53 protein-coding genes, 2 tRNA genes and 1 riboswitch are annotated in these 56,356 nt (G+C 56.6%); of the genes, 19 read left to right on the top strand and 36 right to left on the bottom strand.

The features are described from left to right. Positions 1 to 43: 43 nt before the first annotated feature. A complete protein-coding gene (upp, locus tag ACE1BR_RS21190; RefSeq protein ID WP_033138692.1) occupies positions 44 to 670 on the bottom strand; it encodes a uracil phosphoribosyltransferase in 627 nt (208 codons plus the stop codon). 175 nt (positions 671 to 845) lie between these two features. Between upp and purM the strand changes: the two genes are divergently transcribed. Both purM and purN read left to right on the top strand, forming a co-directional pair. Next, positions 846 to 1,883 (top strand): phosphoribosylformylglycinamidine cyclo-ligase, encoded by a 1,038-nt coding sequence (gene purM, locus ACE1BR_RS21185; protein ID WP_374873771.1) that lies wholly within the window; start codon positions 846 to 848, stop codon positions 1,881 to 1,883. Between the two features lie 32 nt (positions 1,884 to 1,915). Continuing rightward, positions 1,916 to 2,554, top strand: a complete 639-nt coding sequence (gene purN / locus ACE1BR_RS21180; protein WP_374873957.1) for a phosphoribosylglycinamide formyltransferase — start codon at positions 1,916 to 1,918, stop codon at positions 2,552 to 2,554. Positions 2,555 to 2,672: 118 nt separating this feature from the next. Here the strand turns inward: purN and ACE1BR_RS21175 are convergent, their stop codons facing one another. The 5 genes from ACE1BR_RS21175 to ACE1BR_RS21155 all read right to left on the bottom strand — a co-directional run bounded on the left by ACE1BR_RS21175 (position 2,673) and on the right by ACE1BR_RS21155 (position 8,718). After that, entirely contained in the window at positions 2,673 to 3,434 is a 762-nt protein-coding gene (locus ACE1BR_RS21175; RefSeq protein WP_374873769.1) for a Nif3-like dinuclear metal center hexameric protein, read from the bottom strand. Positions 3,435 to 3,573: 139 nt separating this feature from the next. Next, positions 3,574 to 4,917 carry a sigma-54-dependent transcriptional regulator gene (locus ACE1BR_RS21170; protein WP_374873767.1) on the bottom strand — a complete coding sequence of 448 codons (1,344 nt, stop codon included), beginning with the start codon at positions 4,915 to 4,917 and terminating at the stop codon, positions 3,574 to 3,576. Between the two features lie 91 nt (positions 4,918 to 5,008). Continuing rightward, the gene (locus tag ACE1BR_RS21165) at positions 5,009 to 6,043 is read right to left on the bottom strand and encodes a PAS domain-containing sensor histidine kinase (protein WP_374873765.1); all 1,035 of its coding nucleotides are present in this window, start codon (positions 6,041 to 6,043) and stop codon (positions 5,009 to 5,011) included. 106 nt (positions 6,044 to 6,149) lie between these two features. After that, a complete protein-coding gene (locus ACE1BR_RS21160) occupies positions 6,150 to 7,571 on the bottom strand; it encodes a sigma-54 dependent transcriptional regulator (protein WP_374873763.1) in 1,422 nt (473 codons plus the stop codon). A 256-nt stretch (positions 7,572 to 7,827) separates the two neighbouring features. Beyond that, positions 7,828 to 8,718 carry a DUF2726 domain-containing protein gene (locus ACE1BR_RS21155; RefSeq protein ID WP_374873761.1) on the bottom strand — a complete coding sequence of 297 codons (891 nt, stop codon included), beginning with the start codon at positions 8,716 to 8,718 and terminating at the stop codon, positions 7,828 to 7,830. Between the two features lie 196 nt (positions 8,719 to 8,914). On the opposite strand from ACE1BR_RS21155, the gene ACE1BR_RS21150 reads away from it, so the two are divergent. From ACE1BR_RS21150 to ppx, 3 genes are all read left to right on the top strand, one after another. Beyond that, a complete protein-coding gene (locus ACE1BR_RS21150) occupies positions 8,915 to 9,430 on the top strand; it encodes a glycine cleavage system protein R (protein ID WP_374873759.1) in 516 nt (171 codons plus the stop codon). 71 nt (positions 9,431 to 9,501) lie between these two features. After that, positions 9,502 to 11,571, top strand: a complete 2,070-nt coding sequence (ppk1, locus tag ACE1BR_RS21145) for a polyphosphate kinase 1 (protein ID WP_374873757.1) — start codon at positions 9,502 to 9,504, stop codon at positions 11,569 to 11,571. After that, the gene (gene ppx, locus ACE1BR_RS21140) at positions 11,561 to 13,051 is read left to right on the top strand and encodes an exopolyphosphatase (protein ID WP_374873755.1); all 1,491 of its coding nucleotides are present in this window, start codon (positions 11,561 to 11,563) and stop codon (positions 13,049 to 13,051) included. Before ppk1 ends, ppx begins: the two co-directional genes overlap by 11 nt. A gap of 75 nt (positions 13,052 to 13,126) precedes the next feature. Here ppx and mgtE read toward each other — a convergent pair whose 3' ends face one another. From mgtE to ACE1BR_RS21070, 14 genes are all read right to left on the bottom strand, one after another. After that, a complete protein-coding gene (mgtE, locus tag ACE1BR_RS21135; RefSeq protein ID WP_374873753.1) occupies positions 13,127 to 14,470 on the bottom strand; it encodes a magnesium transporter in 1,344 nt (447 codons plus the stop codon). A gap of 122 nt (positions 14,471 to 14,592) precedes the next feature. Continuing rightward, a riboswitch (M-box (ykoK) riboswitch) is annotated at positions 14,593 to 14,762 on the bottom strand. Positions 14,763 to 14,940: 178 nt separating this feature from the next. Continuing rightward, complete coding sequence (gene flgL, locus ACE1BR_RS21130; RefSeq protein ID WP_374873751.1) at positions 14,941 to 16,149, bottom strand: flagellar hook-associated protein FlgL; 1,209 nt, start codon at positions 16,147 to 16,149, stop codon at positions 14,941 to 14,943. 4 nt (positions 16,150 to 16,153) lie between these two features. Then, positions 16,154 to 18,157: a flagellar basal body rod C-terminal domain-containing protein gene (locus ACE1BR_RS21125; protein ID WP_374873749.1), complete on the bottom strand. Its 2,004-nt coding sequence runs from the start codon at positions 18,155 to 18,157 to the stop codon at positions 16,154 to 16,156. A 3-nt stretch (positions 18,158 to 18,160) separates the two neighbouring features. Continuing rightward, positions 18,161 to 19,222 carry a flagellar assembly peptidoglycan hydrolase FlgJ gene (gene flgJ, locus ACE1BR_RS21120; protein WP_374873747.1) on the bottom strand — a complete coding sequence of 354 codons (1,062 nt, stop codon included), beginning with the start codon at positions 19,220 to 19,222 and terminating at the stop codon, positions 18,161 to 18,163. Positions 19,223 to 19,265: 43 nt separating this feature from the next. Beyond that, a complete protein-coding gene (locus ACE1BR_RS21115; protein WP_374873745.1) occupies positions 19,266 to 20,363 on the bottom strand; it encodes a flagellar basal body P-ring protein FlgI in 1,098 nt (365 codons plus the stop codon). An 8-nt stretch (positions 20,364 to 20,371) separates the two neighbouring features. Further along, on the bottom strand, positions 20,372 to 21,043 hold the full coding sequence (gene flgH / locus ACE1BR_RS21110) for a flagellar basal body L-ring protein FlgH (protein ID WP_374873743.1): 672 nt from the start codon (positions 21,041 to 21,043) through the stop codon (positions 20,372 to 20,374). A gap of 14 nt (positions 21,044 to 21,057) precedes the next feature. Further along, positions 21,058 to 21,846 carry a flagellar basal-body rod protein FlgG gene (gene flgG / locus ACE1BR_RS21105; protein ID WP_374873741.1) on the bottom strand — a complete coding sequence of 263 codons (789 nt, stop codon included), beginning with the start codon at positions 21,844 to 21,846 and terminating at the stop codon, positions 21,058 to 21,060. 15 nt (positions 21,847 to 21,861) lie between these two features. Continuing rightward, positions 21,862 to 22,608, bottom strand: a complete 747-nt coding sequence (gene flgF, locus ACE1BR_RS21100) for a flagellar basal-body rod protein FlgF (RefSeq protein ID WP_374873739.1) — start codon at positions 22,606 to 22,608, stop codon at positions 21,862 to 21,864. Between the two features lie 144 nt (positions 22,609 to 22,752). Continuing rightward, positions 22,753 to 24,108 (bottom strand): flagellar hook protein FlgE, encoded by a 1,356-nt coding sequence (flgE, locus tag ACE1BR_RS21095; protein WP_374873737.1) that lies wholly within the window; start codon positions 24,106 to 24,108, stop codon positions 22,753 to 22,755. 10 nt (positions 24,109 to 24,118) lie between these two features. After that, positions 24,119 to 24,859 carry a flagellar hook assembly protein FlgD gene (locus tag ACE1BR_RS21090; RefSeq protein WP_374873735.1) on the bottom strand — a complete coding sequence of 247 codons (741 nt, stop codon included), beginning with the start codon at positions 24,857 to 24,859 and terminating at the stop codon, positions 24,119 to 24,121. Positions 24,860 to 24,874: 15 nt separating this feature from the next. Next, on the bottom strand, positions 24,875 to 25,294 hold the full coding sequence (flgC, locus tag ACE1BR_RS21085; protein ID WP_005344527.1) for a flagellar basal body rod protein FlgC: 420 nt from the start codon (positions 25,292 to 25,294) through the stop codon (positions 24,875 to 24,877). Beyond that, positions 25,294 to 25,692, bottom strand: a complete 399-nt coding sequence (gene flgB, locus ACE1BR_RS21080; protein ID WP_374873733.1) for a flagellar basal body rod protein FlgB — start codon at positions 25,690 to 25,692, stop codon at positions 25,294 to 25,296. The genes flgC and flgB overlap by 1 nt, the downstream gene beginning before the upstream one ends. Before the next feature lie 245 nt (positions 25,693 to 25,937). Next, positions 25,938 to 26,762 carry a CheR family methyltransferase gene (locus tag ACE1BR_RS21075; protein ID WP_374873731.1) on the bottom strand — a complete coding sequence of 275 codons (825 nt, stop codon included), beginning with the start codon at positions 26,760 to 26,762 and terminating at the stop codon, positions 25,938 to 25,940. Between the two features lie 17 nt (positions 26,763 to 26,779). Continuing rightward, positions 26,780 to 27,691 carry a chemotaxis protein CheV gene (locus tag ACE1BR_RS21070; protein ID WP_374873729.1) on the bottom strand — a complete coding sequence of 304 codons (912 nt, stop codon included), beginning with the start codon at positions 27,689 to 27,691 and terminating at the stop codon, positions 26,780 to 26,782. Between the two features lie 144 nt (positions 27,692 to 27,835). Here ACE1BR_RS21070 and flgA point away from each other — a divergent pair, with 144 nt between their 5' ends. The 3 genes from flgA to ACE1BR_RS21055 all read left to right on the top strand — a co-directional run bounded on the left by flgA (position 27,836) and on the right by ACE1BR_RS21055 (position 29,351). Then, positions 27,836 to 28,519, top strand: coding sequence for a flagellar basal body P-ring formation chaperone FlgA (flgA, locus tag ACE1BR_RS21065; RefSeq protein WP_374873955.1), 684 nt, complete (start codon positions 27,836 to 27,838; stop codon positions 28,517 to 28,519). 92 nt (positions 28,520 to 28,611) lie between these two features. Beyond that, complete coding sequence (flgM, locus tag ACE1BR_RS21060; RefSeq protein ID WP_374873727.1) at positions 28,612 to 28,938, top strand: flagellar biosynthesis anti-sigma factor FlgM; 327 nt, start codon at positions 28,612 to 28,614, stop codon at positions 28,936 to 28,938. Then, positions 28,935 to 29,351 carry a flagella synthesis protein FlgN gene (locus ACE1BR_RS21055; RefSeq protein WP_374873725.1) on the top strand — a complete coding sequence of 139 codons (417 nt, stop codon included), beginning with the start codon at positions 28,935 to 28,937 and terminating at the stop codon, positions 29,349 to 29,351. The genes flgM and ACE1BR_RS21055 overlap by 4 nt, the downstream gene beginning before the upstream one ends. A gap of 38 nt (positions 29,352 to 29,389) precedes the next feature. On the opposite strand, the gene yfcE is transcribed toward ACE1BR_RS21055, so the two are convergent. Together yfcE and ACE1BR_RS21045 are read right to left on the bottom strand one after the other, a co-directional pair. Continuing rightward, complete coding sequence (gene yfcE / locus ACE1BR_RS21050; RefSeq protein ID WP_374873723.1) at positions 29,390 to 29,932, bottom strand: phosphodiesterase; 543 nt, start codon at positions 29,930 to 29,932, stop codon at positions 29,390 to 29,392. A 10-nt stretch (positions 29,933 to 29,942) separates the two neighbouring features. Then, on the bottom strand, positions 29,943 to 31,580 hold the full coding sequence (locus ACE1BR_RS21045) for a peptide ABC transporter substrate-binding protein (protein WP_374873721.1): 1,638 nt from the start codon (positions 31,578 to 31,580) through the stop codon (positions 29,943 to 29,945). A 157-nt stretch (positions 31,581 to 31,737) separates the two neighbouring features. Here ACE1BR_RS21045 and ACE1BR_RS21040 point away from each other — a divergent pair, with 157 nt between their 5' ends. After that, entirely contained in the window at positions 31,738 to 32,637 is a 900-nt protein-coding gene (locus ACE1BR_RS21040; RefSeq protein ID WP_374873719.1) for a DMT family transporter, read from the top strand. A 21-nt stretch (positions 32,638 to 32,658) separates the two neighbouring features. Here ACE1BR_RS21040 and rsuA read toward each other — a convergent pair whose 3' ends face one another. Continuing rightward, positions 32,659 to 33,351: a 16S rRNA pseudouridine(516) synthase RsuA gene (rsuA, locus tag ACE1BR_RS21035; protein WP_374873717.1), complete on the bottom strand. Its 693-nt coding sequence runs from the start codon at positions 33,349 to 33,351 to the stop codon at positions 32,659 to 32,661. 168 nt (positions 33,352 to 33,519) lie between these two features. Here rsuA and ACE1BR_RS21030 point away from each other — a divergent pair, with 168 nt between their 5' ends. After that, positions 33,520 to 34,719 carry an HD-GYP domain-containing protein gene (locus ACE1BR_RS21030; protein ID WP_374873715.1) on the top strand — a complete coding sequence of 400 codons (1,200 nt, stop codon included), beginning with the start codon at positions 33,520 to 33,522 and terminating at the stop codon, positions 34,717 to 34,719. 14 nt (positions 34,720 to 34,733) lie between these two features. Here ACE1BR_RS21030 and ACE1BR_RS21025 read toward each other — a convergent pair whose 3' ends face one another. After that, the gene (locus ACE1BR_RS21025; protein ID WP_374873713.1) at positions 34,734 to 34,913 is read right to left on the bottom strand and encodes a hypothetical protein; all 180 of its coding nucleotides are present in this window, start codon (positions 34,911 to 34,913) and stop codon (positions 34,734 to 34,736) included. 104 nt (positions 34,914 to 35,017) lie between these two features. Beyond that, positions 35,018 to 35,671, bottom strand: coding sequence for a fructose-6-phosphate aldolase (gene fsa, locus ACE1BR_RS21020; protein WP_374873711.1), 654 nt, complete (start codon positions 35,669 to 35,671; stop codon positions 35,018 to 35,020). Positions 35,672 to 35,799: 128 nt separating this feature from the next. Here fsa and ACE1BR_RS21015 point away from each other — a divergent pair, with 128 nt between their 5' ends. The 5 genes from ACE1BR_RS21015 to ACE1BR_RS20995 all read left to right on the top strand — a co-directional run bounded on the left by ACE1BR_RS21015 (position 35,800) and on the right by ACE1BR_RS20995 (position 43,037). Further along, complete coding sequence (locus ACE1BR_RS21015; RefSeq protein ID WP_374873709.1) at positions 35,800 to 36,696, top strand: glycyl-radical enzyme activating protein; 897 nt, start codon at positions 35,800 to 35,802, stop codon at positions 36,694 to 36,696. A 56-nt stretch (positions 36,697 to 36,752) separates the two neighbouring features. Next, a complete protein-coding gene (locus tag ACE1BR_RS21010; RefSeq protein ID WP_374873707.1) occupies positions 36,753 to 39,197 on the top strand; it encodes a formate C-acetyltransferase/glycerol dehydratase family glycyl radical enzyme in 2,445 nt (814 codons plus the stop codon). A 90-nt stretch (positions 39,198 to 39,287) separates the two neighbouring features. Beyond that, complete coding sequence (locus ACE1BR_RS21005) at positions 39,288 to 40,034, top strand: DNA-binding transcriptional regulator YciT (protein ID WP_374873705.1); 747 nt, start codon at positions 39,288 to 39,290, stop codon at positions 40,032 to 40,034. A 139-nt stretch (positions 40,035 to 40,173) separates the two neighbouring features. Further along, positions 40,174 to 41,067, top strand: a complete 894-nt coding sequence (locus ACE1BR_RS21000) for an EamA family transporter (protein WP_374873703.1) — start codon at positions 40,174 to 40,176, stop codon at positions 41,065 to 41,067. Positions 41,068 to 41,189: 122 nt separating this feature from the next. Beyond that, positions 41,190 to 43,037 carry an extracellular solute-binding protein gene (locus tag ACE1BR_RS20995; RefSeq protein ID WP_374873701.1) on the top strand — a complete coding sequence of 616 codons (1,848 nt, stop codon included), beginning with the start codon at positions 41,190 to 41,192 and terminating at the stop codon, positions 43,035 to 43,037. A 98-nt stretch (positions 43,038 to 43,135) separates the two neighbouring features. On the opposite strand, the gene ACE1BR_RS20990 is transcribed toward ACE1BR_RS20995, so the two are convergent. Next, a complete protein-coding gene (locus ACE1BR_RS20990) occupies positions 43,136 to 43,528 on the bottom strand; it encodes a DUF2750 domain-containing protein (RefSeq protein WP_374873699.1) in 393 nt (130 codons plus the stop codon). A 159-nt stretch (positions 43,529 to 43,687) separates the two neighbouring features. Then, positions 43,688 to 44,236, bottom strand: coding sequence for a hypothetical protein (locus ACE1BR_RS20985; RefSeq protein ID WP_374873697.1), 549 nt, complete (start codon positions 44,234 to 44,236; stop codon positions 43,688 to 43,690). Positions 44,237 to 44,482: 246 nt separating this feature from the next. Between ACE1BR_RS20985 and ACE1BR_RS20980 the strand changes: the two genes are divergently transcribed. After that, positions 44,483 to 44,731 carry a TIGR02647 family protein gene (locus ACE1BR_RS20980; RefSeq protein ID WP_374873695.1) on the top strand — a complete coding sequence of 83 codons (249 nt, stop codon included), beginning with the start codon at positions 44,483 to 44,485 and terminating at the stop codon, positions 44,729 to 44,731. Here the strand turns inward: ACE1BR_RS20980 and ACE1BR_RS20975 are convergent. The 8 genes from ACE1BR_RS20975 to ACE1BR_RS20940 form a co-directional block, all read right to left on the bottom strand. Beyond that, a complete protein-coding gene (locus tag ACE1BR_RS20975) occupies positions 44,718 to 45,023 on the bottom strand; it encodes a hypothetical protein (RefSeq protein ID WP_374873693.1) in 306 nt (101 codons plus the stop codon). The two genes, ACE1BR_RS20980 and ACE1BR_RS20975, sit on opposite strands and share 14 nt — an antisense overlap. 92 nt (positions 45,024 to 45,115) lie before the next feature. Beyond that, on the bottom strand, positions 45,116 to 45,325 hold the full coding sequence (locus ACE1BR_RS20970) for a cold-shock protein (protein WP_075112094.1): 210 nt from the start codon (positions 45,323 to 45,325) through the stop codon (positions 45,116 to 45,118). A 218-nt stretch (positions 45,326 to 45,543) separates the two neighbouring features. After that, positions 45,544 to 46,644 carry a dihydrolipoamide acetyltransferase family protein gene (locus ACE1BR_RS20965; protein ID WP_374873691.1) on the bottom strand — a complete coding sequence of 367 codons (1,101 nt, stop codon included), beginning with the start codon at positions 46,642 to 46,644 and terminating at the stop codon, positions 45,544 to 45,546. Further along, positions 46,641 to 47,627: an alpha-ketoacid dehydrogenase subunit beta gene (locus ACE1BR_RS20960; RefSeq protein WP_374873689.1), complete on the bottom strand. Its 987-nt coding sequence runs from the start codon at positions 47,625 to 47,627 to the stop codon at positions 46,641 to 46,643. The genes ACE1BR_RS20965 and ACE1BR_RS20960 overlap by 4 nt, the downstream gene beginning before the upstream one ends. Further along, positions 47,620 to 48,708 carry a pyruvate dehydrogenase (acetyl-transferring) E1 component subunit alpha gene (pdhA, locus tag ACE1BR_RS20955; protein WP_374873687.1) on the bottom strand — a complete coding sequence of 363 codons (1,089 nt, stop codon included), beginning with the start codon at positions 48,706 to 48,708 and terminating at the stop codon, positions 47,620 to 47,622. Before pdhA ends, ACE1BR_RS20960 begins: the two co-directional genes overlap by 8 nt. A 325-nt stretch (positions 48,709 to 49,033) precedes the next feature. Then, entirely contained in the window at positions 49,034 to 50,032 is a 999-nt protein-coding gene (locus ACE1BR_RS20950; protein WP_374873685.1) for a LacI family DNA-binding transcriptional regulator, read from the bottom strand. Between the two features lie 176 nt (positions 50,033 to 50,208). Next, positions 50,209 to 52,110: a transglycosylase SLT domain-containing protein gene (locus tag ACE1BR_RS20945; RefSeq protein WP_374873683.1), complete on the bottom strand. Its 1,902-nt coding sequence runs from the start codon at positions 52,108 to 52,110 to the stop codon at positions 50,209 to 50,211. Positions 52,111 to 52,211: 101 nt separating this feature from the next. Then, the gene (locus tag ACE1BR_RS20940) at positions 52,212 to 54,701 is read right to left on the bottom strand and encodes a putative bifunctional diguanylate cyclase/phosphodiesterase (RefSeq protein ID WP_374873681.1); all 2,490 of its coding nucleotides are present in this window, start codon (positions 54,699 to 54,701) and stop codon (positions 52,212 to 52,214) included. A gap of 371 nt (positions 54,702 to 55,072) precedes the next feature. Between ACE1BR_RS20940 and hpf the strand changes: the two genes are divergently transcribed. Then, positions 55,073 to 55,411 (top strand): ribosome hibernation-promoting factor, HPF/YfiA family, encoded by a 339-nt coding sequence (hpf, locus tag ACE1BR_RS20935; RefSeq protein WP_201913108.1) that lies wholly within the window; start codon positions 55,073 to 55,075, stop codon positions 55,409 to 55,411. Between the two features lie 106 nt (positions 55,412 to 55,517). Here the strand turns inward: hpf and ACE1BR_RS20930 are convergent, their stop codons facing one another. Beyond that, positions 55,518 to 56,027: a VC2046/SO_2500 family protein gene (locus tag ACE1BR_RS20930; RefSeq protein WP_374873679.1), complete on the bottom strand. Its 510-nt coding sequence runs from the start codon at positions 56,025 to 56,027 to the stop codon at positions 55,518 to 55,520. Between the two features lie 124 nt (positions 56,028 to 56,151). On the opposite strand from ACE1BR_RS20930, the gene ACE1BR_RS20925 reads away from it, so the two are divergent. Both ACE1BR_RS20925 and ACE1BR_RS20920 read left to right on the top strand, forming a co-directional pair. After that, positions 56,152 to 56,236 (top strand) — tRNA-Tyr (locus ACE1BR_RS20925). 34 nt (positions 56,237 to 56,270) lie between these two features. Further along, positions 56,271 to 56,355 (top strand) — tRNA-Tyr (locus ACE1BR_RS20920). Position 56,356: the final 1 nt, after the last annotated feature.

Here is a 56,356-nt window from a genome sequence, read left to right as displayed (position 1 = left end):
TCCGATCACCCCTTCCACATGGGAAGCGGGTCAAGGCATCAACTTACTTGGTGCCGAAAATCTTGTCGCCCGCATCGCCCAGACCCGGCACGATGTAGCCTTTCTCGTTCAGCCCCTGGTCGACGGAAGCGCAGTAGAGTTCCACGTCAGGGTGAGCGGCTTCCAGCGCCTTGATCCCTTCCGGCGCAGCAACCAGTACCAGCACCTTGATGGACTGGCAGCCCTTCTTCTTGAGCAGATCGATGGTCGCGATCATGGAACCACCAGTGGCCAGCATCGGATCGATGACCAGCGCCAGACGCTCTTCGATGTTGCTGACGATCTTCTCGAAGTAGGGAACCGGCTGCAGGGTCTCTTCATCGCGGTAAACACCGACCACGCTGACGCGGGCGCTCGGCATATGCTCCAGCACGCCATCCATCATGCCAAGGCCGGCACGCAGGATTGGTACGACGGTTACCTTCTTGCCCTTGATTTGATCAACTTCTACTGGCCCATTCCAGCCATCGATGATAACCTTTTCGGTTTCGAAGTCAGAGGTCGCTTCATAGGTCAACAAACTGCCCACTTCTTTGGCCAGTTCACGGAAACGCTTGGTGCTGATATCGCCTTCACGCATCAGACCGATCTTGTGTTTGACCAGGGGGTGTTTGACTTCAACGACTTTCATTATTATCTCCTCTAACCTGCCGCAAAAAAATCGCGGAATCATACAACAAAAGCCACCGCTTGTAGAGCAGTTTTGCGCAAAAACGCGCAAACGATTTCCTTTCTGGTTTTTGACCGCCACTGTTAGAATACGCCCCGAATTTTACCCTCCACTTCTCTTATGACGGGGAATACGCGTGACTGACAAAACCTCACTGAGCTACAAGGATGCTGGCGTGGATATCGATGCCGGCAATGCACTGGTTGAACGTATCAAGGGCGTGTCAAAGCGCACTCGTCGTCCTGAAGTCCTTGGTGGTCTTGGCGGCTTTGGGGCCTTGTGTCAAATCCCTGCGGGCTACAAGGAGCCGGTGCTGGTCTCCGGTACCGACGGGGTGGGTACCAAATTGCGTCTCGCCATCGACCTGAAGAAGCACGACACCGTGGGTATCGATCTGGTGGCCATGTGTGTCAATGACCTGATCGTGCAGGGTGCCGAGCCGCTGTTCTTCCTCGACTACTATGCCACCGGCAAGCTGGACGTCGACACCGCCGCGGCCGTGGTCACCGGCATCGGAGCTGGTTGCGAGCAGTCCGGTTGCGCCCTGGTTGGCGGCGAAACCGCCGAGATGCCGGGCATGTATGAAGGGGAAGACTACGACATCGCCGGTTTCTGCGTCGGTGTGGTGGAAAAAAGCGAAATCATCGACGGCAGCAAGGTCGGTGAAGGGGATGCCCTGATCGCCCTGGCCGCCAGCGGCCCTCACTCCAACGGCTTCTCACTGGTGCGCAAGATCCTGGAGGTCTCCAAAGCCGACGTGCATCAGCCGCTGGGTGACACCACCCTGGCCAACGCCCTGCTGGAGCCGACCCGCATCTACGTGAAACCCGTGCTCAAGCTCATCAAGGAGTGCGAGATCCACGCCCTCTCCCACATCACCGGTGGCGGCTTCTGGGAGAACATCCCGCGCGTACTGCCCGCCAACACCCAGGCGGTGATCGACGAGCAGAGCTGGCAGTGGCCAGCAGTGTTCAGCTGGCTGCAGCAGGCAGGCAACGTCACCCGCCATGAGATGTATCGCACCTTCAACTGCGGTGTCGGCATGATCATCGCCCTGCCCGCCAACCAGCTGGAGAAGGCGCTGACCCTGCTCAAAGCGGAAGGCGAAAACGCATGGCATATCGGCCATATCGCCAAGGCGGCCGATGGCGAGGAGCAGGTCATCATTCAATGAATGACCGGATCAACAACCAAATGGCCTTCCCGATGAAACGCATCCTGGTGCTAATCTCCGGCAGCGGCAGCAACCTGCAGGCGATCCTCGACCACTGCGCCAACGGCAAGATTGCCGGTGAAGTGGTCGGCGTCATCAGCAACAAAGCCGATGCCTATGGCCTGGTTCGCGCTAAAGAAGCCGGAGTCGCGACCTCCATTCTGGCCCAGCAGCAGTTTGCCAGCCGGGAGGAGTATGACTCAGCCCTGCTGGCACTGATGGCAGACTATCAGCCGGATCTGGTGGTACTGGCCGGGTTTATGCGGATATTGAGTGGCGATCTGGTACGTCATTTCGCCGGGCGGATGATCAATATCCACCCCTCCCTGCTGCCCAAGTATCAGGGCTTGCACACCCACCAGCGCGCTATCGATGCCGGTGACAGTGAGCATGGCGCCAGCGTCCACTTCGTCACCGAAGAGCTGGACGGTGGCCCGGTGATCCTGCAAGCCTGCGTGCCCATCTTTGCAGGGGACGACGCCGATGAGGTGGCAGCGCGGGTGCAGGCGCAGGAGCACAGCATCTATCCACTGGTGGTACGCTGGTTCTGCGAAGGCAGGCTGCAGATGGTGGATGACGCAGTGCAACTGGATGGTGCCCTGCTTGGCCCCGCAGGTTATGCCTGCGAGTAACCGCTAACTAGCAGACACCAGATGTCACAAGGGAGGCGACCGCCTCCCTTGTCATTTCTACCGACCAGCGTAATTGCTGCGGTCATGTCCGATTACACCGCAATGCGGCCAATCGCCCCTACACCGGATTGTCGATATCGACAAAGGTCACATCCAACCCGTGCACGGTCGCCAGCCACTCTCCCAGCGCCTTGACGCCGTATCGCTCGGTGGCGTGATGGCCTGCAGCATAAAAGTGCATCCCCATCTCGCGAGCGGTGTGGATGGTCTGCTCGGAAGCCTCGCCGGAGATAAAGGCATCGATGCCCTGCTCCGCCGCCAGATTGATGTAGCTCTGACCGCCACCAGTACACCAGGCTACCGAACGGATAAGCTCGGGGCCACTGTCGCCGCAATGGAGCGGCTCACGACCGAGACGTTCGGCAATCAGTTTGGCAAAGTCGGCTCCGCTCATCGGCTCTTCCAGCTTGCCCACCATGGCTACGCTTTTGCTGTTCCACGGCTCCAGACCACGGCGCACCTTGATATCGAGCAGCTTGGCGAGCTGGGCGTTATTGCCCACCTCAGGATGCACATCGAGCGGCAGGTGGTAGGAAAACAGGTTGATATCGTGGGTCAACAGGGTCTTGATGCGACGCTGTTTCATGCCGGTGATCTGGGCCGGCTCACCGCTCCAGAAGTAGCCATGATGAACCAGAATGGCATCGGCATTGGCAGCCACGGCGGCGTCGATAAGGGCCTGGCTGGCGGTGACACCGGTCACGACCTTGCGAATGCGCTCGCGCCCCTCGATTTGCAGACCATTGGGGCAGTAATCCTTGATGGCGTGGGGTTCAAGCAGGTGGTTGAGTACAGTTTCCAATTTTCGATGAGAGATCATAAGGGTCCCTTTATAACGGCACGGTTTCCTGTTTTACCAATAAAAACAGGGCCCCGGCGCAAAACGCCAAGGGCCCCATCATAATCGAGAGCCGTCATCAAGACCATGACGGCTCCCACACAGTCGTGCGTCCCCTGACTCAGGCGGGTAGATCGATGCCTGCATCCCGCATCTGGGCCAGTTTGTAGCGCAGGGTACGTGGGCTGATGCCGAGCCGATCAGCCACATCCTTGCGACTGCCGTTGCACTCTTGCAGGGTATCGAGAATGATCTGATGCTCCTGCTGCTTGAGCTCGCTGCCAAGACGATCGCCACCATACACGCGCTCTGCGACGGCAAACTCCATCTCCTGCTCGTCCACCTCCTCCAGAATGAGGTGGCTGCAATCAATTACCCCATCAGGACTGAGGATCAGCGCACGCTGTACCACGTTGTCCAACTCCCGTACATTGCCGGGCCAGGGGTGAGATAGTAACCGCTCGCGTGCCTGCGGCTCCAGCTGCGGGGTCGGCAGCCCTTGCTGGCTGGCATGGAGAGCCAACAGATGTTCAGTCAGCGGCAAGATGTCACCGGGCCGCTCACACAGGGCCGACCAGCGCAGCGGAAAGACGTTGAGCCGGTAGTAGAGATCTTCACGAAACAAGCCATCCTGCACCGCTTTCTTGAGATCCCGGTTGCTGGTGGCGATGACCCTTACATCGAGCGGGATCATCTTGCGACTGCCGAGCCGCTCCACCTCTTTCTCCTGCAGCACCCTAAGCAGCTTGGCCTGCAGCCCCAGATCCATCTCGGTGATCTCGTCGAGCAGCAGGGTCCCCCCCTGCGCCTGCTCAAACTTGCCGGGGCACCCCTGCACCGCACCGGTAAAAGCACCTTTTTCGTAGCCAAACAGGGTCGCCTCCAGCATGTTTTCCGGAATGGCGGCGCAGTTGATGGCAATAAAGGGCTGCTCGGCACGGTTGGAGTTGTCGTGGATGTAGCGGGCCAGCACCTCTTTACCCGTGCCGCTCGGGCCGGTCACCATCACAGTGGCCTCGCTTCTGGCAACCCGAGTCGCCAGCTGGAACAGCTCGGCGCTCTTGGGATCGCCATACACCACGGCCCGTTTTTCCACCTTCTGGGCTGGTACATAACGACTCACCTGATTGAGCAGCACTTCCGGAGAAAAGGGCTTGGCCAGATAGTCGATGGCACCTTCGCGCATGGCACGCACTGCGCCGTCGATATTGGCGTAGGCGGTCATCAGCAACACGGGGATCTGTGGATATTGCTGGCGGATCGTCGCCAGCAGCGTCAACCCATCCATCCCCCCCATCTGAATATCGGAGATGACCATGTCAAACGGCTGACGGGAGAGAGCCAGCAAGGCCCGTTCGCCGCTGTCCGCTTCACGGCATTCATAGCCGCCCAGCAACAGGGTATCCACCAGTGCTTCGCGCAGGCCATTGTCATCTTCAACGACCAGGATCCGGGCCTGAGTCATGCTACACCTCCCACAGCCAACAACTTGATCTCATTGCTATTTACCGCCTGCGGCCAGCGGACCAAGGCTGGCAACCAGGATCCGATCCGGGTCATGCTACACCTCCAAGCTGCACCGGTTGCTGGTGCAGGGGGAACGACAGAGTAAAGCAGGTGCCTTCACCGGGAACCGAGGCCACTCCGACCTCCCCCTGATGAGCACGCACAACAGATTGCACTACCGCAAGGCCCAGACCAGTCCCCTGGGCACGCGTGGTAAAGAAGGGTTCAAATACCTGACCGAGCTGATGGGAGGGGATCCCCTTGCCATTATCAATGACGCGCATCTCTACCCGGGTACCGCTGCGTACCGCGCTCACCAGCAAGGAGGTGGCCCCCGCCTGCTGGGCATTGGCAATCAGATTGTTGATGGCCCCCGCCAGCGCACTGCTATTGGCCAGCAGGCAGAGATCGGGTTCCGGCGCCTCCATGTGCAGCTCGCAACCCTGCTGCTGACAGAAGGCCTCGGCTCCGGCCTGCACCTCAGCCAGCAAACCCTGCACCGAGATGGGGGTAACCACCTGATTATCACCATTGCGGGCAAACAGCAGGATGTCATTGATCTGCTTCTCCAGATCCTGCAAACGGGCCATCAGCTTTTGCTGAAACTGGCTGCGGGATTCCGGTTTGAGGGTACGGTTGGCCAGATTGGCGGCATAGAGCATGGCGGCGGAGAGCGGGGTGCGGATCTGGTGAGCCAACGAAGCGGCCATGTTGCCGAGCGCCGACAACCGTTTCATGTGGTTGATGCGGTCTTGCAGTTTGCGGGTTTCGGTCAGGTCGTTGATAAACACCAGCTGACCGCCCTGATCCGGCAGTGGTTGGGTCGAAAGCTGCACCCGGCGGCCATCGCGCAGGGAGATCTCGTGGCCATCATCCTCCCGTGGCTCAAAGCAGCGAGCAATGATGTGGCGCCAGAGTTCACCTTCCAGTGGCTCCCCCAGCAAAGAGATCGCCGCCGGATTCGCGCGGGTGATCACCCCTGCCCCATCGAGCAACAACACCCCGGTGGGAAGTGCTCTGAAGATGGCGTAGAGCTGGCTCACTTCGTGAGACTGGAGTGGCATGTCCTGCTGTTGGATTGTCATAAACCTGACCTCAAACTGGCTATTGAGTCAGGTTATTCAATTTCCATGCCACTAAAATATATTAATTAAAACAAAGCATTGAGTATCTGCGTCAAGGCTTTGACCCTCAGATGTCCTTGCTCATTCCATATTTTTTCATCTTTTCAACCAGGGTGGTACGACGCATACCAAGCAGGTCGGCAGCGCGGGCCACCACACCGTCCTGCGACTCCAGCGCCTGGCGGATCAGCTCCACTTCGAGGTCGGCCAGCATCTCCTTGAGATTGACCCCCTCTTCTGGCAACTGCATGGTGCGTGCCGATGCAAGGGCGTGATCCAGCTCGGGAGGGTCCTGAAATACGGCAGCCAGCGCATCCCGCTCATCCATCTCGGTCAACCGTTCATCCCGCGGTTCGCTCGGCAACAGGCGGTAACGGCTCGGCAGATCGGCCACATCGACAATCTGGTGGGGATAGAGGATCAGCAGCCGTTCCAGCAGGTTGGAGAGCTCGCGTACGTTGCCGGGCCAGGGATACTGCATCAATGACTCCATCGCCCGCTGGGTCAGCCGGATAAAACCTTGATGTTGCTCGGCGTGGCGATTGAGCAACTCTTGCAGCAGCAGGGGGATGTCGTCGATGCGATCCCGCAACGGGGGCGTCTCGATGGGGAAGACGTTGAGGCGATAGTAGAGATCCTCACGGAAACCCTGAGTCCGGATCATCGCTTCCAAATCCCGGTGAGTGGCCGCAATGATGCGCACATCGGCCTGAATGGGTTTGCTACCGCCAACCCGATCGAACAATCGCTCCTGCAATACCCGCAGCAGCTTGACCTGCATCGGCATCGGCATATCACCGATCTCGTCGAGGAACAGGGTTCCCCCCTGTGCCAGTTCGAAGCGACCGCGACGAGCGGCAATGGCGCCGGTAAAGGAGCCCTTCTCATGACCAAACAGCTCACTTTCCAGCAACTCGGCCGGAATGGCGCCACAGTTGATCGGCACAAACGGGCCCTGGCTACGGGCCGAAAGTTCATGAATGGCACGTGCCACCACCTCTTTACCAGTGCCGGACTCACCGAGGATCAACACGTTGGCATCGGTCTCGGCCACCTGGCTGATAAGGCGACGCACCTCCTGGATCCCTTTCCCTTTACCCACCAGCAGGCGCAGCAGGGCCTGCCCCTTGTCATGGGTCTGTTGACGGGGATGCAAGGAGACAAAGGCCTGACAGAAGTGCAGGTGGCGAGTGAGGGACTCATAGGTAAAGGGAGAGAGCGCTACCCCGATGAAGTTGCTGTTGGGCAGATCGGCCTCAATCAGAGAGAGAAAAGGCGTGCGGGGGAAGGCGGCCAGCAGCTCTGACAAGGGGCGGTCGGTCAGTTCACCTACCAGTACCCCTTGCAACGGTCCGGATGACTCAATCGCAACATCCAGCTCTCCTTCAGCAACCTCTTGCCAGGGGATCCCCATAAATGAGAGCACGGTTCCCAATTGCTGGCGCCGCTGCGCATCGGCATCAACAATCAACACGCCCATCTCCACCATATCAATCCCTCGCGATAACCTGAACTAACGTATTGTTTTATTTAGTCATAAAACAGTTATTGACTGTTTTTTTCTCGGCACACAAGGTGCCAAAATTCCGACGCATTGTCAAAAATTGTCGCATTCAGGCTAAGTGTATCGACAGAAACGGAAGATTAGATCAATTTTGCCGAGGATTTTTCTGTATATGACGCAGTCAGTAGCAGAAACAAAACTGCCCTCGTCAGAGGGCAGCATGCAACACAGTGAGGCGGGTTCAGTGGTGATTATGATGGTGAGGTGCCGCGTAGCGACACTCGGGGAAACGGCTGCAAGCCAGAAAGAGTCGACCGGCATGAGGGCCTTTTTTCGCCTCCCGTTCCACTAACGGGGCATCACAACGGGGACAGTGGTGAAGGTCCTGCTCCTCGTCTTCATCATCTTCCACATCGGCGAACAGACCATAAGCCAGATCGCCCTCCCTCTGTAACGCCTCGTCCTCGCTCTTGATGGCGGGTTCGGGGGACGAAACGCGACTCGCCGACGCAACAGGCTGCTCTGCATGAACCGTGCGGCCACGCATTCCGACACCGACATCTACCCCGTCAAGCAACAGGGGATTGAAGGTAGGCTCGCGACGCTCACCGGGCAACACATCGTCTGCCAGCGGCTCGCTCACCTTTACCAGCAACGGCAAGATCTGCTCGCGCAACTCGTCCACCAGATAGCTGGCACTTGCCGTGATCTGCAACAATGGCAAACCGGCGCTGTCGCAGGCGGTTTTCAGAAAAAGATCGCGAGCCTTGCGCTTCTGGTGACGATGGGAGCTGTCATCAAGTTCGATGGCACAGATGAACGAGAGATCGGTCGGGTGGCAGAGCAGATAGTCAAAATGCTTGCCGCTGATCTTGTTGAAGTGCTGCTGCCATTTGCTTTTGCCCATACCCGATTGCGGGGTCAGCACGTCGGCCACCCGCACCTTGGCAAAGACCCGGGCCTGGTCACCCACCGCCAGATCCAGCACCCCGAGGAACGAGCGCTCGGCGGGACTGAACAGGGTCTCCTGCACATCATAGGGCAGGCGCTTTTGCTGCCGCCCTCTGTGCCAGAAAATCGCCAGCACCAGCAGCGCCAGCAACAACAATCCCGCTACGACAAGGGTATTCATGAGAGCACGATCCAGTTCACAACACGAAAGGGGAGTCACTTTACCACAGCCGTTGCCAGGCGAGGCAGCAGACAAGCACATGGAAAGCGTAAAAGTCCCTGCTTTTTATCTATTTGACAACAAGCGGGGGTTCATATGACCAGCCACTGCAGGCACAATGGAAACCAGAAAGACCCCCTATTTCAAGGAGAGCAGGATGCAAAAGCAATTGGTGGTCACCGTGATCGGTGCAGACAAACCCGGGATCGTCGAGAGCCTGGCGGCCGTCATCAGCCGCGAGCAAGGCAACTGGCTGGCCAGTGCCATGAGCGAACTGGCTGGCCAGTTTGCCGGAATCCTCCATGTCTCCGTGCCCGACGCACACTATCGCAGCCTGTGTGAAGCGCTCGCCCTGCTGCCAGGGCTGACCATCAGTTTTGCCGAAGGGACCCCCACCGCCGAACCGGCCCATCAGGTGATGATGACTGTCACCGGCAACGACCGCCCCGGTATCGTCCATGAAGTGGCGAGCATCCTGCGCCAGCTCGAGATCAACGTGGCCGATCTCACTACCGGCTGTGAACCGGCCCCCCACTCAGGTGCCCCGCTCTTCTATGCCCACGCGCTGGTTGCCCTGCCCGACGGACTCGACCTGGACGACCTGATCACCGCGCTGGAGTCCCTCTCCGACGATCTGGTGGTCGACATCGATGAGGCGTTCAGCGAGTCATAATGTTGTCATTGATTTGTCATATAGTAACGCCATAACTGCCGCGCAGACGCGACCTGATACAGAGGCACAACATGAGCACCGACAAGCAGTATGAAGAGAAAGAGCTGAGCTGGCTCTCATTCAATGAACGGGTGTTGCAAGAGGCAATGGACAAAACGGTGCCCCTCATCGAGCGGGTCCGTTTTTTGGGTATCTTCTCCTCCAATCAGGATGAGTTCTTCAAGGTGCGGGTATCGGACGTCAAGCGCCGCATTCTGATCAACGAAGTACATGGTGGCGACGATGAAGCGAAAGTGCTGCTGCGCGCCATCCAGCAGAAGGTGATGGCGCTCGGTGAAGCGTTCGACAACACCTACAAGGAGCTGTTGATTGCGCTGGCCCGCCACAACATCTTCTTGGTCAACGAAAACCAGCTCTCCGAGGCGATCCAGACGTGGCTGCGCCACTTCTTCAAGGAGAAGGTGCTGCGCCACATCATCCCGATCCTGCTCAACAAGGAGGTCAATCCGGTCAAATTCCTCAAGGACGAGTACACCTATCTGGCCATCGAGATGAAGAAGAACGGCCAGGTGATCCAGTACGCGCTGGTGGAAGTGCCGACCGACGACCTGCCCCGCTTCTTCCAGCTACCGCCGGAAGGGACCCGCCGCAAGAAGCAGATCATCATTCTGGATAACGTCATCCGCTTCTGTCTCGACGAGATCTTCAAAGGCTTCTTCGACTACGACGAGATTGCCGCCTATGCAGTGAAGCTGACCCGGGATGCCGAATATGATCTCTCCGACCAGCTGGACTTGAGCCTGGTCGACAAGATGAGTGACGGTTTGAAGCAGCGTCTCACCGCCATGCCGGTGCGCTTCGTCTACGAGCGGGAGATGCCCGCCGCCATGATAAGCTTCCTCAAGCTCAAGCTGCAGATCAGCTCCTATGACGCCATCATGCCGGGTGGACGCTATCACAACTTCAAGGATTTCATCGGCTTCCCCAACGTGGGCCGTGACTATCTGGAAAACCCCAAGCTGCCGGCCCTCGATTGCCGCGATTTCGACGGCTTCGTTAACGCCTTCGACGCCATCACCAAGCAGGACATTCTGCTCTACTACCCCTACCACAAGTTCCACCACTTCACCGAGCTGGTGCGTCAGGCGGCGTTCGATCCGGCGGTCAGCGCCATTCGCATCAACATCTACCGGGTCGCCAAGAAGTCACGGATCATCCACTCCCTTATCGATGCCGCCAACAACGGCAAGAAGGTGACCGTGGTAGTCGAGCTGCGCGCCCGTTTTGACGAGGCGGCCAACATCGACTGGGCCAACATCCTGACCGATGCCGGGGTCAAGGTGGTATTTGGGGTGCCGAGCCTCAAGATCCACTCCAAGCTCTGCCTCATCACCCGCCACGAAAATGGCGAGGCGGTGCGCTACGCCCATATCGGCACCGGTAACTTCAACGAGAAGACCGCCAAGATCTACACCGACTTCTCACTGTTGACCCGCAATCCGGACATCACCGCCGAAGTGGAGGGGGTGTTCGAATACATCGAATATCCGTACCGACGCTACAAATTCAACCACCTGCTGGTCTCTCCCATCAACAGCCGCCGTCAGCTCTATCGCCTGATCGACAATGAGCTCGCCAACGCCAAGGCAGGTCAGCCAAGTGGCATCATCCTCAAGATCAACAATCTGGTGGACCGGGATCTTATCAACCGGCTCTATGCCGCCGGTCAGGCGGGCGTGCCGATCCAGATGATCATCCGTGGCATGTGCGCCCTGCGACCGGGCGTGCCGGGTTTGAGTGACAACATCAAGGTGATCAGCATCATTGACCGTTTCCTTGAGCACCCGCGGGTGATGGTGTTCCACAACAAGGGTAACTCCCAGCTCTACATCTCCAGCGCCGACTGGATGAGCCGCAATATCGACGGCCGGATCGAGGTGGGCACCCCTATCTATGATGAACGCCTCAAGCAGCGCATCATGGATATTCTCGAGCTACAACTGAGTGATACCTGCAAGGCGCGGGTGATCGATGCCGACCAGAAGAACGAGTATGTGAAGCGGGGCAACCGACGCAAGATCCGTTCTCAGTTCGCGATTTACGACTATCTCAAACGTATCGAGTCAAACAATGGACAATAGCCTCTACGCAGCAGTCGATCTCGGCTCCAACAGTTTTCATATGGTGATCGCCCATCTGAGCGAAGGGCGTTTTCGCATCGTCGATCGCATCAAGGAGCGGGTGCGGCTGGCCGAAGGGATGGATGAGCAGAAACGAATGAGCCCGGAGGCGATGGAACGCGGCCTCGCCTGTCTGTCGCTCTTTGCCGAAAGGCTCACCAACATCAAACCGGATCAAATTCGTATTGCCGGTACCTACACATTGCGCCGCGCCAGCAACGCTCGCGAATTCGTCAGCGAAGCGGCCAAGGTGCTCAACCACCCCATCGAGATCATCAGCGGGCAGGAAGAAGCGCGCCTCATCTATCAGGGAGTCGCCCATACCCAGCATATTGAAGGTCAGGTACTGGTAGTTGACATCGGCGGTGGCAGCACCGAGCTCATCATCGGCGAGGGGTTCGATCACAAGGCTCTCACCAGCCGCAAGATGGGCTGCGTCAGCTTTACCCAGAGTTTTTTTGCCAGCGGCAAGCTGAGCGAGAAAAACTTCAGCAATGCGGTGCTGGAGGCGCAGCACCAGCTCGCCCCCATCGTAAACCAGTACCGCAAGCTGGGTTGGCAGAGCTGTCTTGGCAGTTCAGGCTCGATCCGCACCGTGCGCGACGTGCTGCAGGGTGAGGGGCTGACTGACGGTAGCATTACGCTGGAGGGGCTGGAGCGACTCAAGGCCCTGATGATCGAGCGCAAGCGGGTCGATAACCTCAAGCTGGTCGGGCTCACCGAAGAGCGTCAGGAGGTGTTTGCCGCCGCGGTCGCCATCCTGCTCGGCCTGTTTACCTCGCTGCCCATCGAGCGGCTCGACTACTCTGATGGCGCCCTGCGTGAAGGGTTGCTCTACGAGTTTGAGGAGCGTTTGCAGCACCACGATATCCGCGAGCGCACTGCGCAAGCCCTTGGCACCCACTACCGGATGGACAAAAAGCAAGCCGCCCGGGTAGAGCAGAGCGTGCTGACCCTGTTTGATGCCCTGCAAGAGCCCTGGCAGATGGCGATAGAGCCCTATCGCGCCATCCTCGGCTGGGCGGCGCGGCTGCACGAAATTGGCCTTGCCATCAACTACAGCGGCATCCACCGCCATTCCGCCTATATCCTGCAGCACACCGACCTGCCCGGCTTCAACCAAGATGACCAAGCATTGCTGGCCGCGCTGGTACGCTTTCAGCGCAAGGGGCTAAAACTCTCCGAGCTGCCGCCCCTGCCCAACCACGACATGCAAACCGTGCTGCGTTGCATCCGGATCTTGCGCCTTGCGGTGGCCGCGCACCACAAGCGCCAGGACAACCTGCTGCCTGAGTGGAAAGTCGCGGTGCAAGACGATCAGCTGGTCGTGACCCTACCGATCGACTGGTGCGAGGAGAACCGGCTCTTGATGCAGAATCTGGAGAAGGAGCATCGTTATTGCCAGGAGCAGGGCTGGCCACTGTTGTTCCAGCTCGGCTAAACCGGAAAGATAACCGGAAAGATAAATGCTAAAAAGGCAGCCACCTGGCTGCCTTTTGCATTTTCTGATTCTGGCTTACTGCAGCTCGGGTAGCAGCAGCTTGGCGATCTCGAAGTAGATGATAAGGCCGGTACCATCCACCAGCGTCGCAATAAAAGGAGCCGATACGACCGCCGGGTCGATACGGAAACGGCGCAGCACCATAGGGATCACCGACGCCACGGTGGCACTCCAAAGCACGATGGCGATGATGGTCAGAGTAACTACCATGCCAATCTGGGGCCCCACCCCCAGGCTCCAGGCCCGCACCCAGGCCGCCAGCGCAATGGCTGCCGAGATGAGCAGACCGGTGGAGAGCTCCTTTTTCAGCACAGTACCGAGATTACGCAGACTCACCTCCCCGACCGCCATGGCGCGCACTATTGTGGTGGTGATCTGGGTACCACTGTTACCACCAGTGCCGATCAAGAGCGGTATGAAGAATGCCAGCGCAATGGCCGCTTCCAGCTGCTCCTCGAATGCCCGCAACACAGTGCCGGTATAGGCTTCGGCCACGAACAGAATGAGCAGCCAGCCCACCCGCTTGCGCCACAGCTGCCAGGGTGTCGCCTGCAGATAGGGGGTATCCAGCGGCGATGAACCACCCTGCATCTCGGCATCCTCGGTGGATTCGAGCTCCAGAATATCGGCCGCGTCGTCGACGTGGAAAATACCGACCAATCGCCCCTGATCTTCGACCGGCAGGACCGAGAGGTCGCGGTCGATCAGCAGGCGCGCCGCCAGCTCCTGATCCGCACGGGCGTTGATCCGCACCGCCTCACGGTCCATCAGCGTCGCTACGCAAGCCAGCGGATCCGCGATCAGTAGCGTCTTGAGCGAGATGCTCCCCTGCAGGCGCCCATCTGCATTGACTACGTAGATGTGGCGGAACAGCTGGGCATTATCCCAGGCATCGTGGATCAGCTGTTTGGCCTTGCCCACGGTATCCTGTTCGCTCACGGCCAGATATTCATGGCGCATGTTGGCCCCGACCGACTCGGTAGGCCAGTCGAGCAGGGAGTAGTACATGGCCTGGGCCTGGGTCGGAAAACGCGCCAACAGCATGGTGCGGTCCTGACGACCGAGCTTGCGCAAGATAGCGACCATCTCGCGGCGGGGAATGACTTCCTGCAATACGCTGACAATGCTGCCATGCATGCGCTGCAACAGGCGTCCCGCACTCTCGGCCGAGAGTGAGGCAAGCAGTTCAGCCCCTTGCGGTACCGGCAGGGTGTCAAAGATACAGTTGAGCTCTTCCGGACGCAGGGTCAACAGTTGATCAGCGCGTTGAACCGGATCCAGATTATGTTCCAGCCAGCCCTGCAGGGCATCCAGATCGAGCAGTTGGTGACGGTTAAGAATGGTATGTGTTTTCTTCATCACAGATATCCTCATGTGATTTCAGGGCAAGCCTGAATGCCTCCGGTAATACCGGGTGCAACGACAAGAAAACAGCAATTTGATTGACGAGTAATAGGCAGGAAATGACGCCGTTCGGCGTGTCATCATCCCCACGTACCAGCTTTAGCACTATATAACGTATCCGGCATGCCGGAAGCCACTTGGGTTTACACCTTAATCCGATGAAAACTGTCCTGATCTTGGGCGTCTCTGGACGTCGTGAGATCAGTGGCCTGTGTTTATACAGGAGCCTCGCCTAACGAGATGCTGCAAATAATATGCACAACCCTCTGTTGTGCGGGCGGCATGATTATCTAATCAGGATGGGAGGTCAACCCTCTACACTTCAGAAAAAGGAGGTTGGCAACAGCTTGTTACAATTGTCAGTAAGCAGTAAAAAACAGCAGGCATAGTGCGATATATCAAAAAGGTCCCAAAGGGACCTTTCATTAACGAATGTAGTCAAACAGCGTCAAGCGGCTGATTTTACTGAAAGAGAGCTGTGAGGCACTCAGTGCTGCATCCTCTTTTGACAAGGTTGAAATCACCTCATAGAGATCCGTCTCTGACACTTTTGCCCTCGCCTCAGTGTTAAGGGTACTCAATCCCTCATTGGAACTCATCACCTGATCCAGGCTATTCATCCGGCCACCCAATTCACCTAATCCACTATCAATATTCAAGCGGGCATTTTTCATATGAACGGTGGCATCGGCTATTTTTTGCTCGAAGGTTTCGGCAGAAATAGCGGGATCGCGCAGAGCCGTAATAAAATCCGACATACCATTCAATATGTTGTCGTTCTTAGGTGGATTGAGGTCAAACTGCTGAGCTGTACCGCCAGCAGGTTGATCCAGTGTCAATTCGAGACCATTGAAGGGGATCTTGGTGCCAGGAGTATAGTTACCCGTTTGCAGCGAATTACCACCGCTATCCTTGATATCGTAGGTATCTGGTGGGCCTATTGTCGTTGATACGGTATAGGTGTTGCTGAGCAGTGCCGAGTTATAATTGGACTTATAGAAATTATCAAAGTTACCCTGATCACCGATCCCGACCTTGATATTTGCAGTGGTTGCACTGGCGGTTCTTCTGGTCGCCACGATTTCAAACAAGTCCTGCCCTGAATCATTGGCAGCAATTTGTACTGTAGGTGACACTTGAATATTTCGCTGACCGGGGTCTCCCTGATAAATATATTTTCCGTTGGCGTCTTTTATATAAGGCTGGGTCTTGCTCTGATTGCCGCCAAATATAAATTCACCTGAGGAATTTTTGCTATTCATCAAGTCGAACATCTGCTGCTGCAGCCCTTCCAGCTCGCTGGCAATCGCCTTGCGATCATCCTGACTGATGGAGCCATTATTGGATTTCTGGATCAGGGTCTGGGCACTCAGCATCGCCGTATTGAGAGAGTCCAATACCGTCTCTTCATGCCCCAGACTGTTTTCCAGCAAGCTGCCATTGACACCATACTGCTTGAACAGATCGATCTCCTTGGTCAGCGCCATCTTCTGACTCATGCCCGCAGGATCTTCACCGGCTGTCTGAAATTTATTGCCGGTTTGCAGTTGTTGATACGCTTTGTCCAGACGCTCATTCGCGTTGTTCAGGGAATAAATATTCCGGTCGTAGATCATGTTGGTGGTGATGCGCATGACGTTACCTCACGGAAGAGAGCAGTGTATCGAAAATGGTTTTGGCCGTACTGACCACCTGAGCAGAGGCGGCATAAGATTGCTGGAAGCGGATTAAATTGGCCGCCTCCTCTTCCAGATTGACCCCGGAGACACTCTCATACATACCGGTGCTCTGGAGCAACTTGGACTGATTGGCTTTGAGTAAGGTTTGTGCCTGGCTGGTATTGTTGCCCACCTCCATCACCAGCCCGGAATAAGCTTCGTTAAACGTCATCTTGTCATTGGTAGTCCCGCCATTGGTACTCTTGCGCACCAAATCTTTGTTCTGCAGTTCCGCCAATGCCAGACCATTGCTGTTATCAGCAAAGCCATTGGTGTTATAGCTGAGCGTAAAATTATCACCCGCCTTGGCCGTACCGGTAATACTGAACTCGTAGCCGGGGGTCTGCTTGGGATTGGCATAAACAGCCGCACCAGCGGGGAAGGGATTGACAATAGCAGACATCAAGTTTTGCCCCTTGCTGCTCGCAGGCGCTGTGCCGATCAAGGTAGTGCCATCACCCTGATAGACCTGATAATTACCATTGGCATCTATTTTGACAACCTGAGGCGCCGTTGGATTGAGTGTATTGGTGCCAAAAGCAGACCCCGTCCCGGTATTGAATACCCCGCCCAGTTTGATATCAGCGCTACCACTATTATCTGTGTTTTTCTGTGCCTTAAGCGGAGAGGCCAAGGCCAAATCCTCCGATCTGGTTATCAATTGCCCAATCCCGGCGGCTGCACTCTTGGTGGGTTGCAACAACAATTTGTCACCCGCCACAGGAGCGCCGGTGAGGTCGACTGAAATACCATGGCCCGGGATCTGGAAACTGGCGGGCGGTGTTGTCCCCGTCGCAACCGAGGTCGCTTTACCATCCTTATCCAAGGCAAACACTTCATACCCTGTGGCACTGCTAAAACGGATCTCATAATCAAAGGGAGTCACCTCGGTTCCCTTGCCCGGAACAAAACTGACTGTGGCCCCTGCCGTACCACCATTGCTGCCATAAGCTAAACCCTGGCTGGTTGGCAAAGAGAAGATATCGCTACCCAGTTCGTTATCAAGATCCATCCCCAGCCGGTTTTGCTGGTTCATGGCATCTGCCATCGCAATCGACAACTGCCCCAGCTCCCGCTTGGTTGGCTCCAAATCAGTGCGCGCCTGAAACAGCCCCCCCATGACGCCACCAAATGTATCGTGATCAATCTGTGCCTGATTGTCACCTAGCGTCAATTGCAACTCCTGATTGCGCGAATCGGGATCTCCTGCCACCAGTTTGAACTGAGCAACGCCACCATCCAAAACCAGAGAGTGACCTGTGCCCAGGTTCACCAGCAGACTGCCGTTGGGTTGAGCGACGGTACGAATATCCATCTTCTCGGCAAGCTTGCGAACCGCCTCATCACGCTGATCAAACAGCATCAGGTTCTCTTCGGGTGAACCTTGGGTGCGAATGATGGCCTGGTTCAGATCATTGATGCTGGTAAGCAGGCTGTTTACCTGCTTGGTTTCATCTTCAATGCGGGTGTTGATGGTATCGCTCTGCTTGTCAAACTGGGCTGAGAGGGTATGAAACCGGTTCACCATGCCACTCAGTTCCGTCATGCTGACCTTGCGACCACCGATATCGGCAGGTGACTCATTCGCCGAATGAAATGACTTGAAATAGGACGTAATGGCGGCGCCCACACTATTGCCAGTATCACCCAGCAAGCGATCCACGCTGGAGAGTTGGTCATAGTGGGTCATGGAGGCATAAAAAGCAGAGGTATCACGACGCATCTCGTCTTGCATATAGCCGTTGATCACCCGCTCGGTCAGAACATCTCCTGTACCGAAGCCAATGGAGTTGGTATAGACCAGCGTACGTTCACGCACATAGCCCTGGCTATTGACGTTCACGATATTGTTACTGGTACTTTGCAACAGACGCTGCTGTGCCAGCACGCCTGATGCACCTATTCCAAGCAGGTCGGTTGCCATATGTTACAGCTCCATATCGTTGTATTGGGCAATGGCATCACTGCGCAATACCTGTTTCAGTTTCCTGGCGTAATGTGGATCGGTGGCATATCCAGCCTGCTGCAGTGCCTCAAAGTAGTGATCCGGACTATCCGCCTTGGCCAATGCCCCCTTGTAACGGGATCCTGACGTGAGAAAATCCACATAGTCGTTGAAGCTATCTTCAAACGAATCATAAGAGCGGAAGGCTGCTTTCTGACGGGAAGCGACTCCCTTTTCATACTCCAGAGTACTGACCACCGCCTTGGAGCCTTCCCAACGAGGATCGGCCTTGATACCAAACAGGTTATGGGTCAGCTGCCCTTCACCATCCTTGATCACCCGCTTGCCCCAGCCACTCTCCAGGGCTGCCTGAGCCACCAGAACCGCCGGGCTCAGCCCCAGCTTGTCGGCCGCTTTCTTAGCAAGCGGCATCAAACGCTCCACAAACTCTTCCGGGCTATCAAACTCGGTACGCCCTTCTTTCGCATCATGCCCACTCTGAATGGAGGACCCCATCGGCGGCACAGTGCGATGCGGCCGTGTTGGCATGGTAAGACCATGTTTCTCCACTGCCATCTCTTTCTCAGCAAAATCTTTGCCAACTTTTGAAGCAGCAATCAAATCATTGGTTGCCGCAGTGGGTGGCTCATAAGGTTTATATGCCCGCTCCGTCCGCTGTGGCATCTTGAGCACCCGGCCATCCTTGTGGGTGAATGTCTCGGGGGAGAGTTGCTTAACCACCATTTGCGCCAATCCCATGCCACCTTTGCTGGACATATCCGAGACCCGCTGCTCATCCAGCATCCCTTCGTAAAACTGGGTGTAGCTGCTATTGAACGGACTGTCCTGGGTCAACACCTGATTGGCCTGACGCATGCTTTGAAACAGCATCTGGGTAAAGATTGACTCGAACTGGCGCGATGCACTCTGAAGTGCCGCAGCCTGCCCCTCTTTGCTTTGGCTCATCTGGCGTAGACGATCCAGGTTTTTGACATCCTGTACCATCCCCAGATTCAAACCGCTGTTAGTGTCAAACTCCGCCATTTTGCTTACCTCATTGCCACCCGTGGCAATCACTTGCCGCTTGTTACAATATGACCAGTTGCCCTTCGATAGCGCCCGCCTGCTGCAACGCCTCCAGAATGGCCATCAAATCACCGGGGGCGACCCCCACCTGATTCACTGCGCGAACCAGCTCATCGAGTGTTGCTCCGGTATCAAACTTGAACATCCGCCCCTGCTCCTGCTGAACGTTGATCGTCGAGCTATTGGTTGTTGTGGTCTGCCCGCCAGAGAGGGGATTAGGCTGGGAGACTTGCTGATTTTCAGCAATGGTGACGGTCAACCCACCATGGCTAATTGCCGCTGGTTTCAACTTGACCTGACTGCCGATAACAATGGTACCAGTCCGAGAGTTGACGATGATCTTGGCGGCCTCGTTGGCTGGATCCACCTCCAGATTCTCGATTGTCGCCAGATAAGAGACGCGCTGACCCGGGTCCCGCGGGGCGTAAACCTTGATCGACGTGGCATCCAGCGCCTGTGCAGTGTTGGGGCCGACCAGGTCATTAACGGCGTCAGCCAGACGACGAGCCGTAGTGAAATCTGGACGGTTGAGGTTGAAAGTGATGGTGTCACCCTGGCTAAAGGCATTGGGCACTTCCCGCTCAACCGTTGCACCATTGGCAATACGTCCCACAGTAGGGGTGTTGATGACCACCTTGGAGCCATCGGCACCCTCGGCCCCCAGACCACCTACGACCAGACTCCCCTGGGCAACGGCATAAACCCGCCCATCCAGCCCTTTGAGGAAGCTCTGCAGCAAGGTACCACCACGCAAACTCTTGGCCTCACCGATAGCCGAAACAGTCACGTCAATCGTCTGTCCCGGTTTGGAAAAGGGGGGCAAGTCGGCATGGATCGCCACCGGCGCAACATCCTTGATCTTGGGCTTGATGTTGTCCGGCACCTTGATGCCAAAGTTGTTCAGCATGGTGCGGAATGTCTGCTCGGTGAAGGCGTTGTTCTTCTCACCAGTACCGGGCAACCCCACCACCAGACCGTAACCAATCAGCTGGTTGTTGCGTACCCCTTCAACCGAGCTGAGGTCCTTGATGCGTGACGCATTCGCGACGCCCAAGGGCAACAGACAGCAGAGCAGCGTAACAAGACGGAGTGACTTCATAACATCTCCTAGAGCGGCCACCAGGGACCATTGAAAAAGCTGGTCAGCCATCCCTGTTCCTGGGTATTGGCCAAATCACCGGTGCCGCCGTAATAGATGCGAGCATTGGCTACTTTCTGGGATGAAACGCTGTTGTCAGATGTGACATCCTCTGGCCGGATCATGCCCGTAACCCGGATATATTCGTTACCATTGTTAAGCATGATCCACTTTTCACCACGCACCAGCAGGTTACCGTTGGGCAGTACCTTGGCTATGCTGACCGAGATATTCCCCTGCAGGCTGTTACTCTGATCCGCTTTGGCCTGTCCTTTGAAAGCACCATTTTGAGCAATAGAGGCCGACATATCATAAGGACCAGCTGTCACTGGCACCCCGCCCAAACTAACAGGACTTAAATTGAACTTGTTATCCTTGCCACTCTGGGTATTGGCTTTTTTGGACGCCGAGGTGGATTCAGACAACTCGATGGTGATGATGTCTCCCACCTTGTGCGCCTTGATATCCGAATAGATGCCATTGACCTGTTCCGGCTGAAATATCGCCCCTGTCGGTCTCACCGAGACCGGCTCCGACTCCCCGTATACGGGGGAAAACTCGGGATCATCGGGCTTGGGCGTATTGGGGGTGCTACTACACCCTCCCAGCACCAGCAATCCCAGCATCAATACGGCTTTCATCATGACACTCCTACTTAGGTTCGCTGGATCAGGAATGACATCATGCCATCCACCGCAGAGAGAACTTTGGAGTTCATCTCGTAGACCCGCTGAGCCTGGATCAGGTTAACCAGCTCTTCAGTGACGTTGACGTTGGAGGCCTCCAGCATGCCTTGCTTGACCACCCCCATGCCATCAGCACCGGCAGTCCCCTGGATTGCCGCACCGCTGGACTGGGTTTCAAGAAACATGTTCTCACCCATCGGCTGCAAACCACTGGCGTTAACGAAATCGGAAAGGGTGATCTGACCAACAACCTGAGAGGCGCCATCCCCTTTGAGCTGTACCGAGACCTGCCCATCCTCACCAATGGTCACACTCTGTGCATTCTCCGGGATCTGGATTTCAGGCTGCAGGGTATAACCACTGCCTGGGGTAACGATGGTGCCTTCACTGTTGAGCGTGAACTGACCGTTACGGGTATAGGCAGAGCTGCCATCCGGCAATTGAATTTCAAAGTAACCGCGGCCGCTGATCATCAGATCCAGTGAGTTGTCCGTGGTCTGTACGTTGCCCTGGCTATGGTTTTTCTGGGTCGCCACCACCTTGGCACCGGCCCCCAGCATCAAACCGGAAGGAAGCTCGGTATCGGCAGAGGAACGGCCACCAGGCTGGTTGATGTTCTGATAAAGCAGGTCTTCGAAGATCGCCCGTGATTTTTTGAAACCCACGGTGCTGGCGTTCGCCAGGTTGTTCGAAGTGACCGAAATATTGGTCTGCTGAGCATCCAACCCGGTCTTGCTGATCCAAAGTGCAGGATTCATGATGTAACTCCTTGGTTAGCTGATACGCAGCAACTGGGTTTGGGCCTCATCATTCTCTTCGGCCGTTTTCATTAATTTGATCTGGGTTTCGAACTGCCGTTGCAACCGGATCAAGTTGGTCATTTCATCGACCACATTGACGTTACTCCCCTCAAGGGAGCCAGCAATGAGGCCGACATTGGCAGAGGCGGGCTCATTCTGACCATCCTTGCGCCGAAACAGACCATCTTGCCCCTTCTCTACCGCACTGGCTGCCGGGTTGACCAATTTGATCCGTTGAAAATCTTCCGACAAGTTGGCCCCAGCCCCCTCCGGGCGGCCACTGATGGTGCCATCGCGATTGATCGCCATCTTCTCCATCGGCATCGGCAGCACGATAGGTTGACCCCCGTCATCCACCACATTGAGGCCGGTCGACGTTTGCAAATTGCCGGTCGCATTAACCTGCAAATTTCCCATCCGGGTATAAGCTTCTCCTCCCTTGGGATCTTGCACCGCGATCCAGCCAGGACCATCGACCGCCACATCAAGATCCCGCCCGGTGGTCATCAGCATGCCATGCTGCAAATTCTGACCCGGACGTTCCGTCATGGCGAACACCCGGCTAGGCAATCCCTCACCAAAGGCCTGCATGCTTCGGGCCTGCTCGAAATCGGATTTGAAGCCAGTCGTATTGGCATTGGCGAGGTTATTGCCACGCACAGCAAGGCTGTTCATGTTCTCTTTAGCCCCGGACATGGCGATGTAAAGCAGGTGATCCATGGGATTCTCCGTCAAACAGATGACTCTAAGTCAGAGAAATGCAATTAGGATGCCAATGCCAATTCAGGAAGTTCAGGGGCAACAAAACAGGAGGGATTACTCAGAAAGAAGGGCGCCGCAGCGCCCTTCTCAATAGGAGATGAATTAACGGATCTGCAGAATGGTTTGCTGCAGCGAACTGTTAACCTCCAAAGAACGTGAGTTGGCCTGGAAGTTACGCTGAGCAGTGATAAGGTCAACCAGCTCAGAGGTCAAGTCCACATTAGACTGCTCCAGCGAAGATGACTTGATGGTACCGAAAGTGCCAGAATTCGGAGTACCTGGCAACGCGTCACCAGAGAGCAGGGATTGCCGCCAGGAAGTATCACCTACCTGAGTCAGCCCTTGCGAGTTGGCAAATTTGGCCATCGCAACCATGGCGACCTTGATGGTCGTAGCATTGCTGTAAGTTGCGGACACAATACCATCTGGAGTGATCTCTACCTTGGTCAAACGACCAACAGTAGAACCATCTTGTGACAACTTGTTGACTTCAAACGGTGACGCATACTGGGTCACGGTACCAAACGTAATATCAACCTGCTGAGTCGGGTCTGCACCATTGGTAATGATGCCCGCTCCAGCCCCCAGTTGCTCCGTCTTGATGCTTGCCGGTATTGTCGGTGTAATCATTTTGCCATCAGCGCCAAATGTAATCTGGGCACCCAACGGGGCCGGGTTCAAACCAGCCGCCATTGTCGGCGCTGCGCCACCAACAATATCAATCGGTTTATCTCCTTGATAGAGATACATCCGCCAGGAAGTCGGGGTGGTCGGCTTGCCCGGGTTGGCAGGGTCGGCCTCTTTGATAAAATATTGAGTGATAGTATGGGGTTCCCCCAACGAGTCATAAATCACCACAGAAGTGGATGACGAATAGGTCTTTGAATCCTTTGGATCAAATGTTGACGCAGGTCCTGCACCAAAACCGGATGGTAGCGGATCGGTGTTAGAGGGAAGGTTAAAACTAGCGTCAATTTTGCTGGTTTTAACCGGTTCACCCGCTCGATCCGGAATCTGGATAGGCTTGGTTGCATTGATGCTGACCGCTTTCGGGGTACCATCTGTATTAATCTCATAGCCTTGCAGATAGTGGCCCTGATTATTGACCATATAGCTGCTTTCATTAAGCTTGAATGCACCGGCACGCGTATAGGTGCGATCCAGATTGGTCAACCCGTCAGAGGTCACAAAAAAACCGTTACCCTGGATCGCCAGATCCAGCGCGTTATTGGTAAATTGCAGCGCCCCTTGATGGAACTGCTGGGCAACAGCCCCGGTGGCGACACCATTACCGACCTGCGTCTTCGCATTGACAAAAATGGAGTTGGCATAAACATCCGCAAACTCGGCTCGGGACTCTTTAAATCCCATCGTGTTAACGTTAGCAATATTGTTTGCGGTGACGTTCAAGTCTTTTTGTGCCGCATTGACACCGCTCAAGGCATTGTTAAATGACATATCCAGCTCCTTAGATCGATGCTGTCGACGTGTTTGGTAACGGCTTGGCCGTCTGGTTGGAATTGGTTCCTGATATTTGCAGAATGGAACTCAGTTGTGTGCTGCCCAAACCTTTCAGATTAAGCAGTGTGGGGTTTGTGGCATTGCCCAAAGCTACGCTATCAACCTTGCCATAAGCATATGTGGGAATAGTTTCAGACTTGCCATCCACTGTGCCGCTGGCTTTGAGCACATATTTGCCGGGCTTGACCCGCTTATCGTTCTTGTCGGTTCCATCCCAAGCAACTTCCACGTTGCCTTTCTGGTCTCCTTCAAGGCTAAATTCCTTGATAACCTGACCAGCTTCATCCTCGACCGTGATTTTGACACTCGAGTATTTGTTGGCCGTACCAACCTGCACAACACCAGAGATAGGCCCTTCCTTATCCAAATAACCAATATTGCTTGGTAACAACACATTTTGGCCTACTAAAGAAGATGCTTGCAGGGCTTGACTGGAGATCATCTGCTCATTGAGCTTCCCCATCTGACTAGAGAGGCTACTGATCCCTTCCGACGTCGACATGGATGCCATTTGGGAAAGCATCTGGGAATTATCCACTGGCTTGAAAGGATCCTGATATGAAAGTTGCATTGTCAGCAATTTCATAAACGACGCCTGATCCAGCTCCTTCTTGGGCGTGGTAGTCGTGCCTGTCGTCTGGGTCGTGGTACGGCTGATGCCGTTCACACTGTTATTGGTGTCGACCATGCTGCATTCCCCCTATCAGGACTTGCCAAGCTGTAGCGTCTGCTGCAGCATCTTCTTGGCCGAGTCTGCAACCTGTACATTGGTCTGGTAGCTGCGCGAGGCATTAATCATATCCGCCATCTCTTCAACCATATTGACGTTCGGTTTGAAGATGAAACCGTCTTTATCCGCCATCGGGTGGTTGGGGTTGTACTCTTTGAGCAACGGAGCCTTGCTCTCTACTATGCCCTTTACCTCAACCCCTACCGAGCCCTGTTTATCGGACATTGCCTGGTCGAGCTGAGCGGCAAAAATTGGCCGCCTTGCATGGTAAGTGTTTTCCACACTGGAGCTGACACTGTCCGCGTTGGCCATATTGCTGGCAACCGTATTGAGTCGCACAGACTGTGCACTCATGGCTGAGCCTGCAATGTCAAAGACCTTGAACAAACTCATCACTGCTCTCCTTTCAGGGCTTTAAGCAGGCCACTGATCTTGCTATTCATAAACTCAAGGGAGGTCTGGTACTCAAGGCTATTACGCATAAACTCGCTACGTTCCTGTTGTACATCCACCGTATTGCCATCACCGGTATCCGGCTGTAACGGGTTACGGTATTGAACAGAACCGGGCGAATCCATATTCAAGGCAAAATGCTTTTCGCTGGTCGTCGCCAACCCAAAACCCTGTTGATGCTGGGCATCCTGCAAGGCTTGAGCAAAGTTGATATCCTTGGCCTTAAAGCCTGGGGTATCCGCATTGGCAATGTTGCTCGAAAGCACTTCTGCACGCTTGGCTCGAACTCCCAGCGTGTATTGATGAACACCAAATGCCTTGTCAAATGAAATAGCCATAGCACACCTCCTGCTTGGTATATTTTGTTTGCAAGAGGTGTGCCAAAAGAGAGCTGTTAAGAGACGCTGTGAAGATGGGTCAGAACTATACGGCCGTTCGTCTTTAGCGGACAGTGGTGGATGATGAACATACCGAGCAAGGTGATTACGTGTAACCTTGGTAAATAACAAGAGGGAAGCACTGTGCTTCCCTCTTACTGGACGGTGAGGAATCCAAAGATTCCATATAAATCAAGGCAGAAAAGCTATTTGACCTTGTAAACAATCCCTGGATTACAACGGATCATTTCAAACCGCTCGGTCAACCCTGCCAAAGACTCCGACGCCCCCAGCATCAGATATCCTCCAGGGTTGAGACTGGCAGCAAACTGGTTGAGGATCTTTGACTTCACTTCCGGCGCAAAGTAGATAAGCACGTTACGGCAAAAAATAATGTCAAATTTACCGAGTAAACTGTAACTCTCCAGCAGGTTGAGAGGCCGGAAAGTGGTCAATTTTCTGACTCGCTCCACTACACGCATTTTATTGTCACCGTAGGGCTCAAAGAACATCTTCTTGCGTTCAGGCGACAAACCCCGCGCAAGAGCAAGGCTGTCATACACTCCCTCTTTGCACTGGTTCAGCATGGTAGTCGATATATCCGTTCCCACAATCTGCACACCACCAGGCAAAGTGCCCGGTTTCTTCATCTGCTGTTCCAGTGCCGTCATCGCAATCGAATAGGGCTCCTGCCCGGACGATGATGCAGCAGACCAGATCTTGATTGGCCGACCACTTTTACCCAATTCAGGGAAAATCTTGTCAGTCAAAAGCTGAAACGGATAAGTATCACGAAACCACAGGGTCTCGTTGGTCGTCATGGCATCCACTACTGCCATTTTCAGGTCGCGCTCTCGTACACTCATTGCACGAGTAACCAGATCAGACAGACTCTCGATGCCAAACTGCGCCATCAAAGGTGAAAGGCGGCTCTTCACCAGATACTGTTTGTTATCACCCAGCACGATCCCACTCTGTACCGCGAGAAAGTTACTGAACTGTTTATATAAGTCGTCCGAAAGTGTCTTCATGCAGCGATTCTTCTTAATTAAAGTGCGTTTTGTACGGCTTTTGCCAATTCATCCGGCTGGAACTTGGCGATGAAGTTGTTCGCACCAACTTTCTGCACCATTGCCTGGTTGAATACTCCACTAAGGGATGTATGCAGAATAACATGCAAATCCTTGAGATTGGGATTATTCCGGATCTCGGCAGTGAAGGTATAACCATCCATTTCGGGCATTTCAATGTCCGAAATCACCAGTGCAATCTGATCCTTGATGGGGCCACTCTTGGTCATTTCCAGCAACATGTTCAATGCCTCGCGACCATCCTTGGCCAGCACACATTCAACCCCGATCGCTTCCAGCGCACGCTGCACCTGTTTGCGTGCCACAGAGGAGTCATCAGCAACCAACACTGGTCGACCCAGAGTCGGGTGTTCAACACTGGCCTCAACCAACTCTTTGCTTACCTCGGTGGAAACCGGTGATATTTCGTTGAGAATGCGCTCAACATCCAGGATCTCGACCAACTCACCATCAACCTCGGTAACGGCTGTCATGTAGTTGATTCGACCCGCCCCTTTTGGTGGGGGCAATATCGACTCCCAGTTCATGTTGATGATGCGTTCAACCGAGTGCACCAGAAACCCCTGTATGGAACGGTTGTACTCGGAGATAATAATGAAACATTTGCTCAAGTCTTCAATCGGCCGTTTGCCCATCGCCATGCTGAGATCGATGACAGAGATAGTCTGGCCACGAATGTGTGCAACACCGCGAATGCAGGAGTTCAGCTTGGGCATCACTGTCAAGGGGGGGCACTGCAACACTTCACGCACTTTAAATACGTTGATGCCAAATCTTTGACGTCCATTGAGACGAAACAACAACAACTCCAGCCGGTTTTGTCCCACTAGCTGGGTACGTTGGTTGACCGAGTCCAGGATACTGGCCATAAACACTCCCTAAAAACGCTTGGCATTAATCATGCATGCGTGATGGATTGCGTCAGACTATTGATGTGACAACGAACAGATTCTGAAGCAATCATAGTTAAATATGGTGATATGCGTGAACAACTTATCGACCAACGAGCAAAAATGATTAACCGACTTTTACTCATCAGCCTCTTTTTTGGCAGCATATCTTCCAGCTCCGCCTCGGAGGTCACCACCTATCTGCAAGAACAGGCACAAGAGTTCGTTTATGGTCAACTCGACATACCCTTGGATGCAAAGGCCGAGGTCACAACGGCAACCCTCGATGAACGACTCCCGCTTACCCGCTGCGAAGATCGGTTAACCATCAGCTTACCAGCAAAAATGGAAATTCGCCGTAATACAACCGTTTACCTGAAATGCGAAGAAGACAAGCCCTGGGATGTCTATCTGCCAGTTCGCGTCAGTATTCAAAAACCCTTTGTCACGGTAGCCAATCCCATTGCCAAAGGAGATGTGTTAACCGAAAGCCAACTGGTGCTTGCTTATCAAGATCAGACTCTGATCCGTGGCGACTATTTGACTGACCCCGCCCCCCTCATTGGCGTTCGCAGCAAACGGGAGATAAAGCCGGGGCAACCTATCCGTTTAAGCCAAGTCTGTGTGGTATGCAAAGGGGATCAGGTCACCTTGACGGCGGAAAACAGCAACTTCCAGATCAAAACAATGGCCCGAGCCTTGCAAGATGGCAGCTTCGGGGAGATCATCAAACTCGTTAATATTCGCTCTGGTAAAACAGTCGAGGGTAAAGTGAGTGCAGTGGGCTCTGTGTCGGTCACTTTTTAATGTCTGAGGCATTGACAATTTTTTTCTAAAGTTTTGACCTACCGTACCGATAAACAGGTAAGCAAACCTTAAAGCAGACGAAGGTAACTCAAATGGCCATCAACAATATCAACAACTTGGCGAACAATCGGTTGCAAAATACCGGTAGTAGCCAGGGGACAGGCAGCAAGTCAGTCACCTCATCGCCCGAAAATGAAAGCAAAGCGGCAACTGTCAAGCTGGACTCCGTCTCCTTGACTAATGAGGCTCAGCAATTGCAAAAGATGCAACAAAACCTCAATACCGCATCGACCGGTAACGAAAGCAAGGTAGAGCGACTGAAAAAGGCCGTTGCCAGTGGTGAATATCAGGTTAACAGTGATGCTGTGGCCAAAAAGATGTTCAACTTTGAGACCAATCTGGACAAAGTTCTCGGATGATGGACTTACCTTCGTTACTGCACACTCAGGATGATTACCTCACCCAGATGCAAGGCATTCTGGAAGAGGAGTTCAGCCTGCTCGAACAGCATCAGGCTCTGGCCCTGCCTGCACTGACCGAGCGCAAACAGCAATTACTTGCTGCGATAGAAACACTGGATAAAACACTGGCAGAGATGCCGGAGCTTGCGCAACAACTGGCAGCCTATCCGGACCAAATGGCTCAACTACGAGCCAAGCTAGATGCATGTCAGGCGCAAAATGACATCAATGGCCGACTGCTGGAGCTCAGTATCGTCTCCAACCGCCGTCTGGCTACCTTTTTGAGTAAGCTGCGCGATCGCAACAGCATGACATATGACGCCAAGGGCAATACGCGCTCTGGCACCCGCTCCTACGGTATCAAGGCCTGACACCCCATATCAGGCCTTGCTCTTTCTCAGTTCATACTCTAAAGCAACAAACGCAGAAGCTCGCGACCATCCGCACACGCCTTAACACTCAGTACACCAGCCTCATAGCAGCCATAGCTGGCGGGCAACTCGCCACGCGGGAAACAGATCGAGCCCGGATTCATCAACACCCGCTCGCCCTGCCACTCCAGTACCGGTACATGGGTATGACCACTCAGAAACAGGCTACCAGCAGGTAATTGCACCTCATCGGGGCGATACAGATGGCCGTGACTGACAAACCAGCGCCGCTCATCTATTAGCAGCTGGTTGTAGGGGGCTGTAATGGGGAAGCTCAACAACATCTGATCCACTTCAGAATCGCAATTGCCCCGCACGGCGATGATCTGTGCCGCCAATTCATTGAGCCGCTCGGCGACCGCTGCAGGGTTATATCCTTCTGGCAAAGGATTACGTGGCCCATGATTGAGCACATCACCAAGCAGCAGGTAGTGATCGGGCTGCCATGGCTGGAGCAGGCTCAACACCTGCTCCAGCGCACTGATACTGCCGTGAATATCGGAAATGATGGCAAGTTTCATGAAATGCTCCTCACTGCGGGCTGAAATAGAGATCCTTGGTGGCAATCGTTCCTTTCAAATTCTGGCTGGGCAACCCCCGCAACGTGGGATCGACCAATCTCATCTGATTGTAATGATACACGGGTATGATCGGTGCCTCTTCGAGCAGCAACTGCTCGGCATGGTGATAAAGCTCTGCCCTGCTCCCGTTATCAAGCGTATTGACCGCCTGCTCCAGCAGCAGATCAAAATCGGGATTACAGTAACCACTTTCATTACGCAGATCCTGACAGCGGAAACTGCTTAACATCGCTGATGGTTCCACGTAGTCACCAAACAAGAAGCTTCTGGCCACCAGAAAATCACCGCTATCCTTGGCAACCTGATAGGGCCCCCACTCCAGATCGTTGAACGAAACCTGCACGCCCAACCTCTGCCACATGGCCGCAATCGCTACCGCCATCTTTTTGTGGGTCTCCGCCTTGTTGTAGGTAATGCTGAGCTTGAGCGGACGCGCCGTGCTGTAGCCCGCTTCAACCAGTAGCGCCGCCGCCTTGACCTGCCGGGTCGACATATTTTCCAGTGCCACGGGTATCACCACGCGCGGATAACCGGGCATCTCCGGCAACAACGACCATGCAGCCTTCTCATCCTGGCCGCTTACCGACTCGGTCAGCTGCTGGCGGTCAATCGCCATGGAAAGTGCCTGACGCACCCGAATATCCTGTAATTCAGGTCGCCGCATGTTGAAGACATAGAGGTAAGTACCAAACAGTGACGAACCCCAGAGTCGTTCTGGCGCTTCACGCTTCATCTTCTGGTAGTAATCGAGTGACACCTTATTGGTCAGCTGTATTTCACCAGCCTCATAACGCAACCGCTCTGCGTGCTGAGAAGTAACAGGCAGATAGGTGACCCGCTCAATACGAGTGTGGAGATCATCCCAATAGTGGATATTGCGCTCGGCTTCGATCCGTTCGTTTGGCGTCCAGTTCGTCAACCGGTAAGCGCCATTGCTCACCAGCTTGCCTGGTTCCGTCCATTGTTTGCCAAACTTGGCTATTGCCCGCTGATTGACCGGCACGAAGGGACGCTGACTGATAAGTTGCAGAAAATAGGGGACTGGCCGCTCCAGCGTGATTTTCAGGATCTGATCGCCCTGTGCCTGAATACCCAGATTGTCGAGCTCCAGCGCCCCCGCATAGATAGACTGACCATTGTTGATCCCCGTAGCCAGCAGGAGTCCAGCAGAAGGAGAACCGATGGCCGGATCAAGCAGACGGCGCCAGGCATAGACAAAATCGCTGGCGACCAGTGGCTCGCCATTTGACCACTTCAGCTGGGGCCGCAGGAAGAAACGCCACTCCAGACCATCTTCGCTGACCTCCCAGCGTAGCGCCTGGGCCGGCACGATATTACCCTGGCCATCCTCGCTAACCAGCCCTTCAAACAGGTCCACCAATACGGCTTCTCCCGGGAACCCCGAGCGCACCAAGGCAGGATCCAGTGACTCCGGTTCGGCACCATTGCCCTTGATCAGGGTTTGCCGATCAGCCAAGGGGGGTTGCTGTTCGACGGTGGTCGCATGTGCCAATGGTCCAGCCAGTACAGCGATCAATAGCGGGGAGAGCCAGCGTTGCGCCAGCTTGGGGAAGAAACCATACCTCATGAAAAAACCTCGAATAAAACCACTTCTGGAGGGGGAAGGCCGACGGCGCGCCTGATGAATGCCTGATGCCGCCCTTGTTATCCCCGAAAACGCCCCGTATTGTATCGGGCTTGTCCCGGAGATGGAGTCTTTCGGGCGACTTTTTTCAGGAGTTTTTATGGGGTATGAGTGGCTGGCCGTAGCATCGGCCAGTTTATGGGCAATTGCAGCCCTGATTTCGGTCAAACCAGCCCGCCATCTGGGAGCATTTGCCTATAGCCGCTGGCGCATGTTCCTGGTTACCCTGATGCTCGGCAGCATGAGTCTGCTCACCGGTGGCTGGCAAACGCTCACAGCCAGTACCCTCCCCCAGCTCGCACTCTCGGGTCTTATCGGGATCTTCATCGGCGATACGGCACTCTATGCCTGCATGAACCGGCTGGGGCCCAGACGCAGTGGTCTGCTCTTCTCCTGCCATGCCCTGTTTTCCGCCCTGCTCGGACTCTGGTTGTTTAACGAACAGCTGACGGGGTGGCGACTGCTGGGCGCCATCCTGGTGTTTGCCGGCGTCCTGCTGGCCATCCTGTTTGGCAGGCGCAGTAGCAGCAACGAGTGGGAGCAGATCCGGGGCAGCTTGGGCATCGGGATTGGGCTTGGCCTGACGGCGGCCCTCTGTCAGAGCCTGGGTGTCATCATTGCCAAACCGGTGATGATGAGTGGCACCGTGGATGCGGTGAGTGGCTCGGGGATCAGAATGGCCAGCGCACTGCTGGCGCACTGCACCTTGCGAACGATAGGGATGCCGCTTGCACGACCAATCAATCCCATCAACCGTCAGATCTTCGCCTTGATCACCGCGAACGGTTTTTTGGCGATGGCGCTTGGCATGACCCTGATCCTGGTGGCTTTACGGCAAGGAGAGGTCGGGATGGTGGCCATTCTCTCCTCCACCACCCCCGTGATCTTGCTGCCACTATTGTGGTGGCACTCGGGCGAGCGGCCATCTCTTGCCGCCTGGGTCGGAGCCCTGATTGCCACCCTAGGTACAGCGCTAGTCCTGGGTTTTAGCGGCCACTGAACCCCGGCGGGAAGCTGACCATCAGAACAGGGCGATCTCCTCAGTCGTCAGCTCGCGATATTCGCCGGGAGCCAGCGCTTCGTCCAGCGTCAGGCCGCCCACCCGTTCACGATGCAGCCCCACCACCTTGTTGCCGATGGAGGCAAACATCCGCTTGACCTGATGGTATTTGCCTTCGTGAATGGTCAGGCGAGCCTCGCACTCGCCGAGAATTTCCAGCTGGGCAGGACGGGTTTTATCGGTCTCGTTGCGCAGATATACCCCTTCGGCGAACAGCTCGATCGCATCCGGGTTCACCGGATCGGCCAGCCAGACGTGATAAGTCTTGGCGCACTCGTGACGAGGCGACGTGATGCGGTGGGACCATTGACCATCGTCGGTCACCAACACCAGCCCCGTGGTATCGAGATCGAGGCGACCCACCACATGCAGCTTGCCCATTGCCGGCTCATCCATCAGGAAGAAGACGGTCGGGTGATCCGGATCCTCATTGGAACAGACGTAACCTTCCGGCTTGTGCAGCATGAAATAGCGGTTGCGCTGCTCCAGCGTCAACAACACACCGTCAAACTCGATCTGGCTCTGCTCATTGATATGAAAGGCGGGCTGCTTGACCACAATGCCATCCACCATGACCTCACCCTGACGGATCAGTTTGCCTGCCAGCGAGCGGGTCAAATCGGAACAATCGCACAGAAATTTATCAAGCCGCATTCACAACCTCGGGATCCAACAAGTAAAGGGGCGTCATTATATCGGGCGGGGGCGACAACGCCACTGTTAAGGGGTTGCCAATTATGACGAAGCAGTTATCCGATGTTAGACTTCTCCGGTATGCCCCATCCGAACGATACTCATAATAATAAAAGTCAGGAAGCCGCCATGAAGTCTCAAGCATCCTATCCCGTCATCCCTGTCAACCAGCTGAAACCCGGTATGTATGTCATTGCTATCGCCAGCCAGACCGGTGGGATGGAGATTGCCCAGATGGGCATGGTGACGAATGTGACACAAATAGCCAATCTGGTGCGTCAGGGGGTGCTCACGGTGCGCATCGATCTGGCTCGCAGCAAGCTGGGCAGTGCCGAGAGTGACGCTATTACCTCCCCCGAGCTCAATGCCAACAGTGCTCAGGTGGGGCGTCGAACCAGTGCCAACGGCGAAGGTCGGGAACTGAAGATCCGTCGCCTCTATCAGGAAGCACGCGAGCTGCAAGGCAAGTTCATTCGCCATCTCAAGGCAGGTGAACCCATCGACATCACCCCGCTGGCCGAAGTGGCCGAAGAGATGGTGGACACCATGTTCACCCACGGGGATGCCATGCTCTGCCTAGCCCGCATTCGCGCAAAGGATGCCTACCTGATGGAGCACTCCATGAACGTCGCCATTCTGCTCGCCAACTTTGGCCGCTATCTGGGGCTGGAGCGCAGCGTGCTCAAGGAGCTGACTCTGGGGGGATTGCTACACGATGTGGGCAAGATCATGACCCCCGACGAAGTGCTCAACAAACCTGGCAAACTGACAGACGAGGAGTTCGCCATCATGCGCCAGCATGTGGTACACAGCTACGAGATATTAAGCAACACCCCCGGCATCACCCCCACCATGCTGGAGGTGGCCGCCAACCACCACGAACGGCTTGATGGTACTGGCTATCCGCAACGTCTGAAAGGCGACCAGCTCTCGCTCTATACCCGCATGAGCGGTATCGTCGATGTGTATGATGCCATCACTGCAGATCGGGTCTACAAGGCTGGTATGCAGCCAACCCAGGCCTTCCGTATCCTGCTCAAAGGGATCAATCTGCACTTCGATGCCGAGTTGGTCACCAAGTTCATCAAGTGCATGGGGGTCTATCCGGTGGGAACACTGGTACAGCTCTCGAACCAGCGGTTAGCTATCGTGATGCAGCGTAACGAACAACAACCACTCAAACCGATGGTCAAGGTGATCTATCACGCCACCCAGCGTCACTATCTCGATGTGCAGTGGCTGGATCTGGCCAAAGCTGGCGTTCAGGAGAGCATCGAAAACACGGTCGACCCCAAAGAGTTTGGCATCAACCTCGCCAACTTCTTCTAACTCCTCACCTCACTTTACGATTGGCGCTGGCTGTCAAGCCAGTGCAGGATCAGAAACTCTTCATCCAGCGGCGAAAGATCGAAACGCAAACTGGCCTCTTCAATGGCAGCAATATCATGCAGGTGATGCTCACTGAGCCAGAGCACCGCACGACGCAGATCTTCACCATGGGGGAGCAGCAGATGGTCGCTCATGGAATACCTCCGGTAAACTGCAAGGTAGCCAACGCGTGGCTACCTATTTACAGTCTAGTCGGTCAATTCAATCCCCCTCTGCTCTCCCCCATGCTCACCTTAAATCAGCGGCCAAACGCACGCTGCCAATCCTGATCAAACTTCGCCAGCGCCGCATCTACTGCCGGCACGCTCAGCAACTGCTCGGCCACGTCGAGCGGCAGGGTAATGGACTGACAGCCCGCCAGCAGACAGTCGAGCGCCTGACGCGGCGTGCGGAACGATGCCGCCAGCACCTTGCTGTTCGGTGCATGCAGCTCAAGCAGCTGTTGCAACTCCTGTACGGTGGCAATGCCATCCCCCCCCTGCGCATCCAGCCGGTTGACGTAAGGCGCAACATACTCAGCGCCCGCTACCGCAGCCAGCCAGCCCTGCAGCGGGGTATAGACCGCCGTGCCCAAGGTCGGCACACCGTTGGCAGTCAGGGTCTTGATGGCCGCCAATCCCTCTTCACACACCGGGATCTTGATCACCAGGTCACGGTCCAGTTCCCGCAGGGCAAATGCCTCGCGCACCATCTCGGTCTCGGTTTTGGCCATCACCTGGGCAAACAGCCGCGCCTTGGGACCCAGCACCTCCCGCAGGGCGGGCAGCAGATCGGCCAGTGGCATACCGCCAGCGGCAGTAATGGACGGATTGGTGGTAACGCCAGCCAGCGGCAGGATCCGTGACCAGCGGCGCACCGCAGCCACATCGGCAGTATCGAGATACAACTCCATCTCTAGCTCCTTAACGGGATGTTCAATCTGTCGCCATTCTAACGAGATCACATCCACAAATTAGTTGATCGAAATCAAATCAACTTTCGAACGAAAGCAAATAAAATACAAAAACAAAAGGAGGCGGTATGATTTTCGACCTGCAACGATATTCAACTCACGATGGCCCCGGCATTCGCACCCTGGTATTTCTCAAGGGGTGCTCGCTGGCCTGTCGCTGGTGTCAAAACCCGGAAAGCCGCTCTCCCAAGCCGGACATACTACTCGACCGGCGCCAATGCATCGAGGGATGCAGGCTCTGCTGCGACGCCTGTCCGGCAATCTTGCGTGACAGCCAGGGAGTCCAGCTCACCCGCTCGGTCCTGAGCGCTCAGGATGTGGAACGGCTGCGCGGCCTCTGCCCAAGCGAAGCGTTGCTGGTGTGCGGCCGGGAGGAGAGACTGGACTCCCTGATGGCAACCCTTCTGCGGGATCGCCCCTTCTTCGAGCGCAGCGGCGGTGGCGTCACCCTCTCAGGCGGCGAACCCTTTATGCAGCCCGAATTTGCCGCCGACCTGCTGGCTCGCTGCAAGGCCGAGGGACTCCATACCGCAGTGGAAAGTTGCCTGCACGTGCCCTGGCACCAGATTGAGCCAAGCCTCCCCCACCTCGACCTGCTGCTGGCAGATCTCAAGCATGTGGATGAGAAGCGCTTCTTCGACTGGACCCGCGGCAAGGTTGCCCTGCCCCTGGCCAACCTCAAGCGTCTGGCCGAACGCGGCGTGGCGATGCAGATCCGGGTGCCGCTCATTCCCGGCTTCAATGCCGACCGAGAATCGATCCAGGCCATCACCGATGCCGCCGCCAGCCTCGGCACGGTGCAGGAGATCCATTTTCTCCCCTACCACACCCTGGGCGCGGGCAAATACGCTCTGCTCGATCTCCCCTATCTGGCGCCGGACAAACCACTCGACGACCCAGATTTACTCGCGTTTGCCCATGAATATGCCTATTCGCGAGGCCTAACCCCCATCACCCGTGGCTAACGATCAGCAACATGAGCCAACCACAAAACCAATAACTTGATGCAGAGGATAAGACCATGACCCAGCTCGACCTCACTACCCTGCCCCCGCGGATCCGTGCCCACAAGGAGAGCCTGATCCACATCGTCCAACCGCCGGTCTGCACCGAGCGGGCCCGTCACTACACCGAGGCCTATCAGGCCCATCTGGCCCGGCCGCTGCCGGTGCGCCGCGCCCTGGCGCTGGCCCACCACCTCAAGGAGCGCACCATCTGGATCAAGCATGAGGAGCTTATCGTCGGCAATCAGGCCAGTCAGGTACGGGCGGCGCCGCTCTTTCCCGAATACACGGTGAGCTGGATTGAGAAGGAGATCGATGAGCTGGCCGACCGCCCCGGCGCCGGTTTTGCGGTGAGCGAAGCAGACAAGCTGGCAATCCACGCCCTCACCCCCTTCTGGCGCGGCCAGACGGTACAGGATCGCTGCTATGGCCTCTTTACCGATGAGCAGAAGGGGCTGCTGGAGAGCGGCATCATCAAGGCCGAGGGCAACATGACCTCGGGGGATGCCCACCTCGCAGTCAATTACGAGCAGCTGCTCACGCTGGGGCTCGATGGCTTCAAAGCCAAGGTGGCCGAGCGGCGCAGCCGGCTGGATCTGGCGGATTGGGCCGACCTGCAGCGCGAACAGTTCCTGCAGGCCGTTGCCATCACCTTCGATGCAGTCAGCGATCACATCGAGCGCTACGCCACTCTCGCCAGCAATATGGCCCGTGACATGGCCGCGCAGGAGCCGCGTCCCGAGCGCCGAAGCGAGCTTGAGACCATCGCATTCAACTGCGCCCACATCGCCCACCGCCCCCCTGAAACCTTCTGGCAGGCGCTGCAGCTCTGCTACTTCATCCAGCTAATCCTGCAGATCGAATCCAACGGCCACTCGGTATCGTTTGGCCGGATGGACCAATACCTCTACCCCTGGTATCGCCGCGAAGTTGAGCTGTCAGAATCCCTGCCACGGACACGCGCCATCGAGCTGCTACAAGGGTGCTGGCTCAAGCTGTTGGAGGTGAACAAGATCCGCTCCGGCACCCACTCCAAGGCCTCTGCTGGCAGCCCGCTCTATCAAAACGTCACCATCGGTGGTCAAAACTGGCGGGATGGCAGTGCCCATGACGCGGTCAACGGCCTCTCCTACGCGATTCTGGAGTCCTGCGGCCAGCTACGCTCAACCCAGCCCAACCTCTCGGTACGCTACCACGCCGGCATGAGCGAAGATTTCCTCGATGCCTGCATTCAGGTGATCCGCTGCGGCTTTGGCATGCCCGCCTTCAACAACGATGAGGTGGTGATCCCCGAGTTCATCAAGCTCGGGGTGAACGAGGAGGATGCCCACCACTACGCCGCCATCGGCTGCATCGAAACCGCCGTGCCCGGCAAGTGGGGCTATCGCTGCACCGGCATGAGCTTTATCAACTTCGCCCGCATCCTGCTGGCGGCGCTCGATGGCGGCCGCGACGCCACTACTGGCAAGGTCTTTTTACCCCAGACCCAATCGCTGCGGGAAGGCACGTTCGGCCACTTCGACGAGGTGATGGCCCACTGGGACGAGCAGGTTCGCTACTTCACCCGCAAATCCATCGAGATCGACTGCGTGGTCGACAGCGTGCTGGAAGCACAAGCCCACGACATCCTCTGCAGCGCCCTGGTGGATGACTGCATCGAGCGCGGCAAGACCATCAAGCAGGGGGGCGCCGTCTATGACTGGGTCTCCGGCCTGCAGGTGGGGATCGCCAATCTGGGTAACAGTCTGGCAGCCCTGAAGAAACTGGTGTTCGAGCAGAGCGTGGTAGATCAACGCGAGCTGGCCGAGGCACTTGAGCAGGATTTTGCCGGACTGCAGGGCGAACAGCTGCGCCAGCGCCTCACCAACGCAGCCCCCAAATATGGCAACGATCTGGACGAGGTCGACCTGCTGCTGGTGCAGGCCTACCAGAGCTACATCGACGAGCTCAAGGGGTTGCACAACACCCGCTTCGGCCGTGGCCCCATCGGCGGAACCTACTATGCCGGCACCTCCTCCATCTCGGCCAACGTACCCTTTGGTGCCGCCACTATGGCCACCCCGGATGGCCGCCACGCCCGCACACCGCTGGCGGAAGGGGCCAGCCCCTCATCGGGTTCGGATCGTCTCGGCCCGACGGCCGTATTCAACTCCATCGGCAAGCTGCCCACGGCGGCAATCCTCGGCGGCGTGCTGCTCAACCAGAAGCTGAGCCCGGCCAGCCTGGAAAACGAGCGGGACAAGGCCAAGCTGATGAGCCTGCTGCGCACCTTCTTCGAGGTGCACAAGGGGTGGCACGTGCAGTACAACATCGTCTCGCGCGAAACCCTGCTGGCGGCCAAGGCCCACCCCGATCAATACCGGGATCTGGTGGTGCGGGTGGCGGGTTACTCGGCCTTCTTCACTGCCTTATCCCCCGATGCGCAAGATGATATCATCGCCCGAACCGAGCACACCCTCTGACGGTCCCCACCAGGGGCAGCTTGCCCCTTATGACCAGCAAGCCACCCGTGAGGTGGCTTGCCGCTATCCACTGCCAACCTGCGAGGCCCCATGAACCCACGCCACCAACTGATCCTTACTCTGGTCCATCAAGCTCGCAAGATGAGCGTGGCCGAGCTATCGCGGCACACTGGGGTATCGGAGGTAACGGTGCGCAACGACCTCACCGCGCTCGAAAAACAGGGGCTGCTCAAGCGGGTGCACGGCTCGGCCATGGCGCTGGAGAGCGACGATCCCGATGCCAGAATGAACATCAACTACCTGCTCAAAGAGCGCCTCGCCAAACGGGCGGCCCAACTGGTCGAGGATGGCGAGACGGTCTTTATCGAGGGAGGCAGCGCCAACGCCCTGCTGGCCCGTCATCTGGCCCAGCACAAACAGGTCACCATCATCACCATCAGCAGCTACATCGCCCACCTGCTGCGCGATACCCAGGCTCAGGTGGTACTGCTCGGCGGCCTGTTCCAGCACCAGAGCGAGAGCGTAGTGGGGCCGCTGACCCGCCTTTGCATCGAGCAGGTGCACTTCTCCAAGGCCTTCATCGGGGTGGACGGCTTTCATCCCGAGATAGGCTTCACCAGCCGCGACATGATGCGGGCCGACGTGGTCAACAGCGTGCTGGCCAAGGGGGTCACCAATGTGGTCATCACCGACAGCAGCAAATTCGGCGCCATCCACCCGAGCACCCTCGGCACGCCGGGACAGATCGGCGTACTGGTCACCGACGATGCCCTGCCCGCCCCCATGCGGGCCACCCTGGCGGCGCGCGGCATCACACTACACTGCGTCACAGCTTGAACATCCGAGCCGCAAAATAGCTCCACACAAATCCCATTCATAGCTTGACGCCGACCACCCTATCAAAGGTATGCTCGCCCTCTTGCCGATCCGCTTGCAGAACGCGGATCGCCATTCCTGCGATGACAAGGACTGAAAGATGCACACCAAGGATAAATGTTTGGCCGCCCTGGTCATCCTCTGCTGGGGGCTTAACTTCGTGGCGATCAAATGGGGGCTGGAGGGCATTCCACCACTGCTGCTGGGGGCGCTGCGCTTCATTGGCGTCGTTTTCCCCGCTATCTTGCTGGTCCCCAGGCCCGCCATGCCCTGGCGCTGGTTGCTGGCCTACGGTGGTGCCATCAGCCTGGGCCAGTTCTCCTTTCTGTTTTGTGCCATGAAATTCGGCATGCCAGCGGGAATGGCCTCGCTGGTACTGCAATCCCAGGTAGTCTTCACCCTGCTATTTGCCATGATCTGGCTGGGTGAGCGCTGGCAACCTCACCACTGGATAGCCCTGCCGCTAGCGGCGGTCGGGCTCTATCTCATCGCTACCCATGGCGAAGGCAACCTGACCCTGCTTGGTTTCGTGCTGACCCTCTGTGCAGCCGCCTGTTGGGGTCTTGGCAACGTCATCAATCGCCAGATCGGTCTACGTTATCAAACTTCATTACCAAGCCTTATCGCCTGGGGTGGCTTGGTGCCCATTCTTCCCTTCTTCGCCCTCTCCTGGCTGTTCGAGGGGCCCGAGCTGATGGTGAGCAGCCTGCTCAACTTCAGCTGGCAGGGATTGTTGTGCGTACTTTATCTCTCGTATGTCGCGACCTGGCTGGGTTACGGCCTGTGGGGACGGCTGCTGATGCGCTATCCGGTGGCGCAGGTGGCCCCGCTCTCTCTATTGATACCCTGTGTCGGCATGGTGGCGGCCGCCATTCTGCTTGATGAACACCCGACAGCCTTGCAGTGGCTAGGCTCTGGTCTGGTGCTGCTCGGCTTTGTGGTACATCTGCTGGGTGGCCGACTACGCTGGTCCAAACCGCAGACTGCCACCTGACCCCTTATTTACCTGCCACCATTGACCAGGGTGGGGAAAATTTTCATTATGAGCCAGCCCCCAACGGGGCTGTAGCCATCGTTCCATGGCCTGCAGGAAGACGCTATCAGGAGAGCAAGGATATGCCATCGACATTCACCGGGAGCCAGACCATCCCGCGCCTTATTCGTACCACGACTATCACTCTGGCCCTCTGTCTGAGTCACTACGGCTGGAGCGCCACCCTGCCAGCCGATTTAAAGTGGGAGAGCAACAACACGGATCCCGTCTACGCAGATCCTGCCGCCAAGCGGGGCGGTACTTTCCGTGACTTTGTCACCAGCTTTCCCCTCACCCTGCGCAAGTTCGGACCTGACTCCAACGGGTCATTTGCCGCCTATATAAGGGAGACCAACCTGCCCCTGCTGGCCACCCACCCCATCACCGGCAATCCGATACCGATGCTGGCGAGCGAATGGGCCTTCGGCGCCGACCACAAGACCCTCTATTTTCGCATCAACCCCAAAGCGCGCTGGTCGGACGGCCAGCCAGTCACCGCCGATGACTGGGTGTTTACCCTCAAGATGATGCGCAGCAAAGAGATCAATGATCCCTGGTACAACAACTACTACAGCACCCAGATCGTCGATGTGACCCGTTTCGACGATCACACCCTCTCCATCACCAGCGGCATCGCAAAGAGCCGCCAGGATCTGCTGGAGTCACTGCCCATCAGCCCGGAGCCAAGCCACGCGATCAAGCTCACCACCAACTGGGTCAAGGAGTACAACTGGAAAGTAATGCCGGTCACCGGCCCCTACCAGATCGACGAGGTGAAGAAGGGCAAATCGATCACCTTCAAACGGGTGAAAAATTGGTGGGGCGATGACGAACGCTATTTTCAGCATCGCTTCAATCCGGAACGGCTCGAGATCAAGGTACTCAGGGATCAGAACATCGCCTGGCAGCATTTCCTGCGCGGCGAGCTGGATACTTTCGCGCTGGTCATGCCCAACTGGTGGCATGACAAAACCAAGACCCAAGAGTTCGAGAAGGGCTATATCGAACGACTCTGGTTTTACAACCAGAGCCCTCAGCCCCCCATGGGGCTCTATCTCAATACCGACGACCCGCTGCTGAGCAATCTCGATGTGCGGCTCGGCATTCAGCACGCACTCAACCTCGACAAGGTGCTCACCACCCTGCTGCGCGGCGATTACCAACGTCTCAACAGCTACGGCGCGGGTCAGGGTGACTTCACCAACACCGAGCTCAAGGAACGGCCCTTCGATCCGAAACTGGCACGCACCTACTTTGCCAAGGCGGGTTTCACCTCCACCGGCCCAGACGGCATTTTGCTAAACGATCAGGGACAGTCACTGACCCTCTCCGTCACCTACACCACCGCAGAGCATGCCCAGCGGCTCACCCTGCTGCGGGAAGAGGCCAAGAAGGCAGGACTCAATCTCGAACTCAACCTGATGGATGCTTCGTCCGGTTTCAAATCAATGCTGGAGAAAAAACATCAGAGCGCCTGGATGGCATGGGGTGCCGGCCGCTACCCCGCCTATTGGGAGTTTTTCCACAAGGTCAACGCCCACAAGCCGCAAACCAATAACATCATGAACATCGACGATGAGGCGATAACCGCGTTGGTGGAGCAGTACGACAAGGCCTTTGATTTTGGCAAAAAGGCAGAGCTGTCGCGCCAGATTCAACAGCGGCTCTATGAGCTGGCCAGCTTCGTCCCAACCTATCAGGTCCCCTACACCCGTGGCGGGGCCTGGCGCTGGATCAAGCTGCCCAAAGTACCGGCTACCCCCAAGAGCGAGCTACTCTACTGGCCCCTCGATGGCGGCAGCAGTGGTTACAGCTATGGTGGTCTGTTCTGGATCGACGAACAGGTAAAAAGTGAAACGCGGGATGCCATCAATAGTGGCAAAACCTTCCCCCCCGTTACTCAGGTCGACACCCGCTTCAAACAGCCCTGAGTCAATCGCAGATAAAAAAAGACCCCGCACACTGGCGGGGTCTTTTTTTGCAACCTAGTTTTTGCAACCTGAGTTGCTCGCGTCAAGCTTGGGGGTAATTAGCCGCGCTTGGCCTGCTTCTGGGCGATAGCGTCGGCGATGTCGGCGGGCTCCAGCACAATGCCTTCCTGCTCCGGGGTCGGGAACACGGCCACACAGAGTTCGTCCTGCTCCATGCCATCGATCCAGCGCTCCAGCCACACCTTGAGGGTGATGGACTGCGGCTTGCACTCGGCCCATTCACCTTCGGCCCACGCCTGGGCGTATTCCGGGTGTGGCCATACCGGGATGCAATCTTCATCGTCGGTAGTCAGCATCATCACGCCGTGCTCGTCAGTCAGCACAAACAGCTCTTCATGCTCGACCAGCTTGCTGATGAAGTGATCGTAACGGTATTCAGCGTTCAGTTGCAGCGCGGCATTGCGCTCGGTGTCGCTCAGTTCATAGCTCATTGGCCAAGTCTCTCTCTCAATAAAGGGCGCCATGTTCACATCTTGTCGTCAGCTTGTCCAGCTTGTAGCCCCTTGGCACCAGATGGGGAGGACAATGACGCCCATAAGAATAGAGCAGCCTCCTCGATTGAGAGACCGCCAGCAGTAATCTTGCGCCTTTTACAACGCAGGCGTGATCAGCTCGACATCAGGCTGCTCGCTCAACTTCTGCCGCAGCCAGTAGGCGGACTCCACCTCGACAAAGCAGATCTGATCCCGGCCATTGGCCGCCATCGCCATCAACTGTTCGAAACGCAGCTGTTGCTGCTGCTCCCAGGCGGCAGCGAGTTTGACCCCGTGGGCCTCATCCACCACTTCGCGGCGCAGCTCAAACAGGTTATCGGTGATCGGGCTGTTGATCTTGGCCGCGCTATGCCAATACATCAGCAGGTTATCCATCATCTCGGTGTCGTAGTTAGCCAGCGCATCCAGCTCGGGCGTATCGCCGCTGTCGCTGGCGGCAAAATCACACCAGCCCGCATCGAGTGACGCCAGCTCATGCCCCCCTTTGGCACGCTTGCGCAGCAGCGCAATGTCGGCCCCCTTGCGAGCAGGCAACCACACCTCGCCCTGATGGGCATCAAGCAGTGACGTCAGCGAAGCAGCGGGGTAGACAGGAAAGCGGGCACAAAGTGAATGCAGCAGGGATACCAGAGTGATCTTGACCATGAGCGATACCTTGAACAGAGCGAACAGCCACCAATAGGCCGTCCGATATAAATAAGTGCCCTATCCTATCACGTTTGGTCCGGCTCGGCCCTTGGCTAAGCTGTCAGCCAACCCTCTGATTACGCCCAAAAAAACAGCACTCGGAAGGATATTGCACAGACAAAGGCCAATAGTTTGAACCAGCGCCCACTAAAGTGGATCCGGGAATGCTAGTTTGCATACATCTTTAGCGTAAGGAGTAGATCCATGATTGGTATCGATCAGATTTCTGATGACGTAATAAACCAGTTGAAGATACTGGCATGCTTTGATCCGGCCAACATGAGCCTGGGTATCAAATTACGCAGCGACATGTCTGAAGAGCTGTGCCAGGCAGCGGCCCGCCTGCATCAGCAGGGACTCATCAGTGCGGAAGATGGCGGCTACCTCACCCCGTTTGGCATGACCATGGTAGAGCATATGCAGCATCTTCTGGTCGCACTCAAACCGCTTTGACCGGCTGGGGAGCCCACAGCGAAAAATTAAGCAGCTCCCAACGCTCTCCCCGATGGAGATGACAGGCAAACAGCAAAGGACCTTCGGGTCCTTTTACTTTGCCATCGACCAGCCACTCCGACTCCCGATTGGGGATCAACCTGGCCTGGATCTCATCAGGTTGCCGCTCCTCTCCCAATCGGACATGAACAAACTGCTGGCAGACAACTTGAGCCTCCATTGCAGCTTGAACCGGCACTGGATCATCCACAACCAGGGTCAAAGCAGTCACAAGCAACAAGGTCTGGAACATGATTCACACACCGTATGAGTCAGGAGCAAAGGCCATATAAACAAAAAGCCGTGGTACCAGAGGCACCACGGCTTTCTTAAATTCTGTAAGAATTACAGAGCAGTTACGTTCTCAGCCTGCGGGCCTTTCTGACCTTGGGTCACAGAGAACTGTACGCGCTGACCTTCAGCCAGGGTGCGGAAACCGGCACCTTGAATAGCGCTGAAGTGAACGAAAACGTCCGGGCCGTTTTCTTGCTGGATGAAGCCAAAACCTTTGGTTTCGTTGAAAAACTTAACGGTACCGGTGATCATGTTAGACATATCTTTAAACCTGTATTCAAAATAATTACTTATGCTTTTCAGCGGGTAAAGCTCAAAAAACGGGATTAACTTATGAACAACAGGACAAGATGTAGAACATCGTATTCATTGACATAACTATCGCCCTTTCAAGCTGATTTGGATTATACGTGGCTTTGTAGATTACGCAAACAAATTTGTGCCCTGCTGATAACAGGGCACAACCGTTTATGGGCGATTTATGATGTGGGCGCTTCCAGTGCTTCGACCAAGGTCTTCAGGAAGCGCGCAGCTTCCCCGCCGGTGCAGGCGCGGTGGTCAAACGTCATCGACAGCGGCAGTGCTCTCACCGGGCGAGCCTCGCCATGGATGAACACCATTTTCTCGAACAATTTGCCTGCCCCTATGATGGCCACCTGCGGCGGCGTGACGATGGGGCTGGCGTAGCGACCCGCGATGGCGCCGAAGTTGGTGAGAGTGATGGTCGCCCCCTGCAACATTTCGCGTGGCACGGCGCGCGCCTTCACATCGGCGATCATCCGATCCAGTCCCTGCCGGATATCCGCCCCCTCCCGCTCGGCCACGTTCTCCATCACCGGCACATAGAGCCCATGCTTTGAATCCACCGCAATGGCCACATTGACCTCTTTGAATAACCGTCTCGACAGGGTTTCACCATCGAACCAGGCGTTCATCGAGGGCTCGGCACGGCACGCCACGCCAATGGCCTTGATCAGGCGCACCGTCACATCTTCATCTGTTCGCCAGTGGCGCAAGTCCACCTCGTCGGTGATGCTGACCGGCACTACCGTCTGATGGGAGAGCTCCATCGCCTTGGCCATGGCCCGCCGCGACCCTTTGAGGAACTCGTTGCCACTGCTCTGCTGAGCTTCGAATGCCTGCTGCACGTCCAGCTCGGTCACCATGCCGCCGCTACCACTTCCCTTGAGCCGGTCAATATCCAGACCCAACTTCTGCGCCAGCAGCCGCACGGCAGGCATGGCTTGCACCAGCGAACCACCCGGAGCAATGGCCCCCACCACAAAGTGATCCTCTATATGCTGCTGATGGGCGCTCACCTTGCCCACCACGGTACCATCATCTTCGCCCCCCTCGAACTCCACCAGCGGCGCACCGATATGGAGGATATCCCCCTCGGCGCCACAGAGACGGGCAATCACCCCGGCCACCGGAGAGGGCACATCCACCAGCGCCTTGGCGGTTTCCACCGACAACAGCACCTGATCGACCTCGACGGTATCACCGGCACTCACCTTCCACTCGACGATCTCGGCTTCGGCCAACCCTTCACCCAGATCCGGTAATTTGAAAAATTTCATAGCCACTGGTTCTCCATCAACTGGTAAGCGGCATCAGCGATATCCTGCTCGGTGATGAGGTAATACGCTTCATTGCGATAGTAAGGAACGGCGGCATCCACGCCAGTCAGCCGTCTGGGCGGCGCCTTGAGGCTGGGAAGTGCCTGCTCGGTCACCCGCGCCACAATTTCGGCTCCGACCCCGAAGCTGCCACACGCCTCGTGCACCACCAGCAAGCGGCCGGTCTTGCGCACCGAAGTGAGGATGGTCGCCATATCCAGCGGCTTGATAGTGGCCAGATCCAGCACTTCGCACTGGATATCCTGCTCGGCCAGCAGGTTCGCCGCCCGCATCACCTCCTGAATGCAGGCACCCCAGGCCACTACCGTGATATCCCGGCCCGGGCGCAGGGTGAAACAGACATCCAGCGGCAGGCCGACACCGTCATCTACTACCTCGGATTTCATCGAGCGATAGATGCGATCCGGTTCGAAAAACATCACGGGATCCGGATCGCGGATAGCCGACAGCAGCAAACCATAAGCGCGCCTCGGGCTGGAGGGGATCACCACCCGCAACCCCGGAATATGGGCAAACAGCGCCTCGACACTCTCGCTGTGGTGTTCCGGTGAGTGAATGCCAGCGCCATACGGGGAGCGATAGACAAGGGGACAAGAGAGGCGGCCACGGGTACGGTTTCGCATCCGCGCCGCCTGACAGATGATCTGCTCCATCCCGGGGAAGATGAAGCCCTGAAACTGAAACTCGGCCACCGGCTTGAGCCCCTGGGTGGCCATGCCGACCGCCACCCCGGCGATCAATCCTTCGGCCAGCGGCGTGTCGATCACCCGCTTGAAACCGAACTTGTCGCGCAGCCCCACGGTGGCGCGAAACACCCCGCCGTTGACTCCTACATCCTCGCCCAGTACCACCACATCCGGGTCGTGCTCCATCTCGTAGTGAAGGGCCATGTTGACCGCTTCCAGCAAACTGATCTCACTCATGGCCAACCTCCTGCTTCATCCCCTTGGCAATCACTCGCTCGCGCTGGGGCAAGAGTTCGGCGGGCAGGCTGGCATAGTGATAGTCGAGCATCGCCTCCGGCGGCTGGGGCGCCATCGCCTCATAACGGGCGACCGCCTGTTCTACCTCTCGGGCGGCCTCTGCCAACAAGCTCTGCTCCTGCTCTTCATCCCACCAGCCCTGGCTGTGCATGAACTGGCGCAGCCGCTTGATCGGCTCCTTGGCCCAGGCGGCCTCGACCTCGGCCCCGTCGCGATAGCGGGTAGCATCGTCGGCCGTGGTGTGATCGCCGAGGCGATAGCTGACCGCCTCGATCAGGGTCGGCCCCTTGCCGATGCGGGCCCGTTCGACGGCACTGCGGGCTGCATCGTAGACCGCCACCACATCGTTGCCATCCACCTGCAGACTGCGCACCCCGGCGCCAATCCCTTTCTGGGCCAGCGTAGGGGCGCTCGATTGCAGCTTGCGCGGCACCGAGATAGCCCACTGGTTGTTGTTTACGATGATAACCATCGGCAGGTGCCACACACCCGCGCAGTTAAGCCCCTCCAGAAAATCCCCTTTGGAGGTGCCGCCATCGCCAATGGTGACCACGGCAACCCTCGGTTGATTACGCAGTTTGAAGGCAGAGGCAATGCCGCAGGCGTGGGTGATCTGGGTGGCGATGGGGACACAGATGGGGAGATCTTCAGAGGGGGTCCCATCGGCTTTGAGAAAATAACTGCCCCGCTCGTCACCACCCCAATATTGCAGGTTTTTCTCCATCGGTACGCCCCGCACATAGAGGGTGGGCATGTCCCGATAGTAGGGGACGTAGACATCCTGCGGCTGCATGGCAAGACCGATGCCAATCCCCACAGCTTCAGCACCGAGATGAGAGGGGAAAGTACCGAGTTTGCCGGTTCGCTGCAGCGCGATCGCTTTTTTGTCATAGCTGCGCACCATCACCATGTTGTGGTAGAAGGTGTGCAGTATCGCCTTGTCCAGCCAGGTCGGTAAGGTGGCGACCGGGCACCCTTCCGCATCGAGATAACGAAGGAAAGGGATGTCGACATGGGTCATAACTGGCTCCTTGCCGTTGTGAGCGTCACCGATGCTGATGACACCTAGATGTAAATACCTTGTTAAATAAAAAGCAAAGGGATTTACTCAGGTAAGACCAGTAGAAACTTCTTTAAAGTGGCGAATGAGCTGAATTTTCGGCGTATTTACACATTTTGCACCGTAAAAGGTTCACATCGAGTGGGTGGGTAATGCAGTGCGCAATCAGCATGTCCAGAAGGAGTGACGACCCCTTCACTGCTTCAATCTGTTGCAGATTGAAATGGCTAGCATAAATAAACGTGGCCCCACTGGGGCCACACTGTTATTCGCTGTTTTACTCTCGTCAGGCAACTGACTCGCGTTCAACCAGTTGTGCTTCAAACTTGAGTGCCAGGCCGTCCACCGGCTTGTGATCGAGCAGGCGCAACGCCAGCTCGGCGGCACGGCTGCCCATCTCCTCGATGGGGTAGCGCACCGTGGTGAGCTTGGGATAGATGTAGCGGGCATAGGGGATATCGTCGAACCCCACCACCGACACCTGCTGCGGGATCTTGTAGCCTCGCTCCAGCAAGCATGAAATGGCTCCCGCCACCATACCGTCGTTGAAACCAAGCACCGCGGTGAAATCGACACCGCGAGCAAGCAGTTCACTCATCGCCACATAGCCGCCATTTTCGTCGGCAAAGGCGCGGCTGATGAGCGCAGGATCAAACGCGATCCCGGCCTTGCCCAGCGTCTGGGTATAGCCAGCCATCCGCTGCTGACCATCGACAAACTCTTCATCATCGGAGGTGATAAAAGCGATCTTGCGATGCCCCGCGTCCAGCAAATGCTGACAAGCAGTGGTGATACCCGCCTGGTTATCGAGCCAGACACAGCGATCTTCGGCACCGGGTACCTGACGATTGATAAAGACGATGGGAGTAGAGCCCGCCGCCAGCTCGCTCAACTCCTCGTCGGGCAGAGCCTTGCTGTGCAGGATCAGTGCATCGCACTGACGCTGCAGCAGCGCTTGAATAGCATGGCGCTCGCGGGTGATGTCATGGTTTCCGGACATGACGATGGTGAACTTGTTGGCCCGATCGACCATGGTTTCGATGCCCCGCATCATTTGGGCGAAGAAGGGACCACCGCAGAGATCGCCAACCAGTACACCGATACAGTTGGAACGCTTGCTGACCAGGGCCTGGGCAAAACTGTTGGGCCGAAAATTGAGTTCCTTCATGGCCGCCATTACAGCCTCGCGCTTTTCCGGGGCGACCTGCGCCGTGTTGTTGATCACGCGCGATACGGTGGAAATAGACACATTTGCCAGCTGAGAAACGTCTTTTATCGTTGCCACTATCCATTCCTTTATTGTGAGGGGAACCTGCTGGTGCCGACGGCCGAGTATATCCCGCTCCCTAGAACATTTCCCGGAGCCTGGTCACCACTCATGTTTCCTTTTGTAACAGAGCGTTGCCGATGATACCCGCTGCCTGCGGTATTTGAGAACGGGGCCGACTGGCGGCCCCTGGCTCAATAGGCGTGGTTGAGCTCCCGGTCCGACATGAAACGCAGCGGTTGCTGCAGCTTGTGCTGGTAGATGAGATCGAATGACAACACGTTTTGCACGTAGTTGCGCGTCTCCTTGTAGGGGATGCTCTCGACCCAGACATCCATCGGCTTGTTGTCACTCTGATCACGCCAGCGTTTCACCCGCCCCGGTCCGGCGTTGTAAGCCGCCGCAGCTAGGATCCGGTTGCCGTCGTAGAGATCGAGCAAGCGCTTGAGGTAGGCGCTGCCGAGCCGGACATTCATCGCTGGATCAAACAGCTGTTGTTCGCTGCGATAAGGGACGCCGAGCTTGCCCGCGGTCTCCTTGGCCGTCGCTGGCATCAGCTGCATCAAGCCACGCGCCCCCACCGGGGACTGGGCCATCGGATAGAGGGCGCTCTCCTGGCGGGAGATGGCATAGAGCAGGCTCATGTTAACTGCCCGCTCCCGCGCCACCTGACTGAAGGTCTGGGTGTAGGGTTTGGGGAAGCGCAGTTCCAACGCATCCCATGCTTCGGCACGGATGCTGGAGAGAATAGCCAGCTCATGCCAACCCTGATTGAGGGCGATATGGCCAAACTCGATGCGCTGGGCCACCGGGTTGCGATCCATGTTGTGGATCCACTCGGCCCGAGCCGCGTTAATCTCGTTCATCGACAACAGTTCACGCACCCGCAGCAGGAAGGGCCAACGCTGGCTGGCGGTGCGCCAGTCGGGCACATGCTTCACCCCCTGATTGACCATGCGGTAGGGCACGCCGGTACGCTGGGCCGCCATGAAACCGTAGAAACCGCGCAGATTGGCGGTCTCCAGATAGAGATCCTGAGCGGGTTTCTTCTGCCCCTGCACTTCGAGGGAACGTGCCATCCAGTAGCGCCAGCGATCCTCTTTCTGGCGCGCCATCGGCATCTTTCTCACCCAGCCGGAGAGACCGCGCCAATCCTGCTCCCAGATCGCCAACCGGGCCCGCAACTCGGTAATATCGGGGTCGGTCAGTCGCACCACGGTATTGTCGAGCCAGCTACGCTGCGCTACAGAGCGATCCAGCAGCAAGCGGCGAGCAATGGCGCGTTCAACCGGTTTTACCTCGGTTTGGGTCAGGCCAAAGCGGCTGCGAAAGAGCGCCAGCTGACGCAGCACTGCTTCCGGCTCCTGATTGGCATAACGGCTCAAGCCGAGCGAGAGCAGCTTCTTCGAATAGGAGTTGCTGCTGAAGTAGGCGGGATTCATCGCCTTGGCAGGCTGTTCGAACAGGGTCACCATCTGATCGCCATAGCTCTGCAGGTTACCCGACAGATTGGCCCCCAGATGGCGGATCAGGTTGGGGTTCTCCGCCTCGAAGGCGAGGGTCATCCGCTGCCAGATCTTATCCTGGGTACGCTGACCGGATGCCTGCCACAGCTTAAAGAGTGGCGAGCAGGCATCCGGGCGGGATTGACCACTCATCCAGAGTTTGCCCGCCCCCTGCAGCGCTTCACCCTGTTTGCCGGTGTTGTAGAGCGCCTGATAGTGCATGCAGAGCAGATCGGTGGAACTCGGCTTGACCGGATAGAAACGCAGGAATTGCGACCACTGTTCGCTCTGGGCCAGATAGGTGAGATAGCTGCGCTCCAGCCGGTTCGACTGGGGGGTATCGCCATGCTCACGGATAAAGCGGGTCACATCGTTGTAGTCGGCCGCCCCTGGACGAAAGGCAAGCTGGTAGTAATCGAGATAGGGCAGCAGGGGATAGTGAGTCAACCGGGCTCGAATTTGCTGGAAACGAGCCTGATCATCGGCTTTTACCGCATCATAAGCCTGACGGTACCACGACTGCTCCGCAGTCTGTGCCATCAGCGTCGGCGTCAACAGCGCCGACAAAACAATTCCCCATACAGCTTTCACTGAACATCTCCATTGAGAGGCAATAACACCGCCCGCAGGCGGTGCATCTACTGCTTCCCATTCTACCCGTTGCCAGCCAAGGCGACAGCGGGGAGAGGAGACTATTTTTCTACGCCGCTCGGCTGGAATTCGCGCTGGTAATCCTGCCTGGCGAGGCGCTGCACATATTTCTCCAGATAAGGCACCGGCAACGGCTTGGAAGCGAGGTAACCCTGATAGAAGCTGCACCCCTGTGCCTTGAGAAACTCCAGTTGCTGGCGTGACTCCACCCCTTCGGCAGTGACGTTGAACCCCATGTGACGCGCCATGGCGATCACCGCCTCGACGATGGCCATGTTGTCGCCATCCTTCGGGATGTCCTGAATGAAGGATCGGTCGATCTTGAGTTCGTCGGCAGGCAACCGCTTGAGGTAGCTCAGGGAGGAGTAACCGGCGCCGAAATCATCGATGGCAAAACTGATGCCAAGAGATTTGAGATCCGCCATCTTGCTGATGGTGTCCTCGGCATGGCCCAGCACCACGGATTCGGTGATCTCCAGATTGAGGCAAGCCGGATCCATGCCGGTTTGCGCCAACACATCGTGGATCCGCTCGACAAAGTCGGTGGCGTGGAACTGCTTGGCACTGACGTTGACCGAGATCTGCGGGATGCGAATGCCGCTCTCTTCCCACAGCACATACTGGGCACAAGCCTCATGAAGCACCCAGTTACCGATATCGACGATGAGATCGCTCTCCTCGGCGATAGGGATGAACTCGGCCGGCGAGACCAGCGAGCGCCCCGCCGGCTGCCAGCGGATCAGCGCCTCGACACCGATGATGTCGCCGCCATCCACCAGATGCTGGGGCTGATAATAGAGTGTCAACTCCTGCTGATTGAGGGCGTTGCGCAGCTCGTTGTGGATGAGCAGGCGGCGATCCGCCTGTTGCTGCATGGAAGCGTCAAAGAAGCGGCGGGTCTTGCGACCGGCCGACTTGGCCTGATACATGGCGGTATCCGCCTGTTTGAGCAGATCATCCACCCCCTGCTCCCGATCTGGAAACAGGGTGATGCCCACGCTGGCGCCGATGTGTAGCACCTGTCCACCATAGGTGTAGGGGGCGGCAATCTCGGTGATGAGCCGCTCGGCGATGATGTCGGCTTGCATCTCCGCCTGGGGCGGGCTGGCCGAGAGCGATGGCAGCAACAAGACGAATTCATCCCCGCCTAGACGCGCCAGACAGTCCCCTTGACGCACCAGCCGTTTGAGCCGGGTCGCCACCTCTTTCAGTAGCCAGTCGCCGGTGGCATGGCCAAGGGAGTCGTTGATGGTCTTGAAGTGATCGAGGTCGATAAAGAGCAACGCGCCGATCAGGCAGCTGCTGGTCGCCTCGTTGAAGGTCTGAACCAGAGTCTCATGCAGTTGACGACGGTTCGGCAGACCGGTCAGCTCGTCGTAATAGGCGAGATCCTGGATCCGTCGCTCGGCGGCCTTGCGCTCGGAGATATCCTCGAAGCAGATGACGAAGTGGCTGATCCCCCCCTTCTCATCCTGCACCGGCGTCACGATCTCCCACTGGGGATAGGTATGACCATCGGCGTGCAGACGCAGGGTCTCCCCCTGCCAACGGCTCATGGGATTTAGCTCGTAACCGAGCCCACCCAGATTGGGCCAGAGATCCTTTTCCAGCTGCAGGCCAAGCACAGCCTGGCTGTCAAACCCGGTGATCTGGCTAAAAGCATTGTTGACCCGCAGGATCTTGAACCCCGGATCGGTAATGATGATCCCCTCGTGAGTCTCGAAGGCTACCGCCGAGAGTCGCATCTGGGCGTCCGACTGCAACCGCTCCAGCTCGGCAACCATCCGCACCCTGAAGGTATCGAGCACAGAGTTGAGGTTCGCCATGTCCGCTGGCGCCGAACTGAGCAGCGCCAGATGACCCAGCAAGTGGCCCCTGTCATCAAACAGTGGCTGACCGTAATAGGTCTGACCAACGGCCAGCCACGACTGGATCTCCTCCTGCCCGGAGATCACCTCCATGCAGACGGCACCCTGCCGATAGAGCTGCTGACAGGGGGTGCCCGCCAGAGGGTAATCCTTGAGTGCCAGCCCGTCGGCGGCCAGTACCCGTACCCGATCCGCAGAGCTCAGCTCCCCGACCCAGACCGCATCGACCTGCAGAATGTGGGTGAGTTGCTTGACCAGGGTATTGAAGAAGTCGAGCCCGGTTCGGGCAGAGAGCGCCTGCGCCAACTGAGTGAGCAGACTGGTCTGCAGCAAAGGCAAAGAGGGCTTGAGAGAGGTCGCGGCAAGCGGGATCAACCAGCCACAGCAGACCGCCTTGTTGGGCTCAAACTGACCGCTCCACAGCACGTGATTGAGCGTTCCCTCTTGATCCCTGAGGTGACCGATAAACTGTTGTGGCAGGTGTGATTCATGAAGCCGGATGAGGAAGTCGGCAAAGCCGGCTTCATCTTCCGGCAGCAGCTGGTCAGCCCACGGATGGGCCTCCTTTCCTTGCCACTGCTGGTAGGCACCCTGATCAGAGAGACTCCATTGATCATGTTGCCGATCAAAAAACCACATGACCTGAGTGGCTTGATGCTTCATTTGTGACTCCAACACAACAACTGACCACGTTTGCGGTCCAGCAACAGGCAGCAGCAACCGACTCGGCTCCATTCATAAGGTCAAGAGACAGGAGGGGCAAAGTGCAAACATGCGATATCAAGCAGTGGGAACCGGATATGAGGTCGACACGAAGTGCTGCCAAGAGGGGACAGAAACGATCCTATTCCCGTCATACTGCCTGCCAGTTTCATGGAGCTCAAGCTGTTTTTGGCACGAAACCGGAAAAGATCACAATTTATAAGTTACTGAATAGCCAAGGGGAGATTATGTGACGTATATCACATTTCAAACTTCACCAATGAGTAATCTGAAGGTGAAGACACAAGCAAGACGACCCGAAGGGGGCCTATATGAAAATCGAAATTACCAGCAAAATCATCGACATTACCCCGGCTATTCGCGAGCGAATCGAATCCCGTTTTGAAAAGCTCGAACGTCTTCAGGTGCCTCTCATCACACCCCATGTGATTGTCTCCAAAGAGCGTCTGATGTTCATTGTCGAAGCCAGTGCTGGCATCCCCAACGGCAAACTGTTTGCCCAGGCAGAGCATGAGGATCTCTACGCCGCCATCAACGAACTGGGACAGAAACTGGAACGTCAGCTCAATCGCCACACCGAAAAACCGATTGCCCGTCGCGCCAATGCCGCGCTGAAAGAGCAGGTACAACCGGACGAAGCTGACGCATAAATCACTGCGGATCACAGAGAGCATAAAGGCGGGTTATCCCGCCTTTATGTTTGCCTTGTTTTCAGCAGAAAACGTCTCGGCAAACAACGCAAGAGACACACACCCCCTAGCTAAGCCAATGAAGGCGGGTATCGACTCCCTGTTGCAACCGCTCAAGCACGGGTAACAGTACCAGCGGATCCTCTTCGCGCGGCACACCGGCTACCTTGTGTTGCAACTTCTCGCGACCCAGCAAGGTCAGATTGTCAAATACCGCCTCATCAATCAGCGGCTGGCTGGCTACCAGTGGCGGCGTCTGCAATGCAAGCCAGAGCCGCACATCCACCATGCTTCCCCCCTGCTGCAACCGCTCATTGATGGCACTGCAGTCACTCCCCGCCCCTTCGGCCACCAGTACCGGCGCCTCTCGCAGCTCAAAGTGCGCTCGCCAGTCCCGCTTGTCCGGGCTTGCCGTCGGTTTGGCATCAAACCAGGGCTGCTCTTCGACCGCATCGGTCAGCAGCGCCAGATGCAATCGGAAATCCGCCCGATCGCCATGCTGAAGGTCCTGGTTGAGGCGTTGCCCCAACTGGCCTTCATCGACGAGCAGGTGGTTACGGATTGAACTGGGCAGCATGGGATAACTCTTGAAAATGGTGATTTCATCTCTTATCGGCCGCATATCCAATTCTTTTAATGGAAAAATCCGCTTCAGGGGTTCACAAAAGCGGAAGATCTGTTAGTATGCGCCTCGCACTTGGGGAGGGGTTCCCGAGCGGCCAAAGGGATCAGACTGTAAATCTGACGGCTCTGCCTTCGAAGGTTCGAATCCTTCTCCCTCCACCATTCAAGTGCAAAAATATGTGAAGTAATACCCCGTGGAGGGGTTCCCGAGCGGCCAAAGGGATCAGACTGTAAATCTGACGGCTCTGCCTTCGAAGGTTCGAATCCTTCTCCCTCCACCAT

The organism is Aeromonas sp. MdU4 (assembly GCF_041929505.1).
Taxonomy (GTDB): Bacteria; Pseudomonadota; Gammaproteobacteria; order Enterobacterales; family Aeromonadaceae; genus Aeromonas.
Note: the sequence above shows the minus strand (reverse complement) of the source record. Positions and strands in the feature narration are given on the sequence as shown.

What these genes read in the sequence shown, in the direction of transcription:
- flgF (WP_374873739.1), bottom strand. Translation starts at nt 22,608, where the DNA reads ATGGATCACCTGCTTTACATCGCCATGTCCGGGGCTAAAGAGAACATG.
- flgB (WP_374873733.1), bottom strand. Translation starts at nt 25,692, where the DNA reads ATGGCTATTTCATTTGACAAGGCATTTGGTGTTCATCAATACACGCTG.
- fsa (WP_374873711.1), bottom strand. Translation starts at nt 35,671, where the DNA reads ATGGAGTTGTATCTCGATACTGCCGATGTGGCTGCGGTGCGCCGCTGG.
- ppx (WP_374873755.1), top strand. Translation starts at nt 11,561, where the DNA reads ATGGACAATAGCCTCTACGCAGCAGTCGATCTCGGCTCCAACAGTTTT.
- ACE1BR_RS20970 (WP_075112094.1), bottom strand. Translation starts at nt 45,325, where the DNA reads ATGTCTAACATGATCACCGGTACCGTTAAGTTTTTCAACGAAACCAAA.
- ACE1BR_RS20930 (WP_374873679.1), bottom strand. Translation starts at nt 56,027, where the DNA reads ATGCTGCCCAGTTCAATCCGTAACCACCTGCTCGTCGATGAAGGCCAG.
- flgJ (WP_374873747.1), bottom strand. Translation starts at nt 19,222, where the DNA reads ATGGCGGAGTTTGACACTAACAGCGGTTTGAATCTGGGGATGGTACAG.
- yfcE (WP_374873723.1), bottom strand. Translation starts at nt 29,932, where the DNA reads ATGAAACTTGCCATCATTTCCGATATTCACGGCAGTATCAGTGCGCTG.
- ACE1BR_RS21045 (WP_374873721.1), bottom strand. Translation starts at nt 31,580, where the DNA reads ATGAGGTATGGTTTCTTCCCCAAGCTGGCGCAACGCTGGCTCTCCCCG.
- flgH (WP_374873743.1), bottom strand. Translation starts at nt 21,043, where the DNA reads ATGAAAGCCGTATTGATGCTGGGATTGCTGGTGCTGGGAGGGTGTAGT.
- ACE1BR_RS21010 (WP_374873707.1), top strand. Translation starts at nt 36,753, where the DNA reads ATGACCCAGCTCGACCTCACTACCCTGCCCCCGCGGATCCGTGCCCAC.
- ACE1BR_RS21160 (WP_374873763.1), bottom strand. Translation starts at nt 7,571, where the DNA reads ATGGTGGAGATGGGCGTGTTGATTGTTGATGCCGATGCGCAGCGGCGC.
- ACE1BR_RS21090 (WP_374873735.1), bottom strand. Translation starts at nt 24,859, where the DNA reads ATGGTCGACACCAATAACAGTGTGAACGGCATCAGCCGTACCACGACC.
- ACE1BR_RS20995 (WP_374873701.1), top strand. Translation starts at nt 41,190, where the DNA reads ATGCCATCGACATTCACCGGGAGCCAGACCATCCCGCGCCTTATTCGT.
- hpf (WP_201913108.1), top strand. Translation starts at nt 55,073, where the DNA reads ATGAAAATCGAAATTACCAGCAAAATCATCGACATTACCCCGGCTATT.
- ACE1BR_RS20960 (WP_374873689.1), bottom strand. Translation starts at nt 47,627, where the DNA reads ATGAGTGAGATCAGTTTGCTGGAAGCGGTCAACATGGCCCTTCACTAC.
- ACE1BR_RS21070 (WP_374873729.1), bottom strand. Translation starts at nt 27,691, where the DNA reads ATGGCCAGTATCCTGGACTCGGTCAACCAACGTACCCAGCTAGTGGGA.
- ACE1BR_RS21055 (WP_374873725.1), top strand. Translation starts at nt 28,935, where the DNA reads ATGATGGACTTACCTTCGTTACTGCACACTCAGGATGATTACCTCACC.
- ACE1BR_RS21175 (WP_374873769.1), bottom strand. Translation starts at nt 3,434, where the DNA reads ATGATCTCTCATCGAAAATTGGAAACTGTACTCAACCACCTGCTTGAA.
- ACE1BR_RS21040 (WP_374873719.1), top strand. Translation starts at nt 31,738, where the DNA reads ATGGGGTATGAGTGGCTGGCCGTAGCATCGGCCAGTTTATGGGCAATT.
- ACE1BR_RS21155 (WP_374873761.1), bottom strand. Translation starts at nt 8,718, where the DNA reads ATGAATACCCTTGTCGTAGCGGGATTGTTGTTGCTGGCGCTGCTGGTG.
- ACE1BR_RS20990 (WP_374873699.1), bottom strand. Translation starts at nt 43,528, where the DNA reads ATGAGCTATGAACTGAGCGACACCGAGCGCAATGCCGCGCTGCAACTG.
- ACE1BR_RS21025 (WP_374873713.1), bottom strand. Translation starts at nt 34,913, where the DNA reads ATGAGCGACCATCTGCTGCTCCCCCATGGTGAAGATCTGCGTCGTGCG.
- flgE (WP_374873737.1), bottom strand. Translation starts at nt 24,108, where the DNA reads ATGTCATTTAACAATGCCTTGAGCGGTGTCAATGCGGCACAAAAAGAC.
- ACE1BR_RS21115 (WP_374873745.1), bottom strand. Translation starts at nt 20,363, where the DNA reads ATGAAGTCACTCCGTCTTGTTACGCTGCTCTGCTGTCTGTTGCCCTTG.
- ACE1BR_RS21170 (WP_374873767.1), bottom strand. Translation starts at nt 4,917, where the DNA reads ATGACTCAGGCCCGGATCCTGGTCGTTGAAGATGACAATGGCCTGCGC.
- rsuA (WP_374873717.1), bottom strand. Translation starts at nt 33,351, where the DNA reads ATGCGGCTTGATAAATTTCTGTGCGATTGTTCCGATTTGACCCGCTCG.
- flgL (WP_374873751.1), bottom strand. Translation starts at nt 16,149, where the DNA reads ATGCGCATCACCACCAACATGATCTACGACCGGAATATTTATTCCCTG.
- ACE1BR_RS20965 (WP_374873691.1), bottom strand. Translation starts at nt 46,644, where the DNA reads ATGAAATTTTTCAAATTACCGGATCTGGGTGAAGGGTTGGCCGAAGCC.
- flgC (WP_005344527.1), bottom strand. Translation starts at nt 25,294, where the DNA reads ATGAGTTTGTTCAAGGTCTTTGACATTGCAGGCTCAGCCATGAGTGCA.
- ACE1BR_RS21125 (WP_374873749.1), bottom strand. Translation starts at nt 18,157, where the DNA reads ATGGCAACCGACCTGCTTGGAATAGGTGCATCAGGCGTGCTGGCACAG.
- ACE1BR_RS20940 (WP_374873681.1), bottom strand. Translation starts at nt 54,701, where the DNA reads ATGAAGCATCAAGCCACTCAGGTCATGTGGTTTTTTGATCGGCAACAT.
- ACE1BR_RS20975 (WP_374873693.1), bottom strand. Translation starts at nt 45,023, where the DNA reads ATGTTCCAGACCTTGTTGCTTGTGACTGCTTTGACCCTGGTTGTGGAT.
- flgM (WP_374873727.1), top strand. Translation starts at nt 28,612, where the DNA reads ATGGCCATCAACAATATCAACAACTTGGCGAACAATCGGTTGCAAAAT.
- mgtE (WP_374873753.1), bottom strand. Translation starts at nt 14,470, where the DNA reads ATGAAGAAAACACATACCATTCTTAACCGTCACCAACTGCTCGATCTG.
- pdhA (WP_374873687.1), bottom strand. Translation starts at nt 48,708, where the DNA reads ATGACCCATGTCGACATCCCTTTCCTTCGTTATCTCGATGCGGAAGGG.
- flgA (WP_374873955.1), top strand. Translation starts at nt 27,836, where the DNA reads ATGATTAACCGACTTTTACTCATCAGCCTCTTTTTTGGCAGCATATCT.
- flgG (WP_374873741.1), bottom strand. Translation starts at nt 21,846, where the DNA reads ATGAATCCTGCACTTTGGATCAGCAAGACCGGGTTGGATGCTCAGCAG.
- ACE1BR_RS21075 (WP_374873731.1), bottom strand. Translation starts at nt 26,762, where the DNA reads ATGAAGACACTTTCGGACGACTTATATAAACAGTTCAGTAACTTTCTC.
- ppk1 (WP_374873757.1), top strand. Translation starts at nt 9,502, where the DNA reads ATGAGCACCGACAAGCAGTATGAAGAGAAAGAGCTGAGCTGGCTCTCA.
- upp (WP_033138692.1), bottom strand. Translation starts at nt 670, where the DNA reads ATGAAAGTCGTTGAAGTCAAACACCCCCTGGTCAAACACAAGATCGGT.
- ACE1BR_RS21150 (WP_374873759.1), top strand. Translation starts at nt 8,915, where the DNA reads ATGCAAAAGCAATTGGTGGTCACCGTGATCGGTGCAGACAAACCCGGG.
- ACE1BR_RS20980 (WP_374873695.1), top strand. Translation starts at nt 44,483, where the DNA reads ATGATTGGTATCGATCAGATTTCTGATGACGTAATAAACCAGTTGAAG.
- ACE1BR_RS20985 (WP_374873697.1), bottom strand. Translation starts at nt 44,236, where the DNA reads ATGGTCAAGATCACTCTGGTATCCCTGCTGCATTCACTTTGTGCCCGC.
- ACE1BR_RS21005 (WP_374873705.1), top strand. Translation starts at nt 39,288, where the DNA reads ATGAACCCACGCCACCAACTGATCCTTACTCTGGTCCATCAAGCTCGC.
- ACE1BR_RS21000 (WP_374873703.1), top strand. Translation starts at nt 40,174, where the DNA reads ATGCACACCAAGGATAAATGTTTGGCCGCCCTGGTCATCCTCTGCTGG.
- ACE1BR_RS21015 (WP_374873709.1), top strand. Translation starts at nt 35,800, where the DNA reads ATGATTTTCGACCTGCAACGATATTCAACTCACGATGGCCCCGGCATT.
- ACE1BR_RS21030 (WP_374873715.1), top strand. Translation starts at nt 33,520, where the DNA reads ATGAAGTCTCAAGCATCCTATCCCGTCATCCCTGTCAACCAGCTGAAA.
- ACE1BR_RS21165 (WP_374873765.1), bottom strand. Translation starts at nt 6,043, where the DNA reads ATGACAATCCAACAGCAGGACATGCCACTCCAGTCTCACGAAGTGAGC.
- purN (WP_374873957.1), top strand. Translation starts at nt 1,916, where the DNA reads ATGAAACGCATCCTGGTGCTAATCTCCGGCAGCGGCAGCAACCTGCAG.